General features: G+C 69.2%; 50 protein-coding genes. 25 read left to right on the top strand and 25 right to left on the bottom strand.

Translation table 11 applies throughout. The features are described from left to right. The 3 genes from RJ05_RS31465 to RJ05_RS19765 form a co-directional block, all read left to right on the top strand. The coding region (locus RJ05_RS31465; protein WP_036539230.1) for a LytR C-terminal domain-containing protein at nucleotides 1–286 on the top strand (286 nt) is incomplete at its 5' end. A 39-nt stretch (nucleotides 287–325) separates the two neighbouring features. After that, nucleotides 326–1,048, top strand: coding sequence for a TIGR03089 family protein (locus RJ05_RS19760; RefSeq protein WP_036539326.1), 723 nt, complete (start codon nucleotides 326–328; stop codon nucleotides 1,046–1,048). A 123-nt stretch (nucleotides 1,049–1,171) separates the two neighbouring features. Beyond that, complete coding sequence (locus RJ05_RS19765; RefSeq protein ID WP_036539232.1) at nucleotides 1,172–2,476, top strand: cytochrome P450; 1,305 nt, start codon at nucleotides 1,172–1,174, stop codon at nucleotides 2,474–2,476. 50 nt (nucleotides 2,477–2,526) lie between these two features. Here the strand turns inward: RJ05_RS19765 and RJ05_RS19770 are convergent, their stop codons facing one another. After that, nucleotides 2,527–4,095 (bottom strand): carboxylesterase/lipase family protein, encoded by a 1,569-nt coding sequence (locus RJ05_RS19770; protein ID WP_036539234.1) that lies wholly within the window; start codon nucleotides 4,093–4,095, stop codon nucleotides 2,527–2,529. Between the two features lie 173 nt (nucleotides 4,096–4,268). Between RJ05_RS19770 and RJ05_RS19775 the strand changes: the two genes are divergently transcribed. Beyond that, a complete protein-coding gene (locus tag RJ05_RS19775) occupies nucleotides 4,269–4,487 on the top strand; it encodes an FmdB family zinc ribbon protein (protein ID WP_036539235.1) in 219 nt (72 codons plus the stop codon). A 7-nt stretch (nucleotides 4,488–4,494) separates the two neighbouring features. On the opposite strand, the gene RJ05_RS19780 is transcribed toward RJ05_RS19775, so the two are convergent. The 4 genes from RJ05_RS19780 to RJ05_RS19795 all read right to left on the bottom strand — a co-directional run bounded on the left by RJ05_RS19780 (nucleotide 4,495) and on the right by RJ05_RS19795 (nucleotide 8,188). Beyond that, on the bottom strand, nucleotides 4,495–4,770 hold the full coding sequence (locus RJ05_RS19780) for an Rdx family protein (RefSeq protein ID WP_036539236.1): 276 nt from the start codon (nucleotides 4,768–4,770) through the stop codon (nucleotides 4,495–4,497). Nucleotides 4,771–4,807: 37 nt separating this feature from the next. Next, complete coding sequence (locus tag RJ05_RS19785) at nucleotides 4,808–5,197, bottom strand: YchJ family protein (RefSeq protein ID WP_036539329.1); 390 nt, start codon at nucleotides 5,195–5,197, stop codon at nucleotides 4,808–4,810. A gap of 76 nt (nucleotides 5,198–5,273) precedes the next feature. Further along, a complete protein-coding gene (locus RJ05_RS19790; protein WP_228796739.1) occupies nucleotides 5,274–5,765 on the bottom strand; it encodes a hypothetical protein in 492 nt (163 codons plus the stop codon). Continuing rightward, complete coding sequence (locus RJ05_RS19795; protein WP_036539239.1) at nucleotides 5,762–8,188, bottom strand: AAA family ATPase; 2,427 nt, start codon at nucleotides 8,186–8,188, stop codon at nucleotides 5,762–5,764. Before RJ05_RS19795 ends, RJ05_RS19790 begins: the two co-directional genes overlap by 4 nt. A 438-nt stretch (nucleotides 8,189–8,626) precedes the next feature. On the opposite strand from RJ05_RS19795, the gene RJ05_RS19800 reads away from it, so the two are divergent. Genes RJ05_RS19800 through RJ05_RS19820 form a run of 5 tightly spaced genes read left to right on the top strand, consistent with a single transcriptional unit; the run spans nucleotide 8,627 to nucleotide 17,157 of the window. Then, entirely contained in the window at nucleotides 8,627–11,134 is a 2,508-nt protein-coding gene (locus RJ05_RS19800) for a DUF5691 domain-containing protein (RefSeq protein WP_036539241.1), read from the top strand. Next, nucleotides 11,131–12,225 (top strand): ATP-binding protein, encoded by a 1,095-nt coding sequence (locus tag RJ05_RS19805; protein WP_036539243.1) that lies wholly within the window; start codon nucleotides 11,131–11,133, stop codon nucleotides 12,223–12,225. The genes RJ05_RS19800 and RJ05_RS19805 overlap by 4 nt, the downstream gene beginning before the upstream one ends. Next, on the top strand, nucleotides 12,222–14,672 hold the full coding sequence (locus RJ05_RS19810; protein ID WP_036539245.1) for a DUF5682 family protein: 2,451 nt from the start codon (nucleotides 12,222–12,224) through the stop codon (nucleotides 14,670–14,672). The genes RJ05_RS19805 and RJ05_RS19810 overlap by 4 nt, the downstream gene beginning before the upstream one ends. Beyond that, nucleotides 14,669–15,862 (top strand): VWA domain-containing protein, encoded by a 1,194-nt coding sequence (locus RJ05_RS19815; RefSeq protein ID WP_036539246.1) that lies wholly within the window; start codon nucleotides 14,669–14,671, stop codon nucleotides 15,860–15,862. Before RJ05_RS19810 ends, RJ05_RS19815 begins: the two co-directional genes overlap by 4 nt. After that, a complete protein-coding gene (locus RJ05_RS19820) occupies nucleotides 15,859–17,157 on the top strand; it encodes an ADP-ribosylglycohydrolase family protein (RefSeq protein WP_211357664.1) in 1,299 nt (432 codons plus the stop codon). Before RJ05_RS19815 ends, RJ05_RS19820 begins: the two co-directional genes overlap by 4 nt. 46 nt (nucleotides 17,158–17,203) lie before the next feature. Here RJ05_RS19820 and RJ05_RS19825 read toward each other — a convergent pair whose 3' ends face one another. The 4 genes from RJ05_RS19825 to RJ05_RS19840 all read right to left on the bottom strand — a co-directional run bounded on the left by RJ05_RS19825 (nucleotide 17,204) and on the right by RJ05_RS19840 (nucleotide 24,368). Further along, complete coding sequence (locus tag RJ05_RS19825) at nucleotides 17,204–19,786, bottom strand: ABC transporter permease (protein WP_036539248.1); 2,583 nt, start codon at nucleotides 19,784–19,786, stop codon at nucleotides 17,204–17,206. Beyond that, entirely contained in the window at nucleotides 19,786–20,562 is a 777-nt protein-coding gene (locus tag RJ05_RS19830) for an ABC transporter ATP-binding protein (RefSeq protein WP_051016749.1), read from the bottom strand. Before RJ05_RS19830 ends, RJ05_RS19825 begins: the two co-directional genes overlap by 1 nt. 78 nt (nucleotides 20,563–20,640) lie before the next feature. Further along, entirely contained in the window at nucleotides 20,641–22,437 is a 1,797-nt protein-coding gene (locus RJ05_RS19835) for a serine/threonine-protein kinase (RefSeq protein WP_036539252.1), read from the bottom strand. 395 nt (nucleotides 22,438–22,832) lie between these two features. Beyond that, nucleotides 22,833–24,368 (bottom strand): serine/threonine-protein kinase, encoded by a 1,536-nt coding sequence (locus RJ05_RS19840; protein WP_036539254.1) that lies wholly within the window; start codon nucleotides 24,366–24,368, stop codon nucleotides 22,833–22,835. A gap of 109 nt (nucleotides 24,369–24,477) precedes the next feature. On the opposite strand from RJ05_RS19840, the gene RJ05_RS19845 reads away from it, so the two are divergent. From RJ05_RS19845 to RJ05_RS19860, 5 genes are all read left to right on the top strand, one after another. Next, nucleotides 24,478–25,248: a deoxyribonuclease IV gene (locus tag RJ05_RS19845; RefSeq protein ID WP_036539336.1), complete on the top strand. Its 771-nt coding sequence runs from the start codon at nucleotides 24,478–24,480 to the stop codon at nucleotides 25,246–25,248. A gap of 106 nt (nucleotides 25,249–25,354) precedes the next feature. Continuing rightward, nucleotides 25,355–26,290, top strand: coding sequence for a TauD/TfdA dioxygenase family protein (locus tag RJ05_RS19850; protein ID WP_051016750.1), 936 nt, complete (start codon nucleotides 25,355–25,357; stop codon nucleotides 26,288–26,290). A gap of 145 nt (nucleotides 26,291–26,435) precedes the next feature. Beyond that, nucleotides 26,436–27,668, top strand: a complete 1,233-nt coding sequence (locus tag RJ05_RS19855; RefSeq protein ID WP_036539255.1) for a CaiB/BaiF CoA transferase family protein — start codon at nucleotides 26,436–26,438, stop codon at nucleotides 27,666–27,668. Further along, nucleotides 27,665–27,844, top strand: coding sequence for a hypothetical protein (locus RJ05_RS31025; protein ID WP_138445802.1), 180 nt, complete (start codon nucleotides 27,665–27,667; stop codon nucleotides 27,842–27,844). Before RJ05_RS19855 ends, RJ05_RS31025 begins: the two co-directional genes overlap by 4 nt. Then, nucleotides 27,835–28,764: a hydroxymethylglutaryl-CoA lyase gene (locus RJ05_RS19860; protein WP_036539257.1), complete on the top strand. Its 930-nt coding sequence runs from the start codon at nucleotides 27,835–27,837 to the stop codon at nucleotides 28,762–28,764. The genes RJ05_RS31025 and RJ05_RS19860 overlap by 10 nt, the downstream gene beginning before the upstream one ends. 20 nt (nucleotides 28,765–28,784) lie before the next feature. Here the strand turns inward: RJ05_RS19860 and RJ05_RS19865 are convergent, their stop codons facing one another. After that, on the bottom strand, nucleotides 28,785–29,945 hold the full coding sequence (locus RJ05_RS19865; protein ID WP_036539340.1) for an MCE family protein: 1,161 nt from the start codon (nucleotides 29,943–29,945) through the stop codon (nucleotides 28,785–28,787). A gap of 213 nt (nucleotides 29,946–30,158) precedes the next feature. Here RJ05_RS19865 and cyp51 point away from each other — a divergent pair, with 213 nt between their 5' ends. After that, nucleotides 30,159–31,511 (top strand): lanosterol 14-alpha demethylase, encoded by a 1,353-nt coding sequence (cyp51, locus tag RJ05_RS19870; protein ID WP_036539259.1) that lies wholly within the window; start codon nucleotides 30,159–30,161, stop codon nucleotides 31,509–31,511. A 64-nt stretch (nucleotides 31,512–31,575) separates the two neighbouring features. Here the strand turns inward: cyp51 and RJ05_RS19875 are convergent, their stop codons facing one another. The 7 genes from RJ05_RS19875 to RJ05_RS19905 are packed head-to-tail and all read right to left on the bottom strand — an operon-like array spanning nucleotide 31,576 to nucleotide 37,424. Continuing rightward, nucleotides 31,576–32,061, bottom strand: coding sequence for a glutathione peroxidase (locus RJ05_RS19875; RefSeq protein ID WP_036539262.1), 486 nt, complete (start codon nucleotides 32,059–32,061; stop codon nucleotides 31,576–31,578). After that, entirely contained in the window at nucleotides 32,058–33,281 is a 1,224-nt protein-coding gene (locus tag RJ05_RS19880; protein WP_036539264.1) for a cytochrome P450, read from the bottom strand. The genes RJ05_RS19875 and RJ05_RS19880 overlap by 4 nt, the downstream gene beginning before the upstream one ends. A 24-nt stretch (nucleotides 33,282–33,305) precedes the next feature. Next, a complete protein-coding gene (locus tag RJ05_RS19885; protein ID WP_036539266.1) occupies nucleotides 33,306–34,556 on the bottom strand; it encodes a hypothetical protein in 1,251 nt (416 codons plus the stop codon). A gap of 4 nt (nucleotides 34,557–34,560) precedes the next feature. Continuing rightward, nucleotides 34,561–35,112 carry a Cif family virulence factor gene (locus RJ05_RS19890; RefSeq protein WP_036539269.1) on the bottom strand — a complete coding sequence of 184 codons (552 nt, stop codon included), beginning with the start codon at nucleotides 35,110–35,112 and terminating at the stop codon, nucleotides 34,561–34,563. Then, a complete protein-coding gene (locus RJ05_RS19895; RefSeq protein WP_036539270.1) occupies nucleotides 35,112–35,360 on the bottom strand; it encodes a ferredoxin in 249 nt (82 codons plus the stop codon). Before RJ05_RS19895 ends, RJ05_RS19890 begins: the two co-directional genes overlap by 1 nt. A gap of 2 nt (nucleotides 35,361–35,362) precedes the next feature. Next, a complete protein-coding gene (locus tag RJ05_RS19900) occupies nucleotides 35,363–36,172 on the bottom strand; it encodes an SDR family oxidoreductase (RefSeq protein ID WP_036539271.1) in 810 nt (269 codons plus the stop codon). A 46-nt stretch (nucleotides 36,173–36,218) separates the two neighbouring features. After that, complete coding sequence (locus RJ05_RS19905) at nucleotides 36,219–37,424, bottom strand: cytochrome P450 (RefSeq protein WP_036539274.1); 1,206 nt, start codon at nucleotides 37,422–37,424, stop codon at nucleotides 36,219–36,221. A 301-nt stretch (nucleotides 37,425–37,725) separates the two neighbouring features. On the opposite strand from RJ05_RS19905, the gene RJ05_RS19910 reads away from it, so the two are divergent. The 8 genes from RJ05_RS19910 to RJ05_RS19945 all read left to right on the top strand — a co-directional run bounded on the left by RJ05_RS19910 (nucleotide 37,726) and on the right by RJ05_RS19945 (nucleotide 46,420). Beyond that, on the top strand, nucleotides 37,726–39,204 hold the full coding sequence (locus RJ05_RS19910; protein ID WP_036539275.1) for an aldehyde dehydrogenase: 1,479 nt from the start codon (nucleotides 37,726–37,728) through the stop codon (nucleotides 39,202–39,204). Between the two features lie 31 nt (nucleotides 39,205–39,235). Continuing rightward, nucleotides 39,236–39,988: an SDR family oxidoreductase gene (locus RJ05_RS19915; protein ID WP_036539277.1), complete on the top strand. Its 753-nt coding sequence runs from the start codon at nucleotides 39,236–39,238 to the stop codon at nucleotides 39,986–39,988. Further along, nucleotides 39,985–40,887, top strand: coding sequence for an NAD(P)-dependent oxidoreductase (locus tag RJ05_RS19920; protein WP_036539278.1), 903 nt, complete (start codon nucleotides 39,985–39,987; stop codon nucleotides 40,885–40,887). The genes RJ05_RS19915 and RJ05_RS19920 overlap by 4 nt, the downstream gene beginning before the upstream one ends. Nucleotides 40,888–40,954: 67 nt before the next feature. Continuing rightward, on the top strand, nucleotides 40,955–41,389 hold the full coding sequence (locus tag RJ05_RS19925; protein ID WP_051016751.1) for a carboxymuconolactone decarboxylase family protein: 435 nt from the start codon (nucleotides 40,955–40,957) through the stop codon (nucleotides 41,387–41,389). Between the two features lie 150 nt (nucleotides 41,390–41,539). Next, nucleotides 41,540–43,012: an FAD-dependent oxidoreductase gene (locus RJ05_RS19930; RefSeq protein WP_036539280.1), complete on the top strand. Its 1,473-nt coding sequence runs from the start codon at nucleotides 41,540–41,542 to the stop codon at nucleotides 43,010–43,012. 19 nt (nucleotides 43,013–43,031) lie between these two features. Then, on the top strand, nucleotides 43,032–43,610 hold the full coding sequence (locus RJ05_RS19935) for a TetR/AcrR family transcriptional regulator (protein ID WP_036539282.1): 579 nt from the start codon (nucleotides 43,032–43,034) through the stop codon (nucleotides 43,608–43,610). A 27-nt stretch (nucleotides 43,611–43,637) separates the two neighbouring features. Further along, nucleotides 43,638–44,114 carry a nitroreductase family deazaflavin-dependent oxidoreductase gene (locus RJ05_RS19940; protein WP_036539285.1) on the top strand — a complete coding sequence of 159 codons (477 nt, stop codon included), beginning with the start codon at nucleotides 43,638–43,640 and terminating at the stop codon, nucleotides 44,112–44,114. A gap of 101 nt (nucleotides 44,115–44,215) precedes the next feature. Beyond that, nucleotides 44,216–46,420: a molybdopterin oxidoreductase family protein gene (locus RJ05_RS19945; RefSeq protein ID WP_036539287.1), complete on the top strand. Its 2,205-nt coding sequence runs from the start codon at nucleotides 44,216–44,218 to the stop codon at nucleotides 46,418–46,420. A gap of 135 nt (nucleotides 46,421–46,555) precedes the next feature. Here RJ05_RS19945 and RJ05_RS19950 read toward each other — a convergent pair whose 3' ends face one another. From RJ05_RS19950 to RJ05_RS19965, 4 genes are all read right to left on the bottom strand, one after another. Beyond that, nucleotides 46,556–47,773, bottom strand: a complete 1,218-nt coding sequence (locus RJ05_RS19950; RefSeq protein ID WP_081597431.1) for a cytochrome P450 family protein — start codon at nucleotides 47,771–47,773, stop codon at nucleotides 46,556–46,558. A gap of 169 nt (nucleotides 47,774–47,942) precedes the next feature. Next, nucleotides 47,943–48,566, bottom strand: a complete 624-nt coding sequence (locus RJ05_RS19955) for an MBL fold metallo-hydrolase (protein WP_036539291.1) — start codon at nucleotides 48,564–48,566, stop codon at nucleotides 47,943–47,945. Further along, nucleotides 48,563–49,648, bottom strand: coding sequence for an S-(hydroxymethyl)mycothiol dehydrogenase (locus RJ05_RS19960; protein ID WP_036539293.1), 1,086 nt, complete (start codon nucleotides 49,646–49,648; stop codon nucleotides 48,563–48,565). The genes RJ05_RS19955 and RJ05_RS19960 overlap by 4 nt, the downstream gene beginning before the upstream one ends. Before the next feature lie 127 nt (nucleotides 49,649–49,775). Continuing rightward, nucleotides 49,776–50,942: a cytochrome P450 gene (locus tag RJ05_RS19965; protein WP_249040617.1), complete on the bottom strand. Its 1,167-nt coding sequence runs from the start codon at nucleotides 50,940–50,942 to the stop codon at nucleotides 49,776–49,778. A gap of 268 nt (nucleotides 50,943–51,210) precedes the next feature. Between RJ05_RS19965 and RJ05_RS19970 the strand changes: the two genes are divergently transcribed. Then, nucleotides 51,211–51,765 (top strand): TetR/AcrR family transcriptional regulator, encoded by a 555-nt coding sequence (locus RJ05_RS19970; protein WP_036539295.1) that lies wholly within the window; start codon nucleotides 51,211–51,213, stop codon nucleotides 51,763–51,765. Nucleotides 51,766–52,028: 263 nt separating this feature from the next. Here RJ05_RS19970 and RJ05_RS19975 read toward each other — a convergent pair whose 3' ends face one another. Beyond that, entirely contained in the window at nucleotides 52,029–53,774 is a 1,746-nt protein-coding gene (locus tag RJ05_RS19975) for an ABC transporter ATP-binding protein (RefSeq protein WP_036539296.1), read from the bottom strand. After that, the gene (locus RJ05_RS19980) at nucleotides 53,771–55,558 is read right to left on the bottom strand and encodes an ABC transporter ATP-binding protein (RefSeq protein WP_036539297.1); all 1,788 of its coding nucleotides are present in this window, start codon (nucleotides 55,556–55,558) and stop codon (nucleotides 53,771–53,773) included. Before RJ05_RS19980 ends, RJ05_RS19975 begins: the two co-directional genes overlap by 4 nt. A 234-nt stretch (nucleotides 55,559–55,792) precedes the next feature. Here RJ05_RS19980 and RJ05_RS19985 point away from each other — a divergent pair, with 234 nt between their 5' ends. Then, nucleotides 55,793–56,407 carry a TetR/AcrR family transcriptional regulator gene (locus RJ05_RS19985; protein ID WP_036539298.1) on the top strand — a complete coding sequence of 205 codons (615 nt, stop codon included), beginning with the start codon at nucleotides 55,793–55,795 and terminating at the stop codon, nucleotides 56,405–56,407. A 49-nt stretch (nucleotides 56,408–56,456) separates the two neighbouring features. On the opposite strand, the gene RJ05_RS29470 is transcribed toward RJ05_RS19985, so the two are convergent. Both RJ05_RS29470 and RJ05_RS19995 read right to left on the bottom strand, forming a co-directional pair. After that, nucleotides 56,457–57,320 carry a GNAT family N-acetyltransferase gene (locus RJ05_RS29470; protein WP_051016752.1) on the bottom strand — a complete coding sequence of 288 codons (864 nt, stop codon included), beginning with the start codon at nucleotides 57,318–57,320 and terminating at the stop codon, nucleotides 56,457–56,459. Between the two features lie 60 nt (nucleotides 57,321–57,380). Next, nucleotides 57,381–57,656, bottom strand: coding sequence for a hypothetical protein (locus RJ05_RS19995; RefSeq protein ID WP_036539300.1), 276 nt, complete (start codon nucleotides 57,654–57,656; stop codon nucleotides 57,381–57,383). Nucleotides 57,657–57,671 lie beyond the last annotated feature (15 nt).

Here is a 57,671-nt window from a genome sequence, read left to right on the forward strand (position 1 = left end):
GGGCAACTACTCCGGCGACCCGGTCACCGGCAGCCGGGTGCTCGCGGCGTCGACCTCGGACCCGAAGGCCAAGGCGGTCGCCGAGGCGCTGGGCGGGCTGACGGTACTCGCCGACGAGACGGTCGCGCCGGATACCGTGAGAGTGGTGCTGGCGAGCGACTATTCTGGTCCCGGGTCGGAGGCGGCCAGCATGTTCGACTTCGACACTCCGTCGACCTCCGCCACCCCCGTACCGCCCGCTCCGCCGATCGATGCAGGCAAGAACGGACCGACATGCGTGAATTAGCCACCGCGCAGCCAACAGCCAGTGAGCGTGAACCAGCCGATGCGTGACCTCGAGCAAGCACTGACCCTCACCGAGGCGGTGCTCGACCCGATCCTCGCGCGCGAACCCGCGGGTCCGCGCGTCACCTACTACGACGATGCCACCGGGGCCAGGATCGAGCTGTCCGGGCTCACGCTGGCGAACTGGGCGGCCAAAACCGCCAACCTCGTGCGCGATGAATTCGGGCTCACCCCCGGCGCGCGGGTGGCGGTGCTGCTGCCGGCGCACTGGCAGACCGCGGCGGTGCTGCTCGGCTGCTGGTGGGCGGGCACCGAGGTGGTGCTGCACCCCGACCCCGACGCCGATCTGGCCCTGTCCACCGTGCAGCGGCTCGACGACACCGACGGTGCCGGCGAGGTCGCGGTGCTGTCGCTGGACCCGATGGGCGCGCCGGTGCGCGATCTGCCGGTCGGCGTCACCGATTTCGCGACCTCGGTCCGCGTGCACGGCGACCAGTTCCTGCCCGGCGGCATCGGCGTCGCACTGGACGGGATGTCGGTGTCGGAGGTGCTCGCCGAGGCGCGCACGTCGGCGCTGCGGCAAGGCTTCTCCGAAGGCGACCGGGTGCTGTCGAGCACACCGTGGGATACACCGGCCGAACTCATCGACGGTTTCGTCGCGGTGCTCGCCGCCGGGGCCTCACTGGTGCAGGTCGTCAACCCGGATCCGGCACTGCGCGAGCGGCGCGTGGAGACCGAACGGGTCACCGCCCTGCGCGGATGAGGCCGGCCCCGGCTCCTACCGTGGTATAGGTCGATTGTCCGACTCCGGGACGTTCCCGCTGATGCGCCGGTTCCGTACCGTGGTGATAACGCACACACATCAGACGATGGGGTCGGGTGAGAGATGAAGCCACAGTATTTGTTCCGGTGGTTGTCGGTGCACGGTGCGCCACGCGCGATCCTGCGGACGCAGGCGCGCCGTGGCGATGCGTTCGCCCAGTTGATGGGCGGGCCCATCGGGCTGGATGATCCTTATCCGCTGATCGAACAGCTACGCGGGGCGGGCGGGCTGCAGCGGGCTTCGCTGTCCTGGGTCACCTTCGATCACGGGCTGAGCCGAGCCATCCTGCGCGACAATCGCTTCGGCGTGCGCGCTCCCGAGAGCTTCGTTCCCGGTCCCCTACAGCGGTTGGCCAAGCATTTCCCGATCCCGCCCAATCCGGTGGAGCCGCCGTCGATGCTGGTGATCGACCCGCCCGAGCACACAAGGATGCGCAAACCGGTGTCGTCGGCCTTCACCCCACGCGCCATCGGCAAGCTGCGCGATCGAGTCGAGAGCGTCACCACCGAACTGCTCGACGCACTGCCCGCGCACGGCACCGCCGATCTGGTGCGTGCCTATGCCGCACAGGTGCCGATCGCGATCATCTCGGAAATGCTCGGCTTCCCGGACGCGGATCGGGAGATGTTCCTGAACTGGGGCGACCGGATGACGCCGCTGCTGGACCTGGGGATCTCCTGGCGCGCCCACCAGCGCGCCATGGACGCGACCCACTTCATGAACCACTACCTGATCGAGCACATCGAGCGCCTGCGCCGGAATCCGGGCGACGACATCCTCAGCTCGCTGGTCACCGCCGGTGAACTGAACACCGAGGAACTGATCGCGACCGCGAGCCTGCTGATGGGCGCCGGCTTCGAGACCACAGTCAACCTGATCGGCAACGGCGTCGGCCAGCTGCTCGCCCACCCCGGCCAACTCGCGCGGCTCCGCGAGGAACCCGAACTGTGGCCGAACGCGGTGGAGGAAGTGCTGCGCTTCGATCCGCCCGTGCAGACCACAGCGCGCACCGCCCTCGCGGACCTCGAATTCGAGGGCGTGCCGCTGCGGGCGGGCGCCACGGTCGTGCTGTCGCTGGCGGGCGCGAACCGCGACCCGGCCGTCTTCGAGGACCCCGCCCGCTTCGACATCACCAGGGCCAACGCAAAGGACCATCTCACCTTCAGCAGCGGCATCCACGTCTGCCTCGGCGCCAGCCTGGCCCGCATGGAAGCCACCTATGCGCTGCGGGCGCTGTTCGAGCGTTTCCCCGAACTCCGGCTGGAAGGCCCGCCGCGCCGCAGACAGCTGTTCACGCTGCACGGATACGAGCAGATGCCGGTGAACCTCGGCCCGCGGGCGCGCAGCCCGCAACACACCGGCGTCTGAGCGCCCGTTTCCCGGGCAGGCCGGGGCGGGGACGGTCCGCCCGGCACCGCTCAGGCGAAGCCGACCGCTTGCTCGCCCCAGGCGGTGTGCAGGTCGTGGTCCGGGTCGTCGACCACGCGGTCGACGGCGTCGATGAGCAGGGTGGTGCGGGTCTGCTCGTGATACGGCGGCCAGTGCTTGGACCCGTCGAGCGCGGCCGGCACGCCGTGGTGGGCGAAAGCCAACCAGCGCCGCATCATCCGTCCGGAAACCTCGGTGGCCACCTTGCGGCCACCGAGCCAGAACGTCGGGTCGTGGTTGAAGGTGCCGAAATTGCCGAAGACATACGGCAGTTCGGTGGCGTGACCGGCGCCGACCCGCGCCGCCTTCAGCATCGGTGTGGCATGGTCGAACCGGTACATCCAGGTGCGCGAATGCCGGGAATGGGTGTCGGCCACCCAGTGCGCGGGCATCCGGAACGCCGCATCGGTGGACATGGCCAACGCGCCGCGCGGCTTGGCCAGATCGGGGTAGGCGGAGGTGATCTCGGCGATGCGTTCGTGCGACATCCCCGGATGACTTTCCTGCACGCCGTTCAGCATGGCGTTCACCGCTTCCGGGGTGACCGGCATGATCGGTGAGCGGAACAGCCGGAACAGCGACGCCTCGTCCTTGTTGGTGCCGATGATCAGCGGCACCCGGTGCGAAAGCCCGTCCCGGAAACGGTCGGTCGGATACCCGGGCAGCAGATCGCCATCGACCACCGGGGCCGCGGCCAATGTGCCGGGCGCCTGGATCGGCACCTCATCGATCAAGATCGCGGACGCGTCGATGATCCGATCTATCGGGCATTCCAGCAGTTCGCCCGCGCGCTCACGGGGCAGGTCGATCAGCTCCAGGAACCGTTCGGCAACACCGGCGGCACGTTCACGCCCGAAAACCGTTGTCGCTGGCGGGCTCTGCGCGATCGCACGATGGAACAACCCGGCCGCGCGCGGCGCGGTGAGCAGCGCGGTCACGCAGCCGCCGCCCGAGGACTCACCGAACAGGGTGACGTTGTCCGGGTCGCCGCCGAACGCGGCGATATTGCGCTGCACCCACTCCAGCGCGAACAACTGATCGTGCAGGCCGAGATTGGGCACGAAATCCGGCGACAGCGACGACAGGTCGAGGAAGCCGAGCGCACCGATGCGGTAGTTCACCGTCACCACCACGACATCACCGGTCTCGACCAGTTTGCGGCCGTCGTAGATGCCCTGTGCCGCGGTACCCAGGCAGTACGCGCCGCCGTGCAACCACACCATGACCGGATGCGAGCCGTCATCGGTGCCCGCCGGGGCGAAGACATTGAGCCACAGACAGTCCTCCCCCATCCGCAGGCCCTTGTCGATGGGAACAGTGTTGTCCATGTTCTGCGGTGCGATCTCACCGGGCTCGACGGTGTCGCGGATGCCGTCCCATGCCTGCGGTGGCCTGGGCGGGGAGAACCGGTGCGGGCCTGCCGGGGCGGCGGCATAAGGAACACCGCGCCAGACGAGCACTCCGCCGTCACGCACGCCGCGCACCCGGCCGTATTCGGTATCGGCCACCGGCCCGGACTCGTCCTGCGCGGCCATCGGTCGCATCAACTCAGTGCTCATCGCAGACCCTCCTCATACCTCTGTCTATCGAGGGTACGACGGTGTTCATGACACCCGTGGTGACCGAAGCGAACCATCCGACGGCGCGTCGCACCCGGCGCGTCGGCGGCGCAGCTCAGCGGGCAATTCCGCGGCGAATGTCTGCTGGGTCACCCGCTCGCTACACTGAGCCGATGCCGAGTTACAACTTTCGGTGTCGCAGCTGCGGTGACACGTTCGAGGTGAACCGTCCGATGGCCGAGGCGTCCGCGCACGCCGACTGCCCGAACGGGCACGACGACACCGTCAAACTGCTCACGACCTTCGCCACTGTCGGCCGGGCGGCCGCGCCCGCGCCCGTCGCTGCCCCGCGCCCCGCCGGTGGGTGCTGTGGCGGCGGCTGCTGCGGCTAGGCCGCGCTCAGTCCCTGCGGTCGACGTGGCCGAGGTCGCGATCAGGAGCCACCCGGTCGCGCACCCGCTGCTTGAGCACCGCGATATCGGGGAAACCGCCGTCGGCCTTGCGTTCCCAGATCTGCTCACCGTCCACGGTGATCCGGAAGACGCCGCCGGTCCCCGGAATCAGGGCGACCTCGCCGAGTTCGGTGGCGAAGGTGCTCAGCAGTTCCTGGGCCATCCAGCTCGCGCGCAGCAGCCAGCGGCACTGGGTGCAGTACTCGATCGCGACACGTGGCATGCGGCGAACCCTACCGGGGCCGGCCGCTACCGGGCGATCAGGCGCTGACGTCGCCGTCGAGGTAGACCCAGCGTCCGTCCTCCCGCACGAATCGGCTGACCTCGTGCAGGGCGCCACGACCCGCGTCGTCGCGGTAGTGCGCGGTGAACTCGACCGTGCCGGTGTCGTCGAAGGGCCCGCCTCGTTCGGTCCGCTGGATCTCGAGGAACAGCCAGCGCTGGTCCGGGTCGAGTACGAGGGTGGCCGGGCGGGTGCGCCGATGCCAGGAGCGGCGTAGATAGGCGACGTCGCCGACGGCGAAGGCGGTGTAGCGCGAGCGCATCAGCGCCTCGGCGGTCGGCGCGTCACGCTGACCGGCCAGTATCGGCCCGCAGCAGCTGCCGAAAGGTTCGCCGCGCCGGCACGGGCATGGCTGCGTCTGATCCATGACACCGATCATGCTCACCCGCTGCCTTCGGCGAGCCACCGGGGAACCCGCTGCCACCCGGCGGGCAGTCCGGTGCTCATCCGATCGCGGCGAGCTCCTCGGCGATCCGCGCGGTTTCCTCACGCCAGCGCCGCAGCTCGGTGACGCCGGGCGCCAGTTCATAGTCGTGATGGTGGGCAGCATGCGACAGCGCCGACCACAGCGTCGCGATCTGGGCGGCGGTGAGCGGCCCGGCGAAGGTGCGCAGAGCCAGCAGCTGGGCACGCATCGGGCAGCGCATCAGCTCCGGCGCCACTCGTATCCACAGCTCGTCGACGACCTGTTCGAGCGCGATCCGCAGAATCCAGGCGGTCGCCCGCGACCACAGACCGCCCGCGTCGGTGACGGTGCCGTCCAGCAGCCCGTCCACGGCGGCCAGCCGCTCCGCGACGCTCGGCCGGTCCACGCCGAAAGGGACATCGTCACGCGGCGGCCCGTGCGGGCGGGGCCGCTGCCGCGGCCCGCGTGACCCGCCCTTACCACGTGCCCCGCGACGCCTGCGCCGAGCGGGAGTGGCTTCCTCGCTCATCGCGCCAGCCATTCGACGAGCTTTTCGGTATCGGCGATCAGCTCCTGCATGCTGCGCCCGATCGGCACATGCGCGCCCGCGGTGGCGTCACGGAGCGCGCCGACCGCCCATTTGCCTTCGCGGGCGAGGTGTTTGCCCAGGTCCTCGATCCGGCCCGAGGGGCCGAGGACCGCGAGCGCCACCATGGCCCTGGTGGACTGCGCGGTGTCGATGAGCCGCTGCACCTCACGATGGTCGACGCCGTCGGCGAGCAGCACCCGTCGCGCCCTGGCCAGACTCGCCGCTTCCAGCGCCGACCGGCAACAGGTGGCGACGAGTTCGTCGGCGATCGCGGGCGGCAGCTGCGGGGTGCGGGTGAGCGCGCGGGCGTCGTCGAGGTAGCGCAGCACCGGATCGCCGGACACCCGCACCTCCACCCGGGACCGTTCGCGCCGCTGCACCTCGAGCACCCTGGCATCGATCTGCATCCGGCGCACCGCCTCGGCCAGCCGCTCATCGTGGGTGAACACCACCACCTGCCGGGTCCAGGCCACCGTGGCCAGCACCCGGGCCAGCCCGTCGACCTTGGCCGGGTCCATCGCCTGCACCGGATCGTCGATCATGACGAAACGGAACGGGCTGTCCTCCACGGTCGCGCGCGGCAGGAACAGCGACAGCCCGAGCGCGTGCAGCTCGCCCTGGCTCATCACCCCGAGCGCGGCGCCGTCGACGTCGTCGACGGTGACGTCGAGCAGGACCCGCCGCGCGGTGTTCACATTGCCCTGCAGCCTGATGCCGCCCAGTTCGACGTTGCTCTGCTGGCGCAGGCTGTGCCACACCCAGCGTGCCGTCGTCTCCAGCGGCGCCATCCGCTCCCCGCGCAGTCCGGCGGTGGCCGACTTGAGCCATTCCTCGGCCTTGCGCACCGTGCGCAGTTCGTCGGCGTGCGCGGCGACCGCACGAGCGCCGTCGAGCCACGCGGCGATGCGCGGTGTCAGCGGCGCCCAGACCTCGTCGAGCCGGTCGAGTTCCTTGCGGGTGCCCTGTTGCAGGAAGTCGAGTTCGTCGACCAGACGCGCGTGCGCGGCCAGCAGGCGGCCGGGCAGGTCCGGGGTGTATTCGGCATTGGTGAGCGCCGCCCATTCCGACCAGGCCCGCCGGGCCGCGGCGGTATCGATGCTGGGCGGGTTGCGCGGATCGAAGGCCAGTTCCGCCGGAATCTGTTCCGGCAGCGATCGCGCGGCCCGTAACGCGTCACTCAGCGCGGTGCGCGCGCCGGCCAGGGCGGCGACCCGCTCGCTCAGCTGGGCGATGGAGGCCTCGGCGGCCGCGGTCCACTGCTGGTCGAGACTGCCCTGTCCGCAGACCGGACACGGGCACGGGCCGCTGCGCGCGGCGTGTTCACGGGCACGAGTGAGCAGGTCGAGGATGCGCAGATCGGCTTCGGCGTCGGCGGTGGAGTCGCGGTCGAGCGCTGTGCCGCATTCGGCCAGCCGACCGGCGACCTCGGCCACCTCGGCTTCCGACGGCAACCGCAGGCGCACGATGGCGCGCAGTCCCTCGGGTTCGCCACCCGGGTCGGTGCCGAACAGTTCCGCTTCCACCGCGGCCAGGTCCGGCGCGGGTGGGCGCAGCAGCTCGCTCATCCGGATGGCGCGGTCGTCGGCCACGACGGCCAGGTCGGCGAGCAATTCGAGGCGTTCCTGGCGGGAGTCGCGGGCGGCGCGTTCGAGCTCGAGTCGGCGCATTCGGATGGTCTCCTGCGCGACGGTGAGCTCATCGAGACCGAGCAGTTGATGCAGCGCGTCGAACAGCTCGCTCGGCTTGCCGTCGACCAGCGCGCCCAGTTCGCTGTAGGACAGGAACGGGCGATACAACTCGAGCGGCACCGACCAGCGACGTGCCGGGAACGGTGCCCGCCCCGCGGCCGTACGCTGGGTCCACTGCGCTTCCGGCAGCGCGGCACCGGGTGCCCATTGCTTGACGACGGTGAGTTCGGGCTGCTTGCCGCCGGCGAGCAATTCCAGTTCGATTCGCGTGGATTCGGGTTCGTGCAGATTGCGCCAGCCCTCGCGCCAGGCCGCCGAGCGGCCGTCCCAGCGCCGGTTGCCGCCGGTCAGCGCCAGTTCCGCGGCCTCGGCGAAACTGGATTTGCCGCTGCCGTTGCGGCCGACCACCAAGGTCAAGCCTGGGCCGGGGGCCAGCTCGAGGGTGGTTTCCGCCCCGATCCCACGGAATCCACGCACCCGGATCGCGCGCAGGAAAATGCCCTCGGACCCGAATTCCGCTGTGGGTTCGCTCGATTCGAGATCGCCGAGGGCGGTGAGCACGGTGTGCGCGATGTCCGCGGTGACGGCGGGATCTTCGTCGAGGCGACGCATGACCAGCTCGGCCAACCGGGGCGCGTGCCGACTCGCCGGGCCGGTCTCGGAATTCGTGCGCATACACCACCCCCTGCACCACCGAACCGCGGCGCACCTCCACCCCGCGCGCGGTCGCACTGTACGAAAGCTGTCCGAAACGCTACCCGATAGCCGGGCGCAGGCACAGACGAGAAACTGCCCGCGGGGATGGAATTGGCCATCGAAACGCGGGGCTGCGCTCCGATGTCCACCCCTCGCCAGCCCCGACGGGCAGCTCGTTGGTGTATCACCCTCTGCAGGGTGGCTCGGGCGAGCCGAACAGGTCAGAATGCCAGAGCTTGCGCTGGTGCGCAAGCGCAAGTTCGGCGGGCGGCTATCGAAAATCTCGACGGCACAGCGGATTTCCCAGGTAGATGCGGGTAGCGGCGGAACATGTCGGTGCGATGCGGTACAAATCCGGGGACCGAATGCAGGGGGCTCGAGGAGCGGGGGAAGTATGGAGCATGTGAGGCAGAGCCGGTGACTGCACGCCAGAGCCCGGCCTCGGCGCAACGCCGGGTGCGGGTGAGCGCGGGATTGGCCGAACTCGATATCTGGCTGGCCGACCAGGTGCGGACCGGGCTGGCGCAGTCGGATCGGTCGTTCGGTGCGTTCGACACGATGGCGGCGCGCATGGTGGACGCGCAGGCGCCCGGAGTGGCGGCCATCCTGCGGCAGGTGCCCGCGGCCGTGATCACCCGCTCCGACTGGCCGCAGGTGGTGCTCGACCGGTATGCCCGGCTGCATCTGCTCGTCACCGCGCACCGCAGGATCGACGAGCTCGCACCACCCCTCGCGGCCAGTGTCCGCACCCATATCGGCTATCCCACCAGGACGGATTCGGTGCGAGCCGAACCCGCCGTCCGCGACCGATGGATGACCCTCGGCGTCCGCGTCACCGAGGATGACCGGCTCTACACCCGGCGCACCTGGCTGTACGGTCGGCGCAGCGGCCGCTGGGCTCTGCTGATCGACCACAGTTTCGGCTCGCCCGGCTTCGCGGTCGAAGCGCCCGCCCTCGGGATGATGACCGAGGCCGACCTGCACTTCTATCCGGCGGCGGCGCCGTTGCGGGCGCTGTGGGGCGCCGCGCACGGCGGCGCCGAACCGTTCACCACGGTGCCGCGCGAACCGCGGCCCGGTATCGAGGCGGGCCTGAACCGTTACGCCGACGCGCTCGCCGCTGATCCATGGCTCGGCTCGTGGCCGATGCTGCTCGCCGACGTCGTGCCGGTACCCGGCGAGCGCGGCTGGCAGCTGGTCGAATCCGGCGGCATCGCCCTGCCATTGGCGACGGTAGAGCCGCCGTGGGACCTGCTCGGCGTCTCCGGCGGCCATCCGGTGACGGTCGCGGCCGAATGGACCGACAGCGGTCTACTGCCCCTGTCGGTGCTGGCCTCGGGCGAGGTGATCGACATCAACACCGTGGCGACCGGGCCCGGCGGGCGCGGTGCGGTGGCCTCGGCCGAATTGGCTTCGGCGGCACTGCTCGGCACGGCGCGCCGACCGCCGCCGACCGCGGCACTGCCCGCCCCCGTCGCCGCCACGGCGCGACAGCTGGACAACGATCCGGCTTTGCTGCTGCTCGAATCCGCCGCCCTGGATGCCGCTTTCGCTCGCGGTGGCGTCCTTCCCGGCCGCGCCGAGCTCCCGGAACCGGCCGAGGACGATCCGCGCGGGCAGCTGCCGCGCGCCGCCGCCGAGCGGCTGACGCGGCTGTTGCGTGACCGCTCGCGCTTCCTGCCCGAATGGTTGAGTGCCGCCGCACCATCGGGCTATCGCGTCCCCGAAGTGCTGTGCGCGCAACTGCTCGAATACGCCGCAGGCCACGCCGACGTGCGAGAACCGTTGCTACGGCTGGCGGGAACCCGAGGCCGGTGGCTGGCAGAGCGCAACCCGGCCTGGCACACCTTGATTCGCCACGGTGCGGCCGCCACCGAGCCCACCGACTCCGACGCGGCCTGGCGTTTAGGGCAACCAGCCGAGCGAACCGAATGGCTGACCGCGCTGCGGCACCGCGATCCCGGCGCCGCGCGGACGGTGCTGCACGCGGCGTGGGAATCGGAGTCCGGCCCGCTGAAGGCCGAGCTGCTGGCCGTTCTGGAATACGCGATCAGCGCCGCCGACGAGCCGCTGCTGGAGTCCGCGCTCGACGATCGCCGCGCCGATGTGCGCCGGACCGCGGCCGGGTTGCTCCGGCTGCTGCCGGATTCGGCCTTCTCCCAGCGCATGACCGAACGCGCCGGACATTGGGTCCGAGTCGGCCGGAAGGCGCTGCACGCGCAGCTGACCATCGACATGCCGGACGAACTCGATGCCGCCGCCGTGCGTGACGGCATCACCGACCGCACCGGCGAGTACGGCTATCGATGGGCAGGCGCACCCGACGTCACGGCCGGACGGTTGCGGCATCTGGTGGCCGCCACGCCGCTCGCGCACTGGGCGGCGGCGCTGCATTCGCCGCAGCGGGCCACCGGCGCCGCCATCGATGACCGGTTCCGGCAACCGATGTTCGACGGCTGGGTCGACGCCACCCTCGCCGAACGCGATCCGCGGTGGGCTCGGGCGCTGTTCGACGCCGGAGTCCCCTCGGATCTGGCCATGCTGCGGCGCCGGGAACTGTTCGGCCTGCTCCCGCCCGCCGACCGGATCCAGCATGTACTGCGCCTCGATGGTGCCTGGCTGTCCGAGATCGAGGCGCTGCTGCCCGCCGTCGGCCATCCGTGGCCGGAGCCGGTGGCCCGGCATGTGCTGCTATTGCTCCAGGAACGCGCGCGAGCGGCCGAACGCCGGCCCGGCGCGCACGGCACCACACCGACCGCGCATCGGTCGCTGCTGACCGCCGCCTCGGTGCACCTGCCACCGGCTTCGGCACATCTGGCGACGACGCTGGCCCGCCGCTGCGGGGACCCGGCCTGGGCACGGGCCTTCGACCGGCTCGCCGACGACATCACCACCCGATCGACGATGCTCGAGGAGTTGCAGTGACCGCTACCGAATCCCATCTGTTGCGCCCGCACGCCGAACAGGCCTTCGCCGACGAACTGCGGGCCCTCGCGGCCGTGGACGACCGGCCGCGGCCACCGTCGTGGCGGCTGTCGCCGTGGGCGGTGGTCACCTATCTGCTCGGCGGCACGCTGGACGACGGCACGGTGATCAGCCCGAAGTACGTGGGTCCGCGCCGGTTGATGGAAGTCGCCGTTGCCACGCTGGCCACCGATCGGGCGCTGCTGCTGCTCGGCGTGCCCGGTACCGCCAAGACCTGGGTGTCGGAGCATCTGTGCGCTGCCATCAGTGGCGCCTCCACCCTGCTGGTGCAGGGCACCTCCGGCACCGGTGAGGAATCGATTCGCTACGGCTGGAACTACGCACGGCTGCTCGCGGAAGGGCCGAGCGATGGTGCGCTGGTGCCGTCACCGGTGCTCACCGCCATGCGCACCGGCGCCATCGCCAGGATCGAGGAACTGACCCGCATTCCCTCCGATGTGCAGGACGCGTTGATCACGGTGCTGTCGGAGAAGACGCTGCCGATCCCGGAACTGGGTGCGGAGGTACAGGCCGCCAAGGGGTTCAATGTCATCGCCACCGCCAACGACCGCGATCGCGGCGTCAACGAACTGTCCTCGGCGCTGCGGCGGCGCTTCAACACCGTGGTGCTGCCGCTGCCCGCGAGCGAGGAGGACGAGGTCGCCATCGTCACCCGGCGAGTCGCGCAGCTGGGTTCGGCGCTCGAGTTGCCCGAGGTACCCGCGGCCGCCGAGGAGGTGCGCCGGGTGGTGCGGATCTTCCGTGAGCTGCGCGACGGCGTCACCGCCGATGGCCGGACGAAACTGAAATCGCCGTCGGGCACCCTGTCGACCGCCGAGGCCATCTCGGTGATCACCAATGGTCTAGCCCTGTCGGCGCATTTCGGTGACGGCGTGCTGCGGGCCGGCGATGTGGCGGGCGCGGTGCTCGGTTCGGTGATCAAGGATCCGGTGGCCGATGCCGTCGTGTGGACCGAATATCTGGAGGCCGTGGTCCGGGAGCGGCCGGAGTGGTCCGATTTCTATCGCGCCTGCCGCGAGGTCGGCGGATGAGCGCAGCCGCCGCCGAGCCGGCCACCGCCGAAGCTCGGACCCGGGTGTTCGGGATCCGTCATCACGGACCTGGTTCGGCCCGCTCGCTGCGACTGGCCCTCGAGCACTATCGTCCCGACACGATCTTGATCGAAGGGCCCGCCGACGCCGATCCGCTCACCGCCTTCGTCGACGACCCGGGCCTGGTGCCGCCGGTCGCCATGCTCGCCTACGTCCACGACATGCCGACCCGCGCGGCGTTCTGGCCGTTCGCGCAGTTCTCACCCGAGTGGCAGGCGCTGCGTTATGCCACTGAACACGCTGTGCCCGTACGCTTTTGCGACCTGCCGGCCACCACCGTGCTCGCACTGGACGCCGAAGCCGGCGACAGCATCGACCCACTGGCCGAACTCGCCTCGGCCGCCGGATACGACGACGCCGAACGCTGGTGGGACGCGATCGTCGAATCGACCACCGACATCGACACTTTCGACGCGCTGACCGAGGCGATGGGCGCCCTGCGCGACAGCATCGCCCGCGACGAGCCACCCACCGGGCCACGTCCGCTCGGCGCTCGTCCTTCCGCGTGCAGAGATACCGCGCCGGCCGACGACTCCGCCACGAATTCATCGTCGGCCGCATCCGATCCTGCGAACAGCGAGAACGAGAGTCACACTCCCCAGGACCACAGCGACCCCACCGGCTCGAACGACAACAGGGACGATCCCGCCAGCAGCCGCCCGGGCGAGCGGCCGCCGGTACCACCGGCACACAAGATCGACGCGCACACCCTGCGGCGTGAGGCCTACATGCGGCAGACCATTCGGAAGGCACTGAAGGACGGCGCGCAACGCGTCGCCATCGTGTGCGGGGCCTGGCACGCGCCGGCGCTGGTCGAACCGCTGGGTCCCGCTGCCCCCGATGCGCGGCTGCTGAAGGGCCTCCCGAAGGTCAAGGCCCGGCTGACATGGGTGCCGTGGACGCATTCGCGGCTCTCGGCCGCCTCCGGATACGGCGCCGGCGTCGCCTCCCCCGGTTGGTACCACCATCTGTTCACCGAGACCGAGCAGCCCATCGCGCGCTGGCTCACCAAGGTCGCTGGCGCGCTACGCAGGCATGATCTTCCGGTGTCGAGCGCGCACATCATCGAGGCCGTCCGGCTGGCGGAAACGCTGGCGGCGCTGCGTGATCGGCCGCTGGCGGGATTGTCGGAGGTCACCGAGGCCACCAGAGCCGTGCTGTGCGACGGCGACGAGAGCATGCTCCGATTGGTCGGCGCCGAATTGGTGGTCGGCGAGGCCATCGGCGCGGTCCCGGCGACGACGCCGACGGTGCCGCTGGATGCCGATCTGCGTGCCAAGGCCCGCACCCTGCGGCTGAAACAGCAGCCCGAGCCCACCCTGATGGAATTGGATCTGCGCAAGGAACGCGACCGGCTCAAATCCCGGCTGCTGCACCAGCTGCGGATCCTGGACGTCGAATGGGGCACACCCACCGACAGCGAGGTGCGCGCCACCGGCACCTTCCGCGAAACCTGGACGCTGCGGTGGGAACCGGAATTCGCGGTCGCGGTGATCGAGGCGTCGCGCTGGGGCACCACGGTCGCCTCGGCCGCCGAAGCCAAACTGCTCGACACCGCGGGCCGCGAGGACCGGACCGTCGGCGAGCTCACCGACGCGCTCGGCCTCGCGTTGGTTGCCGATCTGGGCGGCGCCGTCGGCGAACTCATCGGCCGGCTGGAATCGGTGGCGGCGCTGGACCACGACGTCACCCACCTGCTGGCCGCGCTGCCCGGGCTGGTCCGGACCCTGCGCTACGGCGATGTGCGCGGCACCGACACCGCCGCGCTCACCCACGTCGCCGACGGCATGCTGATCCGTATCTGCGCCGGCCTGCCCGGCGCGGTCACCGGCTTGGACACCGATGCGGCATTGCAGCTGCGCGCCCTGATCGATGCCGGGCACACCGCCATCCACATCCGTGACGACCAAGCGGCCCGCGCGGCCTGGCTGGCGACTCTGCACCGCATCGCCGACCGCGACGACGTGCACGGCGCGATCGTGGGTCGTGCGGTGCGGCTGCTGTGCGACGCCGAACGCATCGACCAGGCCGAATCCGCGCGCAGACTCGCCGCGGCGTTGTCCGTCGGCAGTTCCGCCGCGACCAAAGCGGAGTGGATCGACGGTTTCCTCGGCGGACGCGGGCTGCTGCTGGTGCACGACCGCGAACTGCTTCGGCTGGTCGACGATTGGCTACGCACGCTCGACGACGAACAGTTCGTCCAGACCCTGCCGCTGTTGCGCCGGACCTTCGGCGCCTTCGAATCGGGCGAACGCCGTGCCATCGGTGCCGCTGTCCGCGACGGCGTTTCCGTCACTGCCGGTGCCGCGAACGTCCGGCAGCTGGACCCCGGGCGGGGCGCCCGCGCCATGCGGGTGGTCGCCGAGATCCTCGGAGCAGCAACATGAACGACACACCCGATCGGACCGCTGCCGAGGCCGTCGACGGCGAATCCTCGGCTCGCCGGTGGCGTCTGGTGCTCGGCGCCGCGGCCGAACCCGAACTCGGCGGCCTCGGCTCCGCCGACGACGCCGCCATGGACGGCGCGCTGTCCACGCTCTACGACAGCGATCCACCCGCCGGTGCGGGCCCACGTTCGGCCGGCTTGCAGGGCTCGGCGCCGCGGGTGGCCCGCTGGCTCGGCGATATCCGCACCTATTTCCCGTCGTCGGTGGTGGAGGTGATGCAGCGTGATGCCATCGAACGGCTGGATCTCACTCAGCTGCTCCTGGAACCGGAGCTGCTCGAGGCCGTGGAACCGGATGTGCACCTGGTCGGCACGCTGCTCGGGCTGAACCGGGTGATGCCGGAAACCACGAGGTCCACCGCACGGATGGTGGTGGAGCGGGTGGTGCGCGATATCGAGCGAAGAATGGCCGCGCGCACCGTGGCCGCGGTGAGTGGCGCGCTCGACCGCGCGGCGCGGGTGAGCAGGCCGCGGCCTCGCGATATCGACTGGGACCGCACCATTCGCAAGAATCTGGCGCATTACCTGCCCGAGCAGCGCACCGTCGTCCCCGAACGGCTGGTCGGCTACGGTCGCCGCGCCAAGGCGGTGCGCCGCGACGTGGTGCTGGCCATCGACCAATCCGGCTCCATGGCCTCGAGTGTGGTGTACGCGTCCGTGTTCGGCGCGGTGCTGGCCTCCATGCGCTCGCTGCGCACCTCGCTGGTCGTCTTCGACACCGAGGTCGTGGATCTGACCGAGCATCTGTCCGACCCGGTCGATGTGCTGTTCGGCACCCAGCTCGGCGGCGGCACCGATATCAACCGCGCCCTCGCCTACTGCCAGACCCTGGTGACCCGCCCCGAGGAAACCCTGTTCGTGCTGATCTCGGATCTCTACGAAGGCGGCATCCGCGACGACATGCTGCGCCGCGTCAACGCCTTGAAGGAATCCGGCGTCCAAGTCCTCGTCCTGCTCGCCCTCTCCGACGACGGCGCCCCCGCCTACGACCACGACAACGCCGCCGCCCTCGACGCCCTCGGCATCCCCGCCTTCGCCTGCACCCCCGACCGCTTCCCCGACCTGCTCGCCCTCGCCCTCAACCGCGGCGACATCCGCACCTGGGCCAACACCACCACAGGACGATCGTGACCGATAACGACCTGCCACTGCCGCCGAACCCGTGGCCGAACGGCCTACCGGAGCTATTCGAGTTCTCCGATGAACCGCCACTGCCCGGGATGCCGATACCGGGCGAGGGGCTTCCGGTGCCTGCGCCCATCCCGCGGGGGTATGCGCCTCTGGCAGGTATTCCGCCCACCACGTTCCCGATCGCACACGGGTGCCTGCTCGGTGGCGCCGTCGGTGATGCGCTCGGCGCCTCGGTGGAGAATCTGACGCTCAGCGAGATCCGGGGGCGGTACGGGCGGCGCGGGTTCCGCGGCAAGGTAGCCGAGTACAGCAATCAGCCCACGGAGTTCACCGGCCGGACCTCGGAGGAAAGCCAGCTCGCATTACTGGTGGTCGAGGCAATGATCCGAAGCAGCGTCCGCGCCAGGGACCATGGCACCGGTGCGCCGACAATTGCGATCCTGCAATCGCTGTGCATTGAATGGCTGCGGTCGCAGGTCGATTCGGTCCCGGATCAGGACTACCCGCCCCACAGCGGTTTACTGGATCTACCCGCCTTCGCCGAGCGTCGGGGCGCATCACAGACCGTCCTGAACGCCTTGCGGGCGGCGGCCGAACGCGGTGAGCCGCGCCGGCCGCTCGGCACCACCACAGCACCGATCAACGACTCCAAGGGTTCCGCGTGCGCTGTTCGTGTGGCCTCCTGCGGTTTCCTCCCCAACCCGGCGGCCTCGTTCGAGCTCGCCTGCGAGGCAGCCGCACTCACCCACGGTCATCCGAGTGGCTGGCTGGCCGCGGGTACTTTCGCCGCGATCGTTTCGGGATTGTGGACCGGACAGGACCTCGGTAGCGCGGTCGACCGGGCGCGCACGGAATTGACACGGCACGAACACCACCACGAGGTATCGGAGGCGCTCGCGCAGGCCGTGCGCCTGTCGGGTCGGGGTGAACCATCTGCCGAGCAGGTGGAATCGCTGGGTGGCGGGTGGACCGCGCCGGAAGCACTCGCCATGGCGATCTATACCGCGCTGGCTGCGGAATCAGCAGGCGGGACGCCCAAGCAGATAGTCGAACGAGGCCTGTGCGCCGCGGTAAACCATTCCGGTGACAGCGATGCGACCGGGGCGATGTGCGGAAATCTCCTCGGCGCACGCTACGGGTATCAGGGCATACCCGAAGCATGGGCGGGCAAGTGCGAAATCGCCGGTCCGGTCTGGGAACTCGCGCACGATTTCAGCATCGAGTTCGGCCCTCACCCGCCCAGCGATTCCAGCGGCTATGTGGACTACGGCTGGATGGCCAGGTATCACAGCTGAGCGGACTCGGCCGGCGAGCGCCGCAGTGCCATCGCCGGCCGAGCTCCTACAGGTCCGCGATCGCCGCCAGCGGTGGCGTCCGCGCCGCGCGCACCGCGGGCCAGAGCGCCGCGAGCACACCCACCACGGCCGAGCCGATCAGCATCAGCACCAGTTGCCCCCAGGGGACGGCGATCTGGTCGAGGCCGAGGTCGCGCAGGGTGCGCAGGAATCCGACGCCGAGGCCGAGGCCGAGGATCGCGCCGACGATCGCGCCGAAGACGGCGATGAGCATGGATTCCAGATAGATGGTCCGGCGAACCTGGGCGCGCTGGGTGCCGACGGCACGCAGCATGCCGATCTCGCGGCGCCGCTCCACCACCGACAGCGCCAGGGTGTTGACGATGCCGAGGATGGCGATCACCACCGCGAGGGCGAGCAGGCCGTACAGGATGGCGAGCATGGTGTTGATCTGCCTGCCCTGTGCGCCCTTGAACTCCTCGCGGTCCTGCACCTGGACCAGCGAGGCCTCGGTGGCCTGGCCGGCGCCGGGCTCGTCGGCGCCGAACACCGACTGCACGGTGGCCTGTTCCAGACCGGTGCGCATGGCGGCGAGATCCGCGCCGGGTTCCGCCGCGACCAGGGCGAGCACGGTGACGCGCATGTTCGGTGGCATCACCTCGTCGAATACCGCGGGCGGCACCACCAGCGGACCCATCAGCGGCGACTTCCGGTAGATCCCGGCCACGGTGACGGGGATCTTTTTCTTGTCCATGCTGGTGAGCGAGATCTGCTGACCGGCGCTCAGATCGTGTTCGGCTGCTTCGTCTTCGGCGACGAGGATGTCGCGCTCACCGAGGGTGCCGGTGCCGCTGAGGATGTCGTAGTTCAGCACCCGGTCCAGTGGTCCGTCGGGCGAGGTGCCGAATTCCTCGTCATCGCCGATCTTCACCCCGACGCCTCGAATCGCGACGACTTCGGCCACTCCTGGCACCTCACGGGCGGCTTCCACCGCCGGCCCCGGCACGCCGATCGCCTGCGGCCCGCCCATCTGCGGACCGGCGAGCACGTAGTCGGCCGCGACACCCTTGTCGACCAGCACGCCGACGCTCGCCTTCGCGGAGGCGCCGAGCATGCCGATGGCCGAGACCAGCATCAACCCGAGGGTGAGCGCGAAGGCCGTCGCCGCGGTCCGGCGTGGATTGCGCACGGCATTGTTGCGTGCCATCGCCCCGATCGGGCCGAACGGACGCAGCAGCAGCCCGAGCCCGCCGACCACCGGTCGCGAGAGTGCGGGCGAGGCGAGCAGCACCGCGAAGATCAGCGCCAGCGCACCGACACCGACCGTCGCCGCCGCCGTCCCGCCGGTCGACTGGGCGCCGACCACCACCAGCACCACGCCGGCCACCGCGAGCACGAGCCCGAGCCAGGTACGCACCCGCAGCGATTCATCGGCCGAAGCGAACTCCTCGCGCATGGCCTGCACCGGCGGAATCTTCCCCGCCCGCCGCGCCGGGGCGTAGGCGCTGACCAGGGTGACGAGCAGGCCGACCAGTAGCCCGACCAGGATCGTGCGCGGCAGCACCGCCATCGAACCGGTCGGCAGGCCGAGGTCGAAGGCGTTGAGCGCGGCCGACAATCCGAAGGCCAGGGCGACACCGGCCGCCAGCCCGATGACGCTGCCGATCACGCCGATCACGAAGGCCTCGGCGACCACCGAGCTCCCGACCTGCCGGCTGCTCGCCCCGACAGCACGCAACAGCGCCAGTTCGCGCAGCCGCTGGGCGACGATCATGGAGAAGGTGTTGTAGATGATGAAGGTGCCGACGATCAGCGCGATCGCGCCGAAGGCGAGCAGGAAGTAGTTGATGAAGTTGAGCGCGTCGGAGATCTCGGCCTTCATCTCGGCGCGGACCTGCTCACCGTTTTGCACCTTGTAGTCGGGGAACGCGATGGCGATCCGGTCGCGCAGCTCGTCACCGGGAATGCCCTCGGCCGCGACGTCGACGTGGGCGACATGGCTGCCGTCGGTGAACAATTCCCGCGCCTGGCTGTCCTCGAACAGCAATCCGATGAACCCGCCGGTGTCGGCCGCGACATCGTAGATGCCGGTGAGCGTGACCTCGAGGGTGCCCTGAGCGGGGACGAGGATCTTGGTCCGGTCGCCCACCGCGAGCCCGGCCCGCTCGGCACCGCCGCTGTTCAAGGCGATCTCACCGGGACGCGACGGGGGCGTGCCCGCGATGAACTTCTCGGGTTCGGAGATCGCCTGTTCCGGCGGCAGGTAGGACTCGCCCCAGCTCGGCGCGCCGCCGGTCTGCACGGCCTTCTTGCCCTCGGGATCGAGCAGTACCACCGCCCCGTTGACGCTCGGCGCGACGGCCCGCACATTGTCCATGGCGGCGATCTTGTCCACCACGCCCTGCGGAACACCGCGTGACTGCCGTTCCTCCGGGCTGACCCGCACGTCCACGCCCCTCGCCTCGTCGGCGAAGATCCCGTCGAAGGTGCGCTGCAAGGTGTCGGTGAAGACGAACGAGCCCGCGATGAACGCCGTCCCCAGCACCACCGACAGCAGTGTGAGGGCCAGCCGCACCTTGTGCGCGGCGAGATTGCGCAAGGCGACCTTGCGCATCGGGTTGCCGGCCATCACTTCGTCTCCAGCGCCTTCATCGTGTCCAGTACCGATTCGGCGGTGGGGCCGCGCAATTCGTCGACGATGCGGCCGTCGGCCAGGAAGACGACTCGGTCGGCGAAGGACGCGGCGTGCGGGTCGTGGGTGACGACCACGACCGTCTGCCCGAATTCGTCGACAGCGGTGCGCAGGATCGAGAGCACCTCACCGGAGGAGCGCGAATCCAGGTTGCCGGTCGGTTCATCGCCGAAGATGATCTCCGGTTTTCCCGCCAGCGCCCGCGCGCAGGCCACCCGCTGCTGCTGCCCGCCGGACAGTTCGCTGGGCCGGTGGGTCAGCCGGTCGGTGAGCCCGAGCCGGTCGAGCACGGTGTCGAGCCATTCCTGATCGGGTTTGCGGCCGGCGATGTCCAGCGGCAGGGTGATGTTCTCCAGCGCCGTCAGCGTGGGGACCAGGTTGAATGCCTGGAAGACGAATCCGATGCGGTCACGCCGCAGCCGCGTCATCTGTTTGTCCGAGAGTTCGTTCAGCGCGGTGTCACCGATGCGCACCGTGCCCGAGCTGGCGCTGTCCAGCCCGGCCAGGCAGTGCATGAGGGTGGATTTGCCGGAGCCGGACGGTCCCATGATCGCGGTGAATTCGCCCTTGACGAATTCGGCCGACACCGAATCCAGCGCGGTGACCTGGGTGTCTCCGGTCCCGTACACCTTGGTCAGGTCTTCGGCGGTGGCCGCGACGACGGCCGGAGCCTGCGTCTGGGCCTGATCGATGCCAACGGCGTGCGAGGTCATGGTGACCAGTCTGTCGGCGTTCGCGCCGTCGCGCCATCCGGGAATACACCCAGACCGCAGGGATGACCCGGCGATCGTTCAGTTGGGCGAGTTCAACGGCGCCGACTTCCACCACGTCAGCACCTGGTCGATGGTGCCGACGATGCCGTCGGTGTACATCAGGTATTGGGCACGCTCGGGCTGGCCGGTGAAGACGGTGACCATCTTGGGCCCGTCGGAGTCGATCTTGTAGTTGGTATAGGTCTGGCCGCCGTTGGAGTCGGAGGACTTTGTCGCGCTCGCGGGCAGTCCGTCGATCACCGCCTGCACGTCGGCGGCGCTGTCGTAGACGTAGAAGCGGTAGAACGGGTCGTCGTTGTCGGCGCCGCCGTAGCAGCGCCACTGCCAGCCGTAGTTGCCGAAATCGGGTTCGCCGGTCTCGGGTTCGGGCGCGTACTGCGGTTCGGTTTCCCAGCATTTGGCGTTGTGGTAGCCGACCTCGCCGGTGCTCGAGGCCGGCACCATGGCCGGGAATTCCTTGCTGATCGAATCCGCGGTCGCCGGCACCGGGGCGACGCTGGTGGCGGTCGTGGTGGTCGAAGTCGATCCGCTCGCCGAATTCGAATCGTTGCCGGCGACGGCGGCGATGATGCCGATGATCACCACCAGCAACAACACCAGCCCGACGCAGATGCCGACGATCAGGCCGGTGTTCTTCTTGGGCGCCTGCTGGGAGTACACCGGCGACATGGGCGGCGGCGACTGGTTGAACCCGGCGCGCTGCGCGTACGGATTCTGGTTCGCCATCGGCGCCGGCGCCGGCACGGTGGGGCTGCTCGCGAACGGCTGCGGCTGCCCTGTGCCGTGCGGCTGCTGATGGGTGCCGCTGCCGAAGGGCTGCTGGTGGGTGCCACTGCCGTGCGGCTGGGCCGTCGCACCGCTGGTGAACTGGGCATTGGCCGTCGGGTACGGCGCCTGGGTCTGCCCCATCGCCGTGCGCGGGCCGCCCTGCAACGGCATACCCTGCGCGGTCGGCCCCGCGATCGGCATGGCAGGCGAACTCGGCATGCTCAGCGCCTGCTGGGCGGCGGCGGCGAATTCCGAGCAGGAGGCGAAACGATCGTCGGGCCGCTTGGCCATCGCCTTGGCCAGCACCCCGTCCAGCGCCTGCGGCAGACCGGGCCGCACCGAACTCAGGGCGGGCGGCGGCGACTGGAGATGGCCCTGGATGACGGCCGCGGGGTTGGTGGCCTGGAACGGGCCGTGCCCAGTGAACAGCCAGAACAGCGTGCAGGCCAGCGAATACTGGTCGGAGCGGTGATCCAGGCTCGCGCCGGTGAGCTGCTCGGGCGAGGCGTAGGCCAGGGTCGCGGTGAAGGTGCCGGTCTGGGTGAGATGGCCGGTGTCGTCGCGCAGGCGGGCGATGCCGAAGTCGGTGAGATACACCCGTTCGCCACGGCCGCCGGTGGAGCGGGCCAGCAGGATGTTGGCCGGTTTCACGTCGCGGTGCAGCACACCCATGCCGTGCGCGTAATCCAGCGCGTCGGCGGTCTCCTTGATGATCTGCACCGCGCGTTCGGGCGGCAGCCTGCGCGGGTCCACCGACGCGGCGTCGATGCCATCGATGTAGTGCATCGAGATCCACAGCTGCTCGTCTTCGAGCCCGCGGTCGTAGACGGTGACGATGCCGGGGTGGTCGAGCCGGGCGACCAGATCCGCCTCCCGTTCGAACCGCGCCCGCACCTCCTTGTCGAAGAACATCTCGCGGTTCAGCAGCTTCAACGCCGTCATCCGCGGCAGCCGCGGATGCTTCGCCAGGTACACCGAGCCCATGCCACCGCGACCCAGTTCCCGGTCGATGACATAGCCGGCGAAGACGTCGCCGTTGGCCAGCATTTCTGCTCCACTTCCCGCCGCTCACCGGGACCCACCGATGAACAGGCGCACAGGCAAAAAGAACACATGGTCGAACCTGTCCGGCCCGACCACGGAAAGCACGGAAACCATAGCAGCCGTCGGGTACTCGACCGCTGGTCTCGGAACCGGGCACGGCTCGCCGGCAGCTCTCACCAGCGCGATCGATCCGGGCGCGACGCGGACCCCCGATCAGGACGTCGGCGATGACGTCCCTGCCGGACTCGCGGGCGTGACCGGCTGCCTCCCGCGGAACAAGCGGTCAGCGACGTGGGTCCGGCCCGGCGTGCGGTCGCGTATGCCCGTGTCCCCGATCGGCCCGTCAGCGGCAGCGGATTCGGCCGGCGGGCTTGCGGTCGCTCGCTCCGGTGGGCCGGTCAGGCCGGCGGCTCCGGCTCCGGCGGGGGCTGCCGCGGCTGTGCCAGTGAACCACCCAACGGTGCCCGGCCGGCTCGGCGCGGGGCGCCCGGCAGGTCGATCACCGCGGGGGTGGGTGGCCGACGCGGTGACTGCGGCGGTCCGCTCCGCGGAGCCGACGGCGGGATCGGCCGGGTTCCCGGCGGTGGCGCATCACCCGGTCGGTGCTGCCCGCCGCGCGGTGCCGGTCCCGCACCGGGACCGCCGTACGGGCCGTTGGACGGCATCGAACCGTGCTGGTGCGCCGGTCCTGGCGGGAACCGGTGGTCCGGCCGGGACTCGGGACCACGTGCGTGCGGTGGCACGGGCCTGCCGGTCGGTGAGCCCGGCGGCAGCCCGGGCGGCGCCATTGGGTATCCGGTCGGTGAGCTCGGTGGCGGGCCCGGCGGTGGCGGTGTCGAGGGGTGCGGCGGATGTGGCGGCATTCCCTGATAGTGCGTACCGGGCACCCGGCCTTGCGGGTAGCGGTGCAGGGCGACACCACGCGAGGGCGGAGCCGCATGGTGCGGCGGCGCTGGAGGGCGGGCCGGCATTCCGGGGTGGCCATGGTTGCGGCTCGGTGCCGCCGTATGGCCGTGCGCCCCGGCGTGACCGTGACCGTGCGGGGCCGCCAGGTGCGCTCCATGCGCGGGCAGCCACCCGGTGTACGGCTGCGGCGCCCCGGCAGTGCCCAGCGCCCGGCGCGCGGCGGCGGCGAACTCGGTGCAGCTGGCGAACCGGTCGACCGGGTCTTTGGCCAGCGCGCGGGCGAGCACATCGTCGAGGGCCGGCGGCAACCCGGGGCGCACGCGGCTCAACCGCGGCACCGGGGCGGTGAGGTGGCCGTTGATCACGGCCGCGGGAGTCGGTGCCGCATAGGGCGAATCACCGGTGAGTAGCCAATAGAGCGTGCAGGCCAGCGAGTACTGGTCGCCGCGATGGTCGAGTTTCGCACCGGTGAGTTGTTCGGGCGCGGCGAAGGCGAGCGTGGCGGTGATGGTGTCGGCCGAGCTGAGCGTGGTGTCGCTGTCGCGCATGCCCGCGATGCCGAAATCGGTGAGCAGCACCCGCTCCGGCTGGCCGATCGGCGCCTTCGCGAGCAGGATGTTCGCCGGTTTCACATCGCGGTGCAGCACCCGGTTGGCATGCGCGAAATCCAGCGCGGCCGCGGTCTCGGCGACGATCTGCACCGCCCGCCCCGGCGCCAGCACGTTCACATCGGCGATGGAGGCATCGGCGCCGGGCACGAACTGCATGGAGATCCACAGTTGCCGGTCCTCGGCGCCGCGGTCGTAGACGGTGACGATATTCGGATGATCGAGCTGGGCGGCCAGATCGGCCTCGCGTTCGAAGCGGCGACGGATCTCGTTGTCGGTGTAGAGCTCCCGGTTGAGCAGCTTCAGCGCGGTCAGCCGGGGTAGCCGGGGATGCTTGGCCAGATAGACGGTGCCCATACCGCCGCGGCCGAGCACCTTGCGGATGGTGTAACCCACGAACTCGTCGCCAGGCGCCAGCACCGTACACACCCCCCTCTCCGGGTCGAATCCAATCCTACGGATGTATCTGCTCGACCCGCCAGGGCGCAACACCGGCGAAGGTGTCGGTGGCGGTCGATATGGTGACTGCATGCGCATTGGAGCACATGTCCGGCTCGACAGCGATCCCATCGGCTGGGGTGAGAAACTCGGCGCCGACCTCATCCAGCTGTTCGTCGTCGATCCGCAGAGCTGGGATAAACCACAGCCGCATCCGCGGGCCGAGCAGATCCTGGCCAGCCCGATCGATGTGGTGGTGCATTCGTCCTATCAGATCAATGTGGCGAGCCTGAACAATCGGCTGCGCATGCCCTCGCGCAATGCCGTCGCTCAACAGGCGAAGGCCGCCGCCGATATCGGCGCGTTCGGTCTGGTGGTGCACGGCGGGCATGTCCGCTCCGACGAGGAGATCGAGGCGGGGATCGTCAACTGGCGCAAGTTGTTCGAACGTCAACAGGACAAGGGCGGGTTCGCGGTACCGATCCTGATCGAGAACACTGCGGGCGGAAACCATGCCATGGCACGGCATTTCGATTCCATCGCCCGGCTCTGGGACGCGGTCGGCGAATTCGGTGCCGGCTTCTGCCTGGACACCTGCCATGCCTGGGCCGGCGGCGAAGACTTGGTCGGCGTGGTCGAACGGATCCGCGCGATCACCGGGCGCATCGATCTGGTGCACCTGAATTCCTCGCGCGACGAGTTCAATTCCGGCGCCGACCGGCATGCCAATTTCGCCGACGGCACCATCGACCCGCAGCTGCTGGCCGAGGTCTGCCGCACCGCCGACGCCCCGGTGATCCTGGAGACGCCGGCCGAGGGCGTCGCCGACGATATGGCCTATCTGCGCGAGCACGTCGGCTGACGGGCGCGGGGCGGCGTTGGGATCAGGCCGACCCTAAACCTGTCGGTGCGGGCGTGGCGGTGGTGTGCTCGCGGTATCAACATCCGCTCTCCCGCGAAGGTGCCTCATGACCGTCGACAACGCCACGTCCGCCGCCACCGTCTCGGTGGTCAAGCTCGGTTCCCGCATCGGCGCCCGGATCGACGGTGTCCGGCTCGGCGCGGATCTGGATGCCGAGACCGTCGCCACGATCCACCGGGCGCTGCTCGAGCACAAGGTGATCTTCTTCCGAGGCCAGCAGCACCTCGACGAAGACGGCCAGTACGCGTTCGCACAACTGCTCGGCAGCCCCACTACCCCGCATCCGACCGTCACCTCGGCGGGCGTGAAAACGCTTGCCATCGATTCCGAACGCGGCCGCGCCAACAGCTGGCATACCGACGTCACCTTCGTCGACCGGGTTCCGAAGGCGTCGATCCTACGCGCGGTACGGCTGCCCGCCTACGGCGGTTCCACCATTTGGGCCTCGACCGTTGCCGCCTACGATTCGCTGCCCGACCCGCTCAAGCTGCTGGCCGAGAACCTGCGCGCGGTGCACACCAACGCCTACGACTACGCGGCCCGCACCGGCACCGAACCCACCGATCCCCAGCGTGAGTACCGCGCCGAGTTCGAGTCGACGTTGTACGAGACCGAGCATCCGGTGGTGCGGGTGCATCCCGAGACCGGTGAGCGGGCGCTGCTGCTCGGCCATTTCGTCAAGAATTTCGTGGGGCTCTCGGCGACCGAATCGCAGGCGCTGTTCCGGTTGTTCCAGGATCGGGTCACCAAGCTCGAGCACACCGTGCGCTGGAACTGGTCCGACGGCGACGTGGCGATCTGGGACAACCGCGCCACCCAGCACTACGCCGTCGACGACTACGACGATCAGCCGCGCAAGCTCACCCGGATCACCCTGGCAGGCGATATCCCGGTCGGCGTCGACGGCGCCTTCAGCACCGTCCGCACCGGTAACGCCGAGCACTACTCGATCATCGACGTGCCACGGGGACTTGCCGCCTGACCCGGCCGGGGTCCCGAGGCGGCCGCGCCGCGTCAGCACGCAGGCCCCCTGGACAGGCGCGACGGACACCGCTCGGCCGGCCACCACGGCTCGCCCGGCGGAGGCGAACGCCGGGCGGGCGCGCCCATGGTTCACACTGTTGGCCATGAGCATCAGGCCCCTGGACGGTGTGCGCGTCCTGGAACTCGGCAATTATGTGGCCGCACCAACCGCCGGACGTATCCTCGGCGATTTCGGCGCCGAGGTGATCAAGGTCGAACGCCCCGGGACCGGGGACGAGCTGCGCAATTGGCGCCTATACGGCGGTGACACCTCGATGCTCTATCGCACCATCAACCGCAACAAGAAATCGATCACGCTGGATCTGCGCACCGAGGCGGGGCGCGCGGTCGTGCTCGATCTGGTGCGGCACTGCGATGTGCTGCTGGAGAATTTCCGGCCCGGGATGCTGGAGAAGTGGGGTCTCGGGCCCGATGTCCTCGAGGCGGCCAACCCGAATCTGGTGATCACCCGCATCTCCGCCTACGGCCAGACCGGGCCGCTGGCCGCCCGGCCGGGTTTCGCCGCCGTGGCCGAGGCGGTGGGCGGGCTGCGTGAGCTGGTCGGCGACCCGGATCGCCCGCCGGTGCGCGTCGGTGTGTCGATCGGCGACTCCATCGCCGGGATCTACGCCGCGTTCGGCACGGTGATGGCGTTGTTCCAGCGCGAGCGCAGCAGCACGGCGGTCCCGCTGGAGCAGCGCGTCATCGACGTGGCGCTGAACGAGGCCATCTTGTCGGTGATGGAATCGCTGGTCCCCGACTACCTGGCCTACGGCATCAACCGGGAACGGGTGGGCGGCCGGATGGAGGGGATCGCGCCGAGCAATGCCTATCCGTGTTCGGACGGCACCAGCATCATCATCGGCGGTAACGGCGACGCCATCTTCCAGCGCTACATGAAGGTGATCGAACGCCCCGACCTGGCCACCGACCCGGATCTGCAGGACAACGCGGGCCGCTGGCGCCACCGCGACCGCCTCGACGCCGCCATCGGCGAATGGACGATCCGGCATACCCGCGAGCAGGCCCTGCGCATCCTGGAGGAGGCCGCGATTCCGTGCGGGCCGATCTATACCGCCGCCGATATCGTCGCCGACGAGCAGTACGCCGCCCGCAATATGATCCAGCATTTCCCCGTCGACGTCGGCGAACCCGAACCCAAACAGGTCGGCTTCACCGGCATCGTCCCGGTGATCGGTGACCGGTCGCTGCCGATCCGCTCGGTCGGCCCCGATCTCGGCCAGCACACCAGGCAGGTGTTGACCGAGCTGCTCGGCATGAGTGAGTCCGAGGTCGACGCGCTCACCGGCGCGCGGGAGCAGGAGGCCGCCTCGTGAGGCGCCGCCGTACTCCGCGCCGTCCGCCGGCGCGCGGCAGCTGGGAGCTGAAGGCCCCCGAACATCGCCGCCCGACCGTGCATCCCAACCCGGCGGGCATGAACGAGAAGCCGTGTGGCGGAGTGATGTGTGTGCCGCCGCAGGCGCAGGACAAGCGGGCCCCGCGATGGCTGTGACCGCCGCGCCGCTGTTGCGCGATGTCACCCTGCGCGACGGCCTGCAATTGACCGGTAAGCCGTTGCCGGTGGAGCACAAGGTCGAGATCGTGCGCCGGCTGCTCGCACTCGGCGTGCCGGCGCTGGAGATCGGGTCGATGGCGCGTCCGGATCTGGTGCCGCCGATGGCCAACAGTATGGAACTGGTCGCGGCGCTGACTCCCGAGGAACTCGAGCGCTGCTGGCTGTGGGTGGCGACGCCGCGGCATGTGGAGAAGGCGGCCGCGGCGGGGGTGCGCAATTTCCAGTACTGCTTCTCGGTGTCGGACGCACACAACCGCGCCAATATCGGCCGCGATACCGAGGCCAGCGTTGCCGCCATGCCCGATGCCGTACGGATCGCGCGCGAGGCGGGCGGCGCTATCCAGTTGTGCCTGGCCACCTCGTTCACCTGTCCGTTCGACGGCCCGGTCGATCCGCGGCGGGTGCTGGCCATCGCGGCCGATCCGCGCACCGAAGGCGCCGGCGATATCGTGCTCGCCGACACCCTCGGGCAGGCCTATCCGGCCGAGGTCACGGCCCTGGTGAGCGCGGTGCGTGAGCGAACACCGCAGCGGCGCATCGTCTTCCACGGCCACGACACCTGGGGCATGGGCGTGGCGAACTCGCTGGCCGCCATCAGCGCGGGCGCCACCATGGTGGACGGCTCGCTGGGTGGGCTCGGCGGCTGCCCGTTCGCCCCGGGCGCCAGCGGCAATACCGCCACCGAGGATCTGCTCTTCGCCACTCGCCCGGACTGGTTCACTCCTGCGGTGCTGGCCCAGTTGGTCGGGCTCACCGACGAGATCCTCGGCGAACTCGGCGAACCGAACCGCTCGCGCACCACGCAGGGCGCGCGCTCGGAGGCGCGGGCGTTCGACTGGGTGATCCGGGAGTCCTGACCGCGATCCCGGTTCCGTGCTCAGCGCGGTGCGACACCGGGTAGCCCGGCGAACAGCACCTGGAAGACGGACGGCCCGTTCAGGCGCAGGGTCGTCGTCGGGGCGTAGGGGTCGGATTCGGCGGTATCGGTCACCACATACGGTGCGTGCGAACCCGGCACGCGGTCCAGTACGCCATCGCATCGGGGTCCGCCGGTCGCGTTGACCTTCGGCAGGTCTTCCGGGAACTTGTAGGCCTCCCCGCCGTACATGAAGCCGGCATTGAATATCGCCCCTGGCTTCTGCCCGCCGATCATCGCCTCGGCCAGCGGCAGCGCCCGCGCCAAGCCGACGATCACGCAGTTGAGCACCGGGCGGTATTCGTAGAGCAATTCGGCGGTCGGCAGCAGCAGTTCCAGCCCGGTGGCCAGCGGCTGTTCGTTTTCTCCCAGCACCGCGCCGGTGGTGTCTGCGAGGCCGATGAGATCGAGCAGCAGGGTGTCCATCTCGGCGGTGTGCGCGCTGACGGTGGCGCTGGTGGCCGTGGCGTTGCCGAGGGTGCGCAGCAGGTCGGGCACGGTATCGGCGTAGGTCTCGGTGACCTGCGCCGCGCTCGCCATATCGCGGCGCAGCGCGGGTAGGTGCGGGTTGATCTCGCGCAGATAGCGGTCGGCGTCGGCGAGCAGATCGCCCATGGTCGCACCCCGTCCGTGCAGCGCGGTGCCGATGGCGGTGAGGGTGGCGTTGAGCTTTGCGGGGTCGATCGTGCCGAGCACGTCGGTCAGTCGCTGGAAGACGGTGTTGAATTCCACGGTCACGTCCTGGGTGCGCACCACCGCCCCCGGGCGCAGCGACGTCGTCGCCGACTGCCCGGATGCCACGAAGTTGACGTATTTCGCGCCGAATACGGTGGTGGAACGGATATCGACGCTCGCATCGGCAGGCACCAGACCCAGCAGATCCGGATCCAGTTCCAGCCGCAACCGCACCCGATCCCTCGTGTGCTCGATGCCCGCGACCCGTCCGATCTGCGCTCCACGGAAACGCACCTTGGCGTCCGGGTCGAGCACCAGCCCGCTGCGCGGCGCCTCGACGGTGACGGTCGCCGTCGCCGCGAAGCCGCCGGCATACATCGACCAGGTGAGTACCAGCAGCCCGACAAGACCGAAAACCATTGCGGCCGCCGCGATTTTCCATCGCAGTAGCTGCCACGTGACCCGGAGCAGCACGAAACGTTCGGTCCCGGTGTGTTGTCTCGATTCCACCGCTCACCCGCTTACCGACGAACCGGTACGGCACTGCCGTCTGGCGGATCGGGCACGATCGTCGATCGCTTGCCCGCTCCAGTTGTGTCGTAGTACTGTCCAGACACGTGTCCATCATATGTCTGGACAGTGATCACCGGGAGGTTTTCGATGACTCTGGTGCAGCCGCAACGAGTTTCCGGCGGCGACTCCGAATACGGCCATCTCGACGAGTTCCGGGTCGACCCGATCGCGCTGATGCGCCGTGTCCGGGAGGAATGCGGCGATGTCGGCGCGTTCGAGCTCGCCGGCAAACGGGTCATCCTGCTGACCGGGGCCGAGGCCAACGAGTTCTTTTTCCGCGCGGGCGATGAGGATCTGGATCAGGGTGCGGCCTACCCGTTCATGAAACCGATCTTCGGTGAGGGTGTGGTCTTCGACGCCAGCCCGGAGCGTCGCAAGGAAATGCTGCACAATCAGGCCCTGCGCGGCGATCAGATGCGCGGGCATGCCGCGACCATCGCCGCCGAGGTGGATCGGATGGTGGCGAACTGGGGTGATTCGGGGGAAATCGACCTGCTCGATTTCTTCGCGGAATTGACCATTTACACCTCCTCGGCCTGCCTGATCGGGGTGAAGTTCCGCAATCAGCTCGACGGTCGCTTCGCGCAGCTGTATCACGATCTCGAACGCGGCACCGACGCGCTGGCCTATGTGGATCCCTACGCACCGATCGAGAGTTTCCGCCGCCGCGATGCCGCGCGTCGGGAACTGGTGGCACTGGTGCAGGAGATCATGGACTCCCGTGCGGTGAATCCGCCCGCCGACTCCAGCGACCGCGACATGCTCGACGTGCTGGTCTCGGTTCCCGGCGAGGACGGCACGCCGCGTTTCAGCGCGAGCGAGATCACCGGCATCTTCATCTCGATGATGTTCGCCGGCCACCACACCACCTCGGGCACCGCGGCGTGGAGCGTCATCGAATTGCTGCGTCATCCGGAGCAATTGCAGAAGGTGGTCGCCGAGCTCGATGAGCTCTACAGCGACGGCTCCGATATCAGTTTCGGTGCGCTACGACAGATTCCGCAGCTCGAGGCGGTCCTGAAGGAGACGCTTCGGCTGCATCCACCGCTGATCATCCTGATGCGGGTGGCGCGCGATCAATTCGATGTGTGCGGTAGCCGGATCGAACCCGGCGATATGGTCGCGGCGAGTCCGGCGATCTCCAATCGGATCGCCGAGGATTTCCCTGACCCGGACACCTTCGATCCCGGCCGCTACATCGATCCGAACCAGGAAGACATCATCAATCGGTGGACCTGGATTCCGTTCGGCGCGGGCCGCCACCGCTGCGTCGGCGCGCCGTTCGCCCTGATGCAGTTGAAAGCGATCTTCTCGATCCTGCTGCGGGATTGGGAATTCGAGATGGCGTTGCCTTCGGAGCAATACCGCAACGACCACAGCAAGATGGTGGTGCAACTGGCGAAGCCGTGCACGGTGCGCTATCGCAGACGACAGAAATGAACAATGGGGCCCGCTCACCGGAGCGGGCCCCATTCTCATTGCCGCGGACAAGCGGCGTATCGAGTCAGAGCAGCGCTTCGACCGCCGCCACCAGCGCGGCGTCGTCGGGAGTGGTGCGCGGACGGAACCGGGCGGCCACCGTGCCGTCGCGGGCGATCAGGAACTTCTCGAAGTTCCACTGGATATCACCGGCCGCGCCCTCGGCGTCCGCGGTCTCGACCAGGCTCTGGTAAAGCGGATGCCTGCCGTCACCGTTGACGTCGGTCTTCTCCAGCAGCGGGAAATCCACGCCGTAGGTCATCGAGCAGAACTGCTGGATTTCCTCCGCGGTGCCCGGTTCCTGGCCCATGAACTGATTGCACGGCACCCCGACCACGCTGAATCCGCGGTCGCCGTAGGTCTTCTGAAGTTCGACCAGGCCCGAATACTGCGGGGTAAGACCGCATTTGGAGGCCACGTTCACCAGCAGCACGGCCCGGTCACCGACGAGTCCGGCGAGCGTGGAGGGCTCGCCGGACAGCGTGCGCACCGGAATGTCTCGAACGTTCACTCGTATCGCACCTGCCAATTCTTGATTCCGTTGATCCACCCCGAGCGCAACCGTACCGGATCGGCCACCGGGGTGATCTCGGGCATCGCGTCGGCGATGGCGTTGAACATGAGGTCGATTTCCAGCTTGGCCAGGTTGGCGCCGACACAGTAGTGCGCGCCGGTGCCGCCGAAACCGACGTGCGGATTCGGGTCGCGCATGATGTCGAAGGTGAACGGGTCGGTGAAGCCCTCTTCGTCGAAATTGGCCGAACTGTAGAACAGGCCGAGGCGCTGGCCTTTGGCGATGCGCCGGCCGCCGAGGGCCAGGTCCTCGGTGGAGGTGCGCTGGAAGGCGGTCACCGGGGTGGCCCAGCGCACGATTTCATCCGGTGCGGTGCGTGGGCGTTGCTCCTTGTAGAGCTCCCACTGTTCGGGATTGTCCACGAATGCCTTCATGCCGTGGGTGATCGCATTGCGGGTGGTTTCATTGCCTGCGACGGCGAGCAGGATGACGAAGAATCCGAATTCGTCCGACCCCAGCCCCTCCCCGTCGAGATCGGCGTTGACCAGCTGGGTGACGATATCGTCGACCGGTGTGGTCCGGCGCTGCTCGGCCATGTTCCAGGCATAGCCGAGGATTTCGGCCGAGGCCATGGTGGAATCGCCGTAGTCGGGGTCGTCGTAGTTGAGCATCTGATTCGACCAGTCGAACAGCTTGCGCCGATCCTCCTGCGGCACACCCAGCAGTTCCGCGATGGCCTGCAACGGCAGCTCACACGCGACCTGGGTGACGAAATCCCCACCGCCGGTCTTCTTGGCCTCGTGCACGATCTTGGCGGCTCGTTCGGTCAGCACGGCGCGCAGCCCTTCCACCGCCCGCGGGGTGAAACCCTTGGAGATGATCCGGCGGATCTTGGAGTGTTTCGGCGGATCCATATTGACCAGTAGCGCCCCGGTCACCTCCATCTGTTCGGGCGTGATGTCGCCGGGCAACCGGATGATCGCGCCCTTCTCCTGTGAGGAGTACAGCTCCGGGTGGCGCGAGATCTCCTTGATATCGGCCAGCTTGCTGACCACCCAGAAACCGCCGTCGCGGAACCCGCCGGAGTTCTCATCGGATTGGGCGTTCCACCAGACCGGCGCGGTCCGGCGCAACAGCGCGAATTCCTCGACGGGGCTGCGTTCGGCCCACAGGGCCGGGTCGGTGAAATCGAATCCCGTGGGCAAGGTCGATGTCATTGGGGGTGTCCTTTCTGGAATCGCTCACACGACCGTGAGGGGCAGCGGGATGCCGCGATCGGCGAAAGCGAAGCCGGCACCGGTACTGACCTTGGCGATCGCCACTTCGATGGCCTCCCGGGCGGGCTCGTCGGCCAGCGTGATCCTGGCCGTCCATGCCTCGTCGGACACCGTGGTCTCGCTGACGTGGAAGCGGGGATTCACCCCGCGCACCATGGCATCGAGGGCCTTGGTGTGCTCGGGATCGATCAGCGCGGGCCACGCACCGTCGGCGACGGCGTCGCTGTGGCGCGGGAACCGCAGCAGCACCGCGTCGTCCGCCGCTTCCACCCGAATGCCGGTGTAGGGCAGCGGGTTGACGGCGGGATGGTGCCGCAGCACTTCGATCAGCGCCGCGACATCGGTGCCGAGCCCGAGTGCTTTGCGCAGCCGTTCGGAAGTCAGCCCGGCGATGCCCGCGAACTGTTTGCGCAGGATGTCGAGCGCGGATTCCTCATCCGTGCGCCGACGCACCGCGATCGCGAACGCGAGGGTGAGCAGATGATGTTGCAGGCACACCTCGTCGGCCAGCCGGATCAAGGCCGAGCGGGAGAAATCGGCGAAGCGGATATCGCTGAGCAGCGGCCCCGCGTAGTCGCCGCGACCCTCCTCGCCGGGATCGATGGCGGTCAACCTGGTGTGCGCCGCCGCCGATCCGGCGACCAGCTCCGCGCCCTCCGGAACGGGCGGCGGGATATGGGCCGCATCGATGGTGACCGTCCACGCGCACACCGGCGTCCGGTCGGCGGGCTCGCGGGGCGGGCGATGCACCGGCCGGACCTGAGCGTGCGGATTGGTCGCCAGGGCCGTGGCGTCGAAGGTGGGGTCCTCGATGTCGTGGCACATGGCGATCACGAAATCGGTGCCGAGCGGTTCGACGTCGGCCAGCGCCCCGCAATGGTCGAGCCAGAATTCGCCGTGCCGTTCGTCGTGCAGCCGGTAGCGGAAATCCATGAATTGCGGTGGTGCGCCGATATCGAACTGGAGCCCCTTGAAGATGGTCTCGACCGTGTCGCCGGTGAAACCGAGGGCCCGCTGCATGCGGCGGGTATAGACCGGGCTGGCCAGCTGCCATTCGGTGATGGCCACCTCGGTCATGCCCTCGCGGCCGAAAGCGCCGATGGTGTGCGCCATTCCGGACCGGTCGATCAGATGCCCGCTCAACAGCAGCTCGGGCAGCAACGTCGCGAGCGTCTCCCGCGACAGATCCGCGTAGTTGCTCAGTGATTCGGACATGCCGTCACCACAACGGGACCGGGGATTCGCCGACGCGGTACCAGCCGGGCAGCGGCTGTCCCGACACCGAGCGCTGGATCCGCTTCTGCATGCCTTCGGTCAGGGCATTCTTCTGGATCATCTCCATGAACAGCGCCGACACATTGCCGAAGTCGAAGAAATCGCGTTGCCACGACCACTGGAAATCGCCGCCGTAACGGAACCAGCTGCCGCCGATGCCGTGCGGGCTGTAGTGGCTGCCGTCCTCGCGGGTGACGTCGGCGATCTGTTTCCACAGGCCGATCACATTCCCGGACCGCTCATCGATGACGAACTCCTGATACGGATACGTCCACCCCTCCAGCCCCTGCATTTCCTGCACCAGCGCCAGATCCCGGATCTCGTCGCGGCCGACGGCCATGAATTCCTGGGTGGGCCCGTAGTTCCAGCCGTAGGTGGCGTCCTCGGTATACAGCTCGGCCAGCGGCGCCCAGTCGCCCTTGTCCTCACAGCTGCGGTTCGCCTCCACCCAGCGCCGCACCATCTCGTCGAGTTCCGCGCGATCGAAACCTGCCATCACCGTCTACCTTCCTGGGATTCGCCGGTCCCGCTCGGCGCGGGATCGGTGGCGGCGTCGTCGACGATCGACAACGCCTGGGTCGGGCAGTACCGGACTGCCCGTTCGATGTCGGGGCGGGCGGCGTCGTCGGGGTTGTCGTTGCCGATGACGACCTGCCCGCGTTTGGGCACTGTGAAGATCTCGGGGGCCTCGTCCTGGCAGACCGCATGCCCCTGGCACAAGTCCAGATCGACCCGAATCCGCACGGCTACTCCCCTTCCGGCTCGCGGCGCGAGGTGCGGCGCTGACGTAGCGGCGCCTCCGGCTGTACCTCCACCGACACCAGATGCGATCCGCGCGGCGTACTCACCACCGCGACCACCGCGGCCGCCAGGTCCGAAGCCCGCAGCATGTACGGGTGCCGGGCGAAACCCCAGTCCTTCCAGTCCTCCAGCAGCGGCCCGACGACCTCGGGAGTGGAGTTCATGCCCATGCCGGTCAGGGTGGGCCCCGGGCGCACGATGGAGGCACGGACGCCGCTGCCCTCCAACTCCATCCGCAGCTGGGTCACCATGTTTTCCAGCCCGGCCTTGGCGGCGCTGTAGGCGCCGGTACGCGGTCGCGGCGCGGGCGCGCAGTCGGAGGTGATCAGCACCAGATCGCCCCGTTGCCGATCGACCATCCCCGGCAGCACGCGATGCACCAGGCGATGGGCACCGATCAGGTGTATCTGCACCTGGTGGGCGAAACGCTCCGGATCCATCTCTTCGACCAGCGCGAACTCGATATCGCCCGCACCGGAGACCAGGATCTCGGCCGGTCCGTGCGCCTGTTCACCCGCCGTGACGAACGCGTCCACCGAGGCCGTATCGGTGACGTCGAGGCGGTGCGCGATCGCCTCGCCGCCGTCGGCGCGGATCTTTCCGGCCAGCTCTTCGCACAGTTCGACGCGACGGGCGCCGAGGGTGACCGGGTGACCGAGTTCGGCCAGCGCGAGGGCCGTGGCGGCGCCGATGCCGGAGGAGGCGCCCGCGATCAGGGCGGGCCGGCGGGCGGGGTGGGGTTCGAAGCGCGGCATCAGCGCACCTCCTGTCTCCGGGGCGGGTGGGGTCGGGCGGGCGGCGTCATCGGGGCCGCACCGAGATCGGCAGCCGGGCGAACCCGCGCACATTGGTCGAATGCACCCGCTCGACCTCCGGCTCGTGCACCTCGTAGCTGCGCGTGCGGGTGGCGAATTCCTCGAGCGCGACGGTCGCCTCCAGGCGCGCCAGATGCGCGCCGAGGCAGAAGTGCACGCCCGCACCGAAACTCACCAGCGAGCCCTTGTCGTTGCGTTCGATGCGGTAACTGTCGGCGTCTTCGAACACCTCGGAATCGCGGTTGGCCGAACCGATCGCCAGCAGCACCTTCGCTCCCGCCGGGATGACGCCGCCGTGCAGCGGAATGTCGACGGTGGCGGTGCGCGCCACGATCTGGCTCGAGGTGTCGTAGCGCAGGGTCTCCTCGACCCAATCCGGGACCAGCCCCGGGTCGGCGGCGACCTTGGCGTACTCGCCCGGGTTGTGTGCGCCCCAGTACAGCGCGTTGCCGAGCAGTTTGGTGGTGGTCTCGTTGCCCGCGACCACCATCAGGAACATGAAGCCGATGATTTCCTGATCGGTGAGCCGGTCGCCGTCGATCTCGGCGTCCAGCAGCGCGGAGGTGAGATCGTCGAGCGGCTGCTTGCGGCGCTGGGCGACCATCTCGGTGTAGTAGCCGATCAACGCGACCGAGGCCTCGATGGCACCCATCGGCACATCGAGCACACCGTCCTCGCGGTGCACCACCAGGTCGGCGAGGCGGCGGATCTCGGCGCGGTCGGCGGCGGGCACCCCGAGCATCTCGGAGATGACATCCATCGGCAGTTTGCCCGCGAAATCCTCGATCCAGTCGAGCTTCTCGCCCGCGAAGCCGGGTTCCAGGTGTTCGAGGGTGAGTTCGCGGATCCGGTCGGTCATCTCGGCGACGCGTTTGGGCGTGAATCCTTTGAACACCAGCCGCCGCATCCGCATGTGCCGCGGATCGTCCATGGCCAGGAACGACATCACGTGATGGGCGTGCGGCCCCCACGCGGCGGGATCCAGCGATACCCCGTTGGCGCTGGAGAGCCGGGTGGCGTCGCGGAAGCCGGCGAAGACGTCGGCGTGCCGGGACAGCGCCCAGAAATCCAGGTCGGGGTTGTAGTACAGCGGCGCTTCGGTGCGCAGCCGCCGGTACACGGGGTAGGGATCCTCGTGGAAGGCGTAGTCATAGGGATCGAAGATCAGTGGTTCCACCGACGCGGCCGTCATCGCGCCCACCTCGCATTCGATAACCAGTTCTCCGCTGAGATCCGGCCGTCACCGTCCGGTAGAGACACATAGCTGGACATGTGTCTGGACGGTACCAGCGTCCCGGCCCGCCGACAACGATTCCGGTGGTTTAGCCAGCATGATCGCCATTGCCGCACCGTCGTCGATATCTCAGCGAGTTCAGGTCCTTCGACTGCGGCCCATCGACCGGGCCGGCGGATTTTCTAGAACAAGTTCTTGCCTAACCGAAAGAACCCGGACTATATTCCGTACACCTGTCCAGACACGTACGGAGTCGACTATGAACAGTCTGCTGTCCGCAGACGGTGCTCCCTTGCTGATCGGCGGAAAGCTGATCGATCGAGGCGGCGCCGGCGTCTTCAGCACCGTGAATCCGGCGACCGAGGAGGAACTCGGGCACGCCGCCGATGCCGACGCCGCCGATATGGACGCCGCCATCGCCGCCGCCCGCACGGCCTTCGACACCACCGACTGGTCCCGCGACCACGCCTTCCGCGCGCACTGCCTCACTCAGCTGCGCACCGCGCTCCAGGACAATGTCGAACAGCTGCGCGAGATCACAGTCGCCGAGGCGGGCGCTCCCATCATGTTCACCCGCGGACCGCAGCTGGAAGGCCCGATCGCCGATCTGGACTTCGCCGCGAAGCTGGCCGAGACCTACACCTGGGAAACCGATCTCGGCGTCGCCGCGCCGATGGGCATCAGCAGCCGCCGGATACTGCGGCGAGAGGCGACCGGCGTGGTCGGCGCCATCACGCCGTGGAACTTCCCGCACCAGATCAATTTCGCCAAGCTGGGTCCGGCACTGGCGGCAGGCAATACCGTCGTGCTCAAGCCAGCGCCGGACACCCCGTGGTGCGCGTCAGCGGTCGGCCGGATCATCGCCGAGCACACCGATATCCCGGCCGGCGTGGTGAACATCGTGACCTCCGATGATCACAGTCTCGGCGCACAGCTGAGCTCGGACCCGCGCGTCGACATGGTGAGCTTCACCGGTTCCACCGCCACCGGTCGCGCCGTGATGACGGCCGCCGCTGCCACCATCAAGAAGACCTTCCTCGAACTCGGCGGTAAATCGGCGGCCATCGTGCTCGACGACGCCGACATCGGCGCGGCCGTCGGCGTCACCGCCTTCTCGGTGTGTGTGCACGCCGGACAGGGCTGTGCGCTGACCACCAGGCTGCTGGTTCCCCGCGCTGCCTACGAGCAGGCCGTCCAGATCGCCGCGACCACCATGGGCGGCATCGTCCCCGGTGATCCGTCCGCGCCCGGCACCGTCTGCGGGCCGCTCATCTCGGCCCGGCAGCGCGAGCGGGTGGAACGCTATCTGGCGATCGCCCGCGACGAGGGCGGGCGCATCGTGACCGGTGGTGGCCGCCCGGCCGGACGCGACCGCGGCTACTTCATCGAACCGACGCTCATCGCCGACGTCGCCGCCGACTCCACCATCGCCACCGAAGAGATCTTCGGCCCGGTGCTCGTGGTGATCCCCTACGACGGCGACGACGACGCCATCCGCCTGGCCAACGACTCCCCCTACGGCCTATCCGGTGCGGTGTGGGGCACCGATCCGGACCGCATCCGCCGCGTCACCGACGGCGTACGCACCGGAACCCTCGGCGTCAACGGCGGCATCTGGTACTCCGCCGACGCACCGTTCGGCGGTTACAAGCAGTCCGGGATCGGGCGTGAAATGGGCGTGGCGGGCTTCGAGGAATACCTGGAAACCAAGCTCATCGCCACCGCCGAACCCAGCTGACCGCCACCATCACCTATCAGGAGCACCCATCATGGTCCGTTTCACCGGAAAGTCGGCCATCGTCACCGGAGCCGCGCGTGGCATCGGTGCCGCCTACGCGCAGGCCCTGGCCGCCGAGGGGGCCAATGTCGTGGTCGCCGACCGCAATACCGAACTCGGCACGGCGGTCGCGGAAAAGATCGTGGCCGACGGCGGCTCGGCGGTCTTCGCCGAGGTCGACGTCTCCGACCCCGAATCCGCCACGGCGCTGGCCGATTTCACGGTCGCCGAATTCGGCGGCATCGATCACCTGGTCAACAATGCCGCCATCTACGGCGACATGAAGCTGGATCTGCTGCTCACCGTGCCGTGGGACTACTACCAGCGGTTCATGAACGTCAACCTCAACGGCGCGCTGATCATGACGCGCGCGGTCTGGCAGCACATGGCCGCCCGCGGCGGCGGGTCGATCGTCAACCAGTCCTCCACCGCGGCCTGGGTGTACTCCGGGTTCTACGGGCTGGCGAAGGTCGGCATCAACGGACTGACCCAGCAGCTGGCCTTCGAGCTCGGTGGTTCGAAGATCCGAATCAATGCCATCGCGCCAGGACCTATTGATACCGAAGCCACCAAAACGGTGACGCCGGGTGTCATCGTCGAGGACATGATCAAGCGGCTGCCGCTCAAGCGGATGGGTACCCCGGAAGATCTGGTCGGCGCCTGCCTGTACCTGCTGTCGGACGAGGCGAGCTGGGTCACCGGGCAGATCTTCAATGTCGATGGCGGGCAGGTGTTCCGGTCGTGAACGCCACGGCGGACGGCGCCAGGATCGGCTTCATCGGCCTGGGGAGCATGGGCGCCCCGATGGCGAAGCGGCTGCTCGAATGGCCGGGCGGGCTCACCGTCTGCGATACCCGCGCCGAGGCGGTGGCGCCGTTCACCGACGCCGGCGCCGAATCCGCGTCCTCGGCCGCCGAACTCGCGGCCAAGTGCGCGGTGATCTCGGTGGTCGTGGTCGACGACGGACAGGTTCGCCAGGTGGTGACCGGTCCGGGCGGACTGTTGGAGACCGCGGCGCCCGGCACCGTCGTCGCGGTGCACTCCACGATCAGCGATTCGACGGCGGTCGAACTGGCCGCCCGGTGCGCCGAGCGCGGGGTGGAACTGGTCGACGCGCCCGTCAGCGGTGGCGCGCCGGGCGCGAACCGGGGTGCGCTGGCGGTGATGGTCGGCGGCAGCGAGGCCGCCTTCGCCCGGGTGCGCGAACCATTCGGTTGTTTCGGCGACCTCATCGTGCACGCGGGGCCGGTGGGCGCGGGCACCCGAATGAAGCTGGCCCGCAACCTGGTTCATTTCGTCGCCTTCACCGCGGCCACCGAGGCCCAGCGACTGGCCGAGGCGGCCGGACTCGATATCACCACCCTCGGCAAGGTGGTCCGCCATTCCGATGCCGTGACCGGCGGGCCCGGCGCGATCATGCTGCGCGAGCGCACCGGTCCGATCGCCGAGGGCGACTTCTGGCTGCCGATCATGGGTCACGTGCGCGATCTCGGCGACAAGGATCTGGCCTTGGCGCTGGATCTCGGCCGCCGCCTCGGCATCGACCTGCCGCTGGCCGCGCTGGCTCGCGAGCATCTCGGGCCGGGTCTGGGAGTACCACGAGCCGCCGCGCTCGATGAGCAGACCGAGCAGGACAGCCGATGAGCTCGACAGCGATTCACGCGCCCGCGCCATCGGACGCCGCGGCCCCCGCCGAAGAGGAGATGAGCAGATGAACGAGCCGACCACCGACGCGACCGAACCCACGCTGCGCGAACGCGGCCTGGCGAAGATGGAGGAGGTGTACGGCACCCCGTTCCAGGACTATCCCAGCGATCATTTCGCGATGACGGCCGATCACCTGTTCGCCAACGTCTGGTCCAGGCCCGGATTGAGCATCCGCGACCGCAGGCTGGTGCTGCTCGGCGCGCTCACCGCCCAGGGCCTGATGGACACCGCGGCCATCCAGATCGGCGCGGCCCTGCGCAACGGAGAACTCACCGAGGAGGAACTGCACGAGATCGCGCTGTTCCTGTGCCACTACATCGGCTGGCCGACCGGAAGCAAGTTCGACATCTCGGTCACCACGATCGTGGGCCAGCAGAAGAAGGCCGCGCGGGACAAGCAGAAACGGCAGGACTCATCCGCCGAACCGCCGACGTCATGAGACTGCCGCGCCGCGACCTCGCGCCACACAGTGGGACAAGCCCTGGACACGCGGCGGCCAAGCCAACACGATGGCTCGCATCGCCACTCGCGACCTCGGTGCGCACCCTTCCGGCCTGCGCGGACACAGATTTTGTGAGGAGTACACAGCATGGCTGAATCGACACCGACCACCGTCCGCCCGCTGCCGGTGACGGAGGTGGCGAGCTGGGATCACGCGGCCGACGTCGTCGTCGCCGGGTACGGCATCGCCGGGGTCTGCGCCGCCATCGAGGCCGCGCGGGCCGGGGCGAGCGTGCTGATCCTGGAACGCACCGGCGGCTGGGGTGGGGCCGCCGCGCTGGCCGGCGGGTTCATCTACCTCGGCGGCGGCACCCCGTTGCAGCGGGCGCTCGGCTTCGACGACACCCCGGAGAACATGGCAAAATTCCTGCTCGCCGCGCTCGGGCCGGGTGCGGATCGGGACAAGATCGTCGACTACTGCGAGGGCAGCGTCGAACACTACGAGTGGCTGGTGGCCAACGGGGTGCCGTTCCGTGAGGCGTTCTGGGCCGAACCCGGCTGGGAGCCGCCGCACGACGAGGGGCTGATGTACACCGGCGGGGAGAACGCGGCGCCGTTCAACACCATCGCCGAACCCGCCCCGCGCGGCCATGTACCGCAGATGGCCGATAAGCGCACCGGCGAGAAGGGCGGCGGCTACATGCTGATGAAGCCGCTGGCCGAGACCGCCGAAAAGCTCGGCGTCGGCGTCGAATACGACATGCGGATCCAGCGCCTGGTGGTCGACGGCGAGCGGGTCGTCGGTGTGATCGCCAAACGCTACGGCGAACAGGTCGCGATCCGAGCCGAGCGCGGTGTGGTGCTTGCCACCGGTAGCTTCGCCTACCAGCAGCAGATGATCGAGGGGTACGCACCGCGGTTGATCGGCCGGCCCGCCGCCGCCATCGAGGAACACGACGGCATCGGCATCCGGGTGGCCCAGGCCCTCGGCGCCGAACTGGCCCATATGGACGCCACCGAGGTCGCGTTCTTCGGCGATCCGCAGATGCTCGCGCGCGGCATCCTCGTCAACGGGCGTGGTCAGCGCTACATCGCCGAGGACACCTACCCCGGCCGCATCGGCCAGGCCACCCTGATCCAGCAGGACAATCAGGCCTATCTGATCATCGGCGAGGCCGCCTACGAACAGGCGCTGACCACCGAGACGTCCACGCCGTTCTTCCGCCAACCACCCACCTGGGCCGCGGAATCGGTCGCCGAACTCGAATCCGAGATCGGGCTGCCCGCAGGCGCGCTCACCTCGACGGTGGAGGTGTACAACCGGCATGCCGCCGAGGGTGCCGATCCGCTGCTCGGGAAGAAACCGGAGTGGGTGACGCCGATCGAGGGTGCCGTCGCGGGCTTCGATATGCGCGGATTCACGGCGGGATTCACCCTCGGCGGACTGCGCACCGACCTGGACAGCCGGGTGCTGCACGTCGACGGACAACCCATCGCGGGCCTGTACGCGGCCGGGCGCTGCACCTCCGGGATCTGCGCGGGCGGCTACGTCAGCGGGGCCTCGCTCGGCGACGGCAGCTTCTACGGGCGCCGCGCGGGCATCGCCGCGGCCAAGAGCTGAGAATGTAGTATCCAGACACATGTCCGAAGGCGATTCCATCATCCTCGAGGCGACCCGGCGCCGCCTCACCGAGAAGCAGGCCGACACCGTCGACAAGCTGACCAAGGCGGCGGTGGAGGTACTCGCGCGCGAAGGATTCGCGGGGATGACCATCCGGATGGTCGCCGCGGCGGCCGGGGTCGGCACGGCCACCGCCTACACCTACTTCTCGTCCAAGGAACATCTGGTCGCCGAGATCTTCTGGCGGCGGCTGGCGGCCTCACCGTCGCCGGTCAGCGACGACCCCGACCCCAAGGTCCGGGTGGTCGCCGAACTGCGCAATATCGCCATGCTCGTCGCCGACGAGCAGCAGGTGTCGGGCGCGGTGACCAGCGCGCTGCTGGGCCGCGACCCCGATGTGGCGCACCTGCGCGGGCGGATCGGCAGCGAGATCCGCAAACGAATCGTGCGCGCGCTGGGGCCCGACGCCGATGACGACGTCGTCGAATCGCTGGAACTGCTCTACGCGGGCGCCCTGGTGCGCGCGGGCATGGGATACGGCTCCTACTCCGAAATCGCCGACCGCATCGAGAAATCCGCGCTGCTCATCCTGGGCTGAGCCGACCCGACCTGAACGGAAACCGCTGTGCCGACCACACGCCCACCCAAGCTCGATTCACCGCTGGTGCCCAAGTTCATCAAACTCATGTCGCGCGCGCATGTGTGGCTGTACAAGCGCAGCGGCGGCCGGATCGGCAAGAACTGGCGGATCGGGGCCGCGTTCCGCAAACCCGCGCCCAATCTGCTGCTCGAACATCGAGGACGCAAGTCCGGCAAGCTGTTCACCACACCGCTGGTGTACCTGGTCGACGGCGCGAATCTGGTGGTGGTCGCCTCCCAGGGCGGGCTGCCGAACAATCCGCAGTGGTACCACAATCTGGTCGCCGATCCCGAGGCCGCGGTGCAGATCGGCACCGAACGCCGGCTGGTGCGAGCGCACGTCGCCGACGACGCCGAGCGAGCCCGGTTGTGGCCGAAGCTGGTCGACCTGTACGCCGATTTCGACAGCTACCAGTCGTGGACCGACCGAAAGATTCCGGTGGTCGTCCTCGAACCCCGGTAATTCGGCCGAGCTGGGCGAGAAATCCGACCGTAGTCGGATCTATGCGGCCCGTTCACCCGATAGCGTGGACTACGACGTCGACAGAAGGGGCGGGTTCATCGATGAGCACGAGAACGGTCGCGCGGCAGTGCACGCTGTGTGAGGCGCACTGCGGAATTCTGGTCACGGTCGAAGACGAACGCGTCACCCGTATCGAGGGCAATCGCGAGGACGTGCTGTCCAAGGGCTACATCTGCCCGAAAGCCACCGCGATGGGCGGGCTACACCACGATCCGGACCGACTACGCACGCCGGTGCGCCGCATCGGCGAACGCTTCGAGCCGATCGGCTGGGACGAGGCGTTCAACGAGATCGGGCAGCGGCTACGCGCGATTCGCTCCGCCCATGGGCCGAGCGCCATCGGCATGTACATGGGCAACCCGGCCGCGCACAGCACCTCCGTGCTCTACGGCGGGCTGTTGCGCGCGGCCCTGATGACCAGGAACTTCTTCTCCGCCTCCTCGATCGACCAATTCCCGCAGGAATTCACCGCCTGGCGGATGTTCGGCTCCAACGCGCTGATGCCGGTCGCCGATATCGACCGCACCGACCGGCTGGTGATCCTCGGCGCCAACCCGGCGGTCTCGAACGGCTCCATCACCACCATGCCCGGCGCGAAACAGCGGATCCGCGATGTGCGCGCCCGCGGCGGCAGCGTCGTCGTCATCGACCCCCGACGCACCGAAACCGCGCGGCTGGCCGACGAACACGTCGCCGTCGCACCGGGCGGAGACGTGTATCTGCTGCTCGGCATGCTGCACGTGCTGGTCACCGAAGAGCTCTGTGACCAGCGCGCGGTGCGCGAACAATGCGCGGGCTGGGAACGGTTGCGCCGCTTGGTCGCCGGCACCACACCGGAATCCATGGCGCCGCACGCGGGCGTCGACGCCGAGACGATTCGGCGCCTGGCCCGCGACCATGCGGCCGCGCCGTCGGCGGTGCTCTACGCCAGGATCGGGGTGTGCCAGCAGGTGACCGGCACGCTGACGCACTGGCTGGTCAACACGATCAACGCGGTCACCGGCAACCTCGACCGGGCCGGCGGCCAGATGTTCGGCACCCCACCGGTCGACGCCGCTCGCTACGCGAAATACCTGCCGATGGGCCACGGCGCGTGGACCGACCGCACCGGCGCGCACAAGTCCTTCCGCAGCGAGCTACCCGTCGGCGTGCTGGCCGACGAAATCCTCACCGAGGGCCCTGGCCAGATCAAGGCGATGATCACCTACGCCGGGAATCCGGTGCTGTCCACTCCGCAGGGCGGGCGCTTGGAAGCGGCCCTGTCCTCGCTCGATTTCTATGTCGCCGTGGACATGTACATCACCGAGACCACGCGTCACGCCGACATCATCCTGCCGCCGGTGTCACCGCTGGAACGCGAGGAACTCAACATCCTGTTCCCGGTGTTCAGCGTGCGCAACAACGCTCGCTACGACGCCAAGGTGTTCGAGCCGCCCGCCGACGCCATGGAGGACTGGCAGATCCTGGCTCGGCTGATCACCGAGGTGGTGCCGCTGCCTGTCCGCCGGGTCACCGGGCGGGCCGTGAACGCGGTATTCGCGCAACTGAGTCCGCAACGCATGATTGCCGGTGCGGTCGCGACGGGCCCGTACGGTGTGCTGCGCAAAGGCCGTAAGGGGTTGACCGTCAAGCGGATCCGCGAGGCCGCGGGTGGCATCGACCTGGGCCCCTTGCGGCCGCGACTGCCCGAACTGATCGGCACCCGCGACCGCAAGGTGCAGCTCGCGCCGCCCGACTTCCTGCGCGCCATCACCTCCGTCCTCGACGATGCCGCGGCCGGTCGGGCATTGACCGCCCCCGGCGAAGGCTTCGACCTCAAACTCATCGGCCGCCGCCACCTGCGCAGCAACAACTCCTGGCTGCACAACATCCCCACGATGATGAAGGGCCGCGACCGCTGCACCGTGCTCATGCACCCCGTCGACGCCACCGAACGCGGTCTCGCCGAGGGTGATTCGGCCACCGTCGCCTCCCCCGTCGGCGCGATCACCCTGCCGGTCGAGATCAGCGACGACATCCGCCGCGGCGTCGTCGCCATCCCGCACGGCTGGGGCCACGGCGCACCCGGCGTCGGCTGGAGTGTGGCCGCCGCCCAGCCCGGCGTCAACGTGAACCTGCTGCACGACCCATCGCTCACCGACCCGCTCTCGGGCGCGGCGGCGGTGAACAACACGTGGGTGCGGGTGAGCGCGGTGACGACGGACCCGGCCGCGACGGCGGCGGTGACGTTTACCGCGGCGCCCTGACCGCCATTCGGCCACCACCATCTGAGCGCCGGGATCCGAAGCGGCCGGGGCGTCGACCGCGTCCAGTGGATCTTCACCCGAATGACGCGCCGGGGTAATCCCGGCGCGCCACGCAGATTCGCGCGGGGGGCGCGTTCAGCCCCGAGAACCACCCAGGCTCACCGGAATGGACAGCGGGCCGATGGTGAAGAAGGACGGGGCGTGTGGGACGTCGTCCGGATCGATGGCCAGGGTCAGGTCCGGGAACCGTCGATACAGCGATTCCAGGGCGAGCCTGCCCTCCAGTCGTGCGAGCGGCGCACCTATGCAGTAGCGCGGGCCATGTCCGAATCCCAGGTGCCCGCCCTGCGGCCGGGTGATGTCGAACTGATTCGCGGTATCTCCGTGCTGCGCCGGATCGACCCCGGCAGCCTGGTAGACCACGCCCACCGCGCTTCCCTTGGGAATCGGCACGCCGGCAATGGTCACATCGTCGAGGGTGAACCGGAAACTCGTCATCATCACCGAGTGCCGGTAGCGCAGCGTCTCCTCGACCACCTCGGCCCACCGACCCTGCGCCTTCGTCACCGCGAGCTGATCGGGATGCTGCGACAGCGCGAGCACGGCGTTGCCGAGCAGATACACCGTCGTCTCGTGCCCCGCAATGAGCATCAGCCACAGCACCGCGACCAGTTCGTCGGTGGTGAGCCGCTCCCCGTCGTCGCGGGCGCGGACGAGATCGGTGGTGAGGTCGTCCCCGGGCACGTTCTCCTTGCGCCGCACCAACTCGTACAGATACCCACGCAGCGCGACCTGAGTGTCGAACGCCTCCTCGGGCGTGGCGTTCTGCGACAGCGAGGCCAGCGTCCACCGCCGCAGTTGCGCCCGCTCCGACTCCGGCACCCCGAACAGTTCACTGATCACGGCCATCGGCAGCGCGTCGCAGAAGGCGGGCACCAGATCGACCCCGTCTCCGGCCCGCTCGACCTCGTCCAGTAGCGCGTCGATGAGCTGCTGGATGCGTGGTTCCAGCGCGCGCACCCGCGCGGGTGTGAAGCCCTTGCCGACCAGGCCGCGCAACCGGCGGTGGTCCGCACCATCCTTGGTGGACAGGTGGTCGCCCTGGACGATGGCCCGGAACGGCCAGTCCTCGGGAATCGATCCGTCATAGAGCGCGGGCCAGTGCTTCGGGTCGCGAGCGAAGGTCTTGTTGTCGCCGGCCAGGATCTCCTCGACCGCCTTGTGCGTCAGCGCCAGATAGGCGGGCACCCCGCCGGGAAATTCGACTTCGACAACGGGAGCGATCCTCTGTAGCCGGCGGCAGGTGTCGAGTGGTCGTTCGTCGGCGGTGGGAAAAGCAGGCAGGCTCGTCATGGCTGTGGCCCTTCGAGACAGCGCGACCTATACGGCGCGTGGTCGATGAAATACCTTGCGCCGTTTATCTTCTCAGAGTTCGCGCGCGCGTCGCCCGGACGTTTGCCACGGTTGGCAAACGCTTATCGCCGACCCGCAGAACGTCTTTCGCCCCCGACCGGTGCCCAGATCAGGACTCGGTGCCCGCCGAGGCCGGGACATTCGCGCGCTCGGCGCCCAGCGTGGTGTCGGGCCCGTGCCCGGTGTGCACCACCGTCTCGTCCGGCAAAGCGAACAACCGGTCGTTGATCGAGGCCAGGATGGTCGGGTAGTCCGAGTACGAGCGGCCGGTGGCGCCCGGTCCACCCTCGAAAAGGGTGTCGCCGCTGAACAATTCACCGAGCTCGGGCAGGTGGAGGCAGCAGGAACCCGGGGAATGGCCGGGGGTGTGCAGCACCTCGAGCTGCGCGGTGCCCGCTTCGAGCCGCTGCCCGTCGCCGAGCGCGGTGTATTCGAGGCCCGGATGGGTCTGCTGCCACAGCACGTCGTCGGCGGGGTGCAGGTAGATCGGCGCGCCGGTGGCGGCCGACAGCTGCGGGGCGACGGTGACGTGGTCGTTGTGGGCGTGGGTGCAGACGATCGCGGTGACGCGCCTGCCCGCCACCGCGTCCAGGATCGGGCGGGCGTCGTGGGCGGCGTCGATGATCAGGACCTCGGTGTCGTCACCGACCAGCCAGATGTTGTTGTCCACATCCCAGCAGCCGCCGTCCAGGCAGAACTGGCCCGAGGTGACGATGCGCTCCACCCGGGTCACAGCACGACCACCGAACGCAGCACCTTGCCGCCGTGCATGGTGTGGAACGCCTCTTCCACCGCGTCGAGCCCGATCCGTTCGGTGACGAACTTCTCCAGCGGCAACCGGCCCTGCCGGTACAGCTCGATCAGCGTGGGGAAATCACGTTCGGGCAGGCAGTCGCCGTACCAGGAAGATTTGAGCGCACCACCGCGGCTGAAGAAATCGATCAGCGGCATCTCGAGGGTCATATCGGGAGTCGGCACACCGACGAGGACCACGGTGCCCGCCAGGTCGCGGGCATAGAACGCCTGCTTCCAGGTTTCCGGGCGGCCGACCGCGTCGATCACCACGTCGGCGCCGAAACCGCCGGTGAGTTCCTGGATTTCGGCGACCGCGTCGGCGGTGGAGGCGTCGATGGTGTGGGTGGCGCCGAGTTCACGGGCGGCGTCGAGCTTGCTCGGGTCGCGGTCGACGGCGATGATCGTGGTCGCCCCGGCCAGCCGGGCGCCCGCGATCGCGGCATCGCCCACGCCACCGCAGCCGATGACGGCCACCGAATCACCACGGCCCACATTGCCGGTGTTCATCGCCGCTCCCAGCCCCGCCATCACGCCGCAGCCGAGCAAGCCGGCGACCGCCGGATCGGTGTCCGGCTCGACCTTCGTGCACTGACCCTCGTGCACCAGCGTCTTGTCCGCGAACGCTCCGATGCCGAGGGCCGGGGTCAGGGCGGTGCCGTCCTCGAGCGTCATCGGCGTGCTGGCATTGAAGGTGTCGAAGCAGTACCAGGGCCGCCCGCGCTTACACGCTCGACACTGCCCGCAGACCGCGCGCCAGTTCAGCACGACGAAGTCGCCCACCTCGACATGCGTGACGGCCTCCCCTACCGTCTCCACGATGCCCGCCGCCTCGTGTCCGAGCAGGAACGGGAACTCGTCGTTGATGCCACCCTCGCGATAGGTCAGGTCGGTGTGGCACACCCCGCACGCCTGCACCCGCACCACGACATCGTTGGGCCCCGGGTCCGGGATCACGACCGTGACGAGTTCCACCGGAGCACCCGATCGACGGGCGATGACACCTCGGACGTTCTGCGGCACGATCTCTCCTCTCTGCGCGCGTGGCCCGGGCGGGCTACAACTCTCACCGTAGCCGGGCGTATGGGTGGAACGCGCCTGCCCACGCCCCGAGTCCCGCTGACCGGAACGCCGCCCGGACAGGTGTCCATCAGCGTAGCCGGACCCGCAGGGGCAGGCTCGCGTGCCTGCGGACCATCAGGCTGGGCACCCACCGCGGCGGGGCATCGTCCACCAGCCCGAATCCGGTGGTGCGCTCGAGCAGCGTGGTGATCGCGGCCAGGGCTTCCATCCGGGCCAGGGCCGCGCCGATGCAGAAGTGCGCGCCCTTGCCGAACGCGAGGGTGGTGCGGCCGGAGCGGTCCACATCGACGATGTCCGGATCGGTGAAGGTGCCCGGGTCGCGGTTGGCCGCGCCCCACATCAGCAACAGATGACCGCCCGCCGGCAGCGCCACCCCGCCGAGCGTGGTCTCCCGGGTGATGTGGCGATGGTGTCCGCGAAACGGCGACTCCACCCGCGCCACTTCCTCGAGGAAGGCCGGGATCGCGGCGGTATCGGCGCGCAACCGATCCTGTATGCCCGGATGCTCGGCCAGGATCCGCGCCGCATTCGCGATCAGCCCGGCCGTCGACTCGCCGCCCGCGCCGACGAGCTGCACCAGGATCAGTACGGCGACGTCGGGTTCGAGCTCACCGCGTCGGCACGCCGAGGCGAGTACGTCCAGCAGCCCGGTCCCGGTGCCATCGGGCCTCGCGAGGGCGCGGGCGAACTGATCATGCAGGTATCCGGCAAGTTCGGCGGCGGAACCGACCAACGCGGGCAGCCGTCCCTCGGCGACGATGCCGCCGAGCATCTCGGTGGCGTCGTAGGCCCAGCCGAGTAATTGCGGCACGTCCTGCGACGGCACTCCGATGATGTCGGCGACCACCCCGAGCGGCAGCCGGTCTGCCAGCCCGGTGGCGATGTCGATGCGGTCACCGCGCAGCTCTTCGCGCCAGAGCCGGTCGACGAGGTCCCGCACCAGCTGCCCGAGGCCGCGTACGCGCTTGCCGATGTACGGGAAGACCAGCTTGCGATGCGCGGCGTGCACCGGATCGTCGGCCGTGGCCAGGACGTGAACGGCCTGACCGCCGCCGTCCATATCGAAGACCAGCGGCGGGCCCTCCGGCTGGTGGATCATCACCCCGGTCAAGTTCGAGGAGAAGTCCTCGACTCGGCTGGCGGCCTCGGTCACCAGGTCCCAGGACGTCACCAGGAAAAAGTCGGTCCCCGGGACCCGCCATACCGGCGACTGCTCGCGCAACATCCGGTACATCGGGTATGGGTCGTCCAGATTCGCCGGGTCGAAGATGTCGATACCGCTCGGTGCCACCACTGTGCACTCCCGTCTCGCTGCCGTTACCACGCTCGACGCTGCGCTGCCGCCGATACTCAGGTCAACAGGGGTCTCGGGGCGAGACGAGCGGCAGGGGTTCCCGGTGGAGATGCCGTCGACATTCGGCTGATGACATCGAAATATGGGGTACACAAACTGTGGAAGTTGTCTCATGCTGAGACGACATCCGACCTCAGGAGGCGACGGCATGGCTCAGCACCGCCGAGACTGGCTCGCCGGTGGCGACCGCCGCGCGGCCGCTGTCGCACGCATCGAAGCGGCCGCCACCGAATTGTTCCTCGAACGCGGGATCGACGACGTCGGCGTCGACGAGGTAGCCGCACGGGCCGGCTGCTCGCGCGCCACGTTGTACCGGCATGTCGGCGGGAAAGCCGCGCTCGTCGACGCCGTCCTGGCCAGGTCGGCGGTCACCGTCAGCGAACGGGTCGCGGCAGCGGTAGCACCGCATGCCGGGCCCCGCCGGGTAGTGGAAGCGATCCTGGCGTCGGTCGCGGCCATCCGCGCCGACCCGGTGCTGTCGCGCTGGCTGGCGACCCGCTCCGCCGCGGGCGACGGCTATCTGACCGCCTCGCCGGTGCTGTCGCGCATCGCGGCCACCCTCACCCGCACCGCCGACGACGAGGCCGCTCAATGGATCGTCCGCGTCGTGCTGTCACTGCTCACCTGGCCGCTCCCGGACGCGGCCACCGAACGCCGCTTGGTCCAGCGTTTCGTCGCCCCGGGTTTCGCTGCCCGTCCGTGAGGCCTGGGTGGGTTCGGCCCGCGGCCTTCGTGTCCTGCCCGCGCATCGGCCGGGCGACCGCTAGCCGGGACGGGAGATGGCTACAGCAGGCCCCAGGCCTGCAACAGGTACGTCACGTTGGCGGCCAGCGATGTGACGGTGTTCGCCAGGTTCAGCGCCGACGATCCGAGATCGATGATGTTCACGTCTTCCTCCTCATGCGGCCCGACCCGCTACCCACCGTAGTGACGGTGCAAACCGGTGGCATCCGCCTATCGGATGAATCACGGCGCGACCTGAGACCGATCTCTGCTCGCGTCGACGGCCCGGCCGCCGACGGACATGCTCCAGAACTCGGCGTAGCGACCGCCCTCGCGCAATAGCTCGGCATGGGTCCCCGCCTCCACGATCCGGCCCTCGTCGAGGAAGACGACCTGGTCGGCGGTGCGCACGGTGTGCAGGCGATGGGCCACCAGCACCACCGTGCGCCCGGCCATCAGGCGTTCGATGCCTCGGTGGACGGCGGCGTCGTTGGCCGGATCCAGGGCCGAGGTCACCTCGTCGAGCAGCACGATGGGCGCGTTCTTCAGCAGCGCGCGGGCAATGGAGACGCGCTGACGTTCACCACCGGAGAGCCGGGCGCCGCCTTCGCCGACGTCGGCGCGCCAGCCGCCGGGTAGTCGTTCGATCACCTCGTCCAGCTGCGCCGCGCTCGCGGCGGCGCGAACTTCGGCGTCGGTGGCTTCGGGCCTGCCGAGCCGGATGTTGTCTTCGATGGTGCCGTCGAAAAGATAGACGTCCTGGAAGACGACGGCGATCTGCGCCATCAGGGTGGCGGTGCCGATATCGCGGACGTCGACACCGCCGACTCGGACAGCACCCGAGTGCACATCGTGGAAGCGCGCGATCAGGTGCAGCAAGGTGCTCTTACCCGCTCCGGACGGCCCGACGATGGCCACCCGGCGGCCCTGCGGCACGGTCAGATTCAGCTCGTCGATCACCGTGCGGGCGCCACGACGGAAGGTGACCGCGTCGAACTCCAGATCATGACCGTTCGGCTGAAGCGGTTGGGCAGGCTCCGGCAGCGGCTCGGTGCGCAGGAGCGCGTCGAGCCGGACGAGTTGGGCCCGCGCACTGCGGAGTTTCCCGCCGATGTCGGCCAGCGCGAGCACGGGGTCGGCGCAACGGGCCGCGAGCACGAGGATCGCGAGAACCTCGGCGGCGCCGAGGGATCCGCCCACGGCGAGGTAGGCCCCGAGAGCCAGCAGCGCGGTGAACATCGCTTGGACAGCGAGAGTGAGCCCGACGACGCCGGGCAGGGCCGACAGCGCCGAGCGACGGGAGGCGCGTTCGATGCCGCGCAGCGCGTCGTCGAGCAGACCGAACCGCTCGGTGGTGCGCCCGCCCGCCCGCAGCACGGGTTGCGCCTGGAGGTATTCGATGACACGCCCGGCTGCCTGCTGGTCGCGGTCGTGGCGTTCGGCGTCGGCGGCTGCCATCGCCGGTGCGGTCCTGGACTGGATCGCCGCCACGAGCGGCACGGCGATCAGCGCGGCCAGGCCGAGCCGCCAGTCGACGACGGTGATGACGACGACGATCGTCAGCGGCGTCACGATCGCGGCGATGAACGGCGCGAGCAGGTGCGCGATCACACTCATCGCTTCCAGCACACCCCGGCTGGCCAGCACCGATACCTCGCCGACCCGGTCACGGCCGTACCAGCCGATCGGCAGCCGGGCCAGATGATCGCCGAGCCGGTGATAGGTGCCGCGCAGCAGCGTGGTGCCGGCCCGGAAACCGGCCAGATCGCTGAGATAGCGCAGCACGGCGTAGCCGGCAACGGCGGCGGCGAATACCGCGAGCCACGGCCGGGCGGCGCCCGGATCGCTTCCGAGCAACTCCCGCAGCACCGGGACCATGAAGGCATAGGAGGCACCTTCGGCGATCGCGGTGACGGTCATCAGAACCACGGCCCGTCGCACCGGACCCGCGTACCGTTGCCCGAGCACGCGCAGCAGCAGGGCGATCATGACAGTTCAACTCCTCGATGTGTGCGCCAGAACTCGGCGAATGGGCCGTTACCGGCCAGTAGTCGCGCGGGCGCGCCGCGCTCGACGATCTCGCCGTCACGCAGCAGGACGACGGTGTCGGCGTCGGCGATGGTCTCCATCCGGTGGGCGATGATCAGCAGGGTCCGCTGCCCGCGCAGATTGGTCAGGGTCTCGCGTACCGCGTGTTCGGTCAGCGGGTCGGCGAACGCCGTGGCCTCGTCCAACACGAGAATCGGCGTGTCCGCCAGCAGCGCACGGGCGAGCGCCAGTCGCTGCGATTCGCCGCCGGACAGTCCGGCGTCGACTCCGAGCACCGTGTCGTAACCGTGTGGCAGCTCGAGAATTCGCTGGTGAATGTTCGCGAGCCGGGCGGCCCGGACGACCTGCCCGCGGTCGGCGTGCGGCACGGCAAGCGCGATATTGTCGGCCACCGAGGCGCGCAGCAGTCGCACATCCTGGAAGACGAACGACACCGTCCGGTAGAGCGCGTGGCTGTCGATCTCTCGCAGGTCGACTCCGCCGAGGGTGATGGTGCCGTGGGTCGGATCGAAGAACCGCGGAAGCAGCTGCACCAGAGTGGATTTGCCACTGCCGGACGGTCCGGTGAGCGCGGTGACCGTTCCCGGTTCGAGCACCAGGTCGATGCCGCGCAGCACCTCACGGCCGGCGTCGTAGGCGAATCCGACATCGCGCAGCCGCACCCGATGGCCGCGTGGCGCGACCGGATGCGCGGGTTCCGGCAGCGGCTCGACGTCGAGCACATCGCGAATCCTGCCGACCGCACGGCCGGCTGCCTGCAAGTCGTCGAATCCGTGGCCGAGTGCGGCGACCGGTGCGGTCAGGCCGAGCCCGAGCAGCAGGAACGGCAGCAGATCCGCGGCCGTCAGGCTGCCACCGGCGATCAGAGCCGCGCCGCCGGTCAACACCACCAGCAGCACGAACGGCGGCGACAACGCCAGCTGCATCCCGGCGGCGATCGGGGAAATACCGCGCACCCAGCGCACAAAGGTTTCGGCGAAATCGTCGACCGCCGTGCGGAACCGGCGATGCGCGCGGTCACCCCCGCCGAAGGCCTTGACCACCGCGATGCCCTGCACGAACTCCACCGCGGTGTCGGCGATACGTCCCATCGCCGCATCGACCTCGCGCTGTTCACGTTGCCGGGCCGGGGTCATCATCAACGGAACCAGCGCCACCGCCAGCAGCACCGGGATCAGCGTGATCAGGGTGAGCCGCCAGTCGACGGTGAGTAGATACAGCAGCGACACCAGCGGCACCACGAACGCCGACGCCAGCTCGCCGGGCGCATGGGCGATGAACGGATGCACCGCGCTCACATCCTCGCCGACCACCTTGGCCAGCTCGCCGGTGCGGCGCCGGGCGAGCAGGCCCATCGGCACGCGGCCCAGATGGGCGGCCAGCTGCCGGCGCAGCGACAGCTGCACCCGGCCGTCGAGGACGTGCCCGAGTCCGGACGAGGCGCCCGTGAACAACAGCCGGACGAACAGGCCCGCGGCCCCGAGGAGCACCGCCGTCCAGACCCGGCCGTCATCGATCGGGCCGGGAGACAGCAGAACCCGGCCCAACTCCACAACGGCCAGCAGCGGCGCCAGTCCGGCAACCGCTCCGACGACTTGCAGACCGATCACGGCGGCGAATCCCCGGGCGTGCGGGCGCAGCAACGCAGCGACCGAGGTGTGGTCGGTGCGGGTGGCGGATGGTGCGGACAGTGCGGGCGTGATGTCGGTGTCAGTCGCGGTCATGTCGGCCCCCTCGCGTAGCGGGTTCGGATAACGGCCGAAGCGGGGCGTGGTGGCCGAGTCGGTGCATGGCACGAGTCCTTCTTGGCGAGGGCGTAGCGGCGACGGCAGCGCGGGCCGCCGCGTTTCAGAGAGTCACTTTCTCTAGATAGTGACTGTACGATTCCGTTTACAGACAGTCAATGTCTGAAAGACAGTCCGATGCTTCAGACAGTTACTTGCTGATACTGTGACCGCATGAGCGGACTTCGCGAACGCTGGCGCGTCAAGGCGATGCACACCATCCAGGAACGAGCCCTCGACCTGTTCGACGAGAAGGGCTTCGGCGCCGTCACCATCGACGAAATCGCGGCGGCCGCCGAAGTGTCGGCCTCGACGGTCTATCGCCTCTTCGGCACGAAAGAAGGGATCATCGTCGCCGACGAATTCGACACGCTCAGCGCGGAGGAGATCGAGAAAATGGTGGATCCGCGCGATCCCATCGGCAGCCTGCTGCGCTCGGTGCGCACCGACGAAAGTGTCGCCGGGCACCGTTCGGGCCCGCAAGACCGCGCGACCGACACGGGACCGTGGCGCAGAATTCGCTACCACTTCTCCGAGCCGTCGGTGCGCATGGCCGCCTGCGCCTCGGCCGACCGCACCGCGCAGCGACTCACCCCGTTGATCGCGTCGACCGGACGACTGACCGACACTCAGGCCAGGGTGGCCGCCAACGCCTTGGCCTTCGGCTATTTCGCCGCGCTCGAGCAGTGGTACCTCGACGGCGGCACCCGCCCCGTGGCCGACTACGTCGAGGACGGACTGCGCCCGCTGCGCAGCATCTGGCCGGCCGACGACCAGGCTTCGGCCTGACGATCGCCGAGCGCCCGGACTCGGCGTCACGGGGTCACCTACGCGTCGGTCACCGAGCCCCAGCCCGATCGAGCGCCTCGGTGCCATCGAACCGGAACGCGGTGTAGCCGTCGACCGCCCGGAAACCGATTCTGCGGTAGAGCCGATTGGTGAGCTCGTTGTCGGTGTCGGCGAACAAGCACACATCGACCGACTCGGCCCGCAGCACCCGCGAGACATGAGCGGTGAGCGCGCTCGCATATCCCCTGCCGCGGGCGATCGGCGGGGTGAACACGGGTCCGATGCGGGACCAGCCGAAGGACGGGAGCTGGCGGGCGACCAGGCTCACGGGTCCGCCGCCGTCTTCCCACAACCACCACGATCCCGCGCGAATCCGTTTGCGCAGCGCCTCCTCCGATGGCGCGCCCGCCGGGATGCCGGTCTCGACGCGCATGGCCGTCATCCACGACAGGCACAGGTCCAGGTCCGCTTCGGTGGCCTGCCGGGCGGTACCGGGCACCGTGGGTGCGACGAGATCACCCAGCCGGTACAGCGTGGTGGCGAAGGCGGGAACGGGATCGCCGCCCAGCGCCGTGCACCAGCGCCCGGCGAAAGCCTCGGCGACGGCGGTGGGGCCTTCCACTCCACCGGCTTCCGGCGAGGTGGTGGCGAAGGTGTCCGCGACGGCGGCGATGACGTCCGGCGAGAGCGCGCCGAGGTAGATATCGCGTCGGCCGGCCCGCATGGCGATGCCGGCAGCGCCTGCGCCGGTGCGCGCGGTGACGAAGACCGGCGGCTCCGGCGGGCTGTCCAGCCCGGAGGCGATGTTGTTGACGGTCGTGGCGATCACCGTATGCCGCAAGGGGTCCTGCCGCAGCACCGCGTCGGCCGCCGCACGGAACCGGACGGCGTCGCCGGTGGTCTCGATGTCCATGGAATCCAGGCTAGGCAACGAAGCCTGGTGCGTGCCCGCGTTTTTCGACGAGCTCGCCGGTCAGCTCGCGGCCGCGGTGCCGGCCGCGTCGGCCCGCAGTTTGAGCAGGATCAGCCCGGTCGTGCAGGCCAGAATGAGTCCGGCGACGGTGATTTCGACGTGCAGACCCGCGATGCCGAGAATCGCACCGACGAGCCCGCCGATGAAGAACACCCACGCCAGCACCCGCGACAGCACGGCGGGTACGGCACGAGTGGGTGCGTCGCCGAGATCCGGCGACGACGCCGTGGCCGGTGTGGCCGCGGCGGGCAGGGGGGTGGTCGAAGAAGCTCCCATCATCTACTCCTCGAT

The organism is Nocardia cyriacigeorgica NBRC 100375 (assembly GCF_000308555.1).
Lineage (GTDB): Bacteria > Actinomycetota > Actinomycetes > Mycobacteriales > Mycobacteriaceae > Nocardia > Nocardia cyriacigeorgica.

Coding starts and splice junctions, on each gene's coding strand:
- RJ05_RS19905 (WP_036539274.1), bottom strand. CDS start 37,424: ATGACGGCCGCGTCGGTGGAACCACTGATCTTCGATCCCTATGACTAC.
- RJ05_RS19930 (WP_036539280.1), top strand. CDS start 41,540: ATGGCTGAATCGACACCGACCACCGTCCGCCCGCTGCCGGTGACGGAG.
- RJ05_RS19760 (WP_036539326.1), top strand. CDS start 326: ATGCGTGACCTCGAGCAAGCACTGACCCTCACCGAGGCGGTGCTCGAC.
- RJ05_RS19885 (WP_036539266.1), bottom strand. CDS start 34,556: ATGTCCGAATCACTGAGCAACTACGCGGATCTGTCGCGGGAGACGCTC.
- RJ05_RS19950 (WP_081597431.1), bottom strand. CDS start 47,773: ATGACGAGCCTGCCTGCTTTTCCCACCGCCGACGAACGACCACTCGAC.
- RJ05_RS19970 (WP_036539295.1), top strand. CDS start 51,211: ATGGCTCAGCACCGCCGAGACTGGCTCGCCGGTGGCGACCGCCGCGCG.
- RJ05_RS19815 (WP_036539246.1), top strand. CDS start 14,669: ATGAACGACACACCCGATCGGACCGCTGCCGAGGCCGTCGACGGCGAA.
- RJ05_RS19765 (WP_036539232.1), top strand. CDS start 1,172: ATGAAGCCACAGTATTTGTTCCGGTGGTTGTCGGTGCACGGTGCGCCA.
- RJ05_RS19965 (WP_249040617.1), bottom strand. CDS start 50,942: ATGTACCGGATGTTGCGCGAGCAGTCGCCGGTATGGCGGGTCCCGGGG.
- RJ05_RS19925 (WP_051016751.1), top strand. CDS start 40,955: ATGAACGAGCCGACCACCGACGCGACCGAACCCACGCTGCGCGAACGC.
- RJ05_RS19945 (WP_036539287.1), top strand. CDS start 44,216: ATGAGCACGAGAACGGTCGCGCGGCAGTGCACGCTGTGTGAGGCGCAC.
- RJ05_RS19780 (WP_036539236.1), bottom strand. CDS start 4,770: ATGCCACGTGTCGCGATCGAGTACTGCACCCAGTGCCGCTGGCTGCTG.
- RJ05_RS19975 (WP_036539296.1), bottom strand. CDS start 53,774: ATGATCGCCCTGCTGCTGCGCGTGCTCGGGCAACGGTACGCGGGTCCG.
- RJ05_RS19855 (WP_036539255.1), top strand. CDS start 26,436: ATGAGCATCAGGCCCCTGGACGGTGTGCGCGTCCTGGAACTCGGCAAT.
- RJ05_RS29470 (WP_051016752.1), bottom strand. CDS start 57,320: ATGGACATCGAGACCACCGGCGACGCCGTCCGGTTCCGTGCGGCGGCC.
- RJ05_RS19915 (WP_036539277.1), top strand. CDS start 39,236: ATGGTCCGTTTCACCGGAAAGTCGGCCATCGTCACCGGAGCCGCGCGT.
- RJ05_RS19900 (WP_036539271.1), bottom strand. CDS start 36,172: ATGCCGCGCTTCGAACCCCACCCCGCCCGCCGGCCCGCCCTGATCGCG.
- RJ05_RS19810 (WP_036539245.1), top strand. CDS start 12,222: ATGAGCGCAGCCGCCGCCGAGCCGGCCACCGCCGAAGCTCGGACCCGG.
- RJ05_RS19860 (WP_036539257.1), top strand. CDS start 27,835: ATGGCTGTGACCGCCGCGCCGCTGTTGCGCGATGTCACCCTGCGCGAC.
- RJ05_RS19995 (WP_036539300.1), bottom strand. CDS start 57,656: ATGGGAGCTTCTTCGACCACCCCCCTGCCCGCCGCGGCCACACCGGCC.
- RJ05_RS19795 (WP_036539239.1), bottom strand. CDS start 8,188: ATGCGCACGAATTCCGAGACCGGCCCGGCGAGTCGGCACGCGCCCCGG.
- RJ05_RS19980 (WP_036539297.1), bottom strand. CDS start 55,558: ATGACCGCGACTGACACCGACATCACGCCCGCACTGTCCGCACCATCC.
- RJ05_RS19850 (WP_051016750.1), top strand. CDS start 25,355: ATGACCGTCGACAACGCCACGTCCGCCGCCACCGTCTCGGTGGTCAAG.
- RJ05_RS19785 (WP_036539329.1), bottom strand. CDS start 5,197: ATGGATCAGACGCAGCCATGCCCGTGCCGGCGCGGCGAACCTTTCGGC.
- RJ05_RS19835 (WP_036539252.1), bottom strand. CDS start 22,437: ATGCTGGCCAACGGCGACGTCTTCGCCGGCTATGTCATCGACCGGGAA.
- RJ05_RS19790 (WP_228796739.1), bottom strand. CDS start 5,765: ATGAGCGAGGAAGCCACTCCCGCTCGGCGCAGGCGTCGCGGGGCACGT.
- RJ05_RS19845 (WP_036539336.1), top strand. CDS start 24,478: ATGCGCATTGGAGCACATGTCCGGCTCGACAGCGATCCCATCGGCTGG.
- cyp51 (WP_036539259.1), top strand. CDS start 30,159: ATGACTCTGGTGCAGCCGCAACGAGTTTCCGGCGGCGACTCCGAATAC.
- RJ05_RS19910 (WP_036539275.1), top strand. CDS start 37,726: ATGAACAGTCTGCTGTCCGCAGACGGTGCTCCCTTGCTGATCGGCGGA.
- RJ05_RS19830 (WP_051016749.1), bottom strand. CDS start 20,562: ATGACCTCGCACGCCGTTGGCATCGATCAGGCCCAGACGCAGGCTCCG.
- RJ05_RS19770 (WP_036539234.1), bottom strand. CDS start 4,095: ATGAGCACTGAGTTGATGCGACCGATGGCCGCGCAGGACGAGTCCGGG.
- RJ05_RS19935 (WP_036539282.1), top strand. CDS start 43,032: ATGTCCGAAGGCGATTCCATCATCCTCGAGGCGACCCGGCGCCGCCTC.
- RJ05_RS19775 (WP_036539235.1), top strand. CDS start 4,269: ATGCCGAGTTACAACTTTCGGTGTCGCAGCTGCGGTGACACGTTCGAG.
- RJ05_RS19880 (WP_036539264.1), bottom strand. CDS start 33,281: ATGACATCGACCTTGCCCACGGGATTCGATTTCACCGACCCGGCCCTG.
- RJ05_RS19825 (WP_036539248.1), bottom strand. CDS start 19,786: ATGGCCGGCAACCCGATGCGCAAGGTCGCCTTGCGCAATCTCGCCGCG.
- RJ05_RS19890 (WP_036539269.1), bottom strand. CDS start 35,112: ATGGCAGGTTTCGATCGCGCGGAACTCGACGAGATGGTGCGGCGCTGG.
- RJ05_RS19985 (WP_036539298.1), top strand. CDS start 55,793: ATGAGCGGACTTCGCGAACGCTGGCGCGTCAAGGCGATGCACACCATC.